This window comes from Kribbella swartbergensis, assembly GCF_054784135.1.
In genome coordinates this window covers 1-57,248 of record NZ_BAAGPM010000065.1, presented here as the reverse complement: position 1 = coordinate 57,248, position 57,248 = coordinate 1, and the positions used below count along the sequence as shown (strand labels likewise).

Below are 57,248 nucleotides of genomic sequence, written 5' to 3'. Positions count from 1 at the left end.
GCTGAGCTACTTCGGCGGTCCGCTCGTCCCGGCGTACAGCGCCAGCAAGGGCGGCGTCGTCCAGCTGACCAAGTCGCTCGCCGTGGCCTGGGCGGCCGACGGGATCCGGGTGAACGCGGTCGCCCCCGGCTGGATCGCCACCGAGCTCACCGCCGCCCTGCAAGCCGATCCGGTCGCCGCCGACCGGATCATCTCCCGTACGCCGATGGCCCGCTGGGGTACCCCGGAGGAGGTCGCCGGGGCGATCGCCTTCCTGGCCGGCCCCGACGCGGCGTTCGTCACCGGCGCCGTCCTGCCCGTGGACGGCGGCTACCAGAGCATGTGAAGGAGCTTCGATGATCCCGGTTTCGGCAGGTGTTCCCGAGGAGATCGCCGTACCGGCGGTGCCCGAGGACGACCGGTTGTGGGTGCCGCAGGCCCCGGACGTGTGGTTCCGCCCGCTGATGCTGAACACGATCACCGGGCAGTGGTGCAACCTGCTCAAGGTGACCCGGTCCGGCATCGTGTCGCGGCACCGGCACCCGAGCGCGGTGTTCGGCTACGTGATCAAGGGCAAGTGGAAGTACGACGAGCACGAATGGGTGGCGGAGACCGGATCGTTCGTGTACGAGCCGCCGGGCGAGATCCACACGCTGCGGGTGCCGGAGGACTGCACCGAGATGATCACGTTCTTCAACATCTCCGGCGCGATGATCTACGTCGACGACGACGGCAACCAGACCGGGTACGAGGACACCTTCACCAAGATCCAGCTCTGCCGCGACCACTACGGCTCCAACGGCCTGGGCGCTGACTACGTGGACCAGTTCATCCGGTAGGCATCCTGGCCGCGGTCGGGGCGCGGTGTCACGGCGACCGGGAAGAGCTTCGGGCTCTGGACTGTTGCTCTGGGTGTGAAGGTCGTGGTGATCGGTGCCGGGCAAGCCGGGCTGTCGGCTGCTTACCACCTGGTGCGACTCGGGTTCACGCCGTACGACGAGGTCGTCGTACTGGACCGGAATCCGGCGCCGGGTGGGGCATGGCAGCACCGGTGGGACTCGCTCACCATGCACGACGTCCACGGGATCGCGAACCTGCCGGGCGTGCCGGTGCCGGAGACCGCTGGGGCGGAGCGGGCGAACGTGTTCGTGCCCGCGTACTTCGCGGACTACGAGCGACGATTCTCGCTGCCCGTCCTGCGGCCGGTCACGGTGACGAGTGTGCATCGGGTCGACGGGCAGTTCGAGATCCGCACCGACGGGGAGACGTACTTCTCCGAGGCGATCGTGAACGCGACGGGGACGTGGAACCGGCCGTTCATTCCCTGGTATCCGGGGATCGAGACGTTCCGTGGGCGGCAGTTGCACACGGCGGATTACCGAGGTGCCGACGAGTTCGCCGGGCAACACGTGCTGGTTGTCGGCGGGGGCGCGTCGGCTGTGCAGTTGCTCGCGGAGATCTCCGAGGTCGCGTCGACCACCTGGGTGACGCGACGACCGCCGGAGTGGCGGACCGGTGAGGAGTTCGGTCCGGAGCTCGGGCGCCGCGTTGTCGCGAAGGTCGAGGAACGGGTGCGCGCCGGGTTGCCGCCGCGAAGCGTGGTGAGCGTGACCGGGCTCTATCTGCGCGAACAGGAGCAGGACGCCTGGCGGCGCGGGGTGTACACGCGACAGCCGATGTTCTCCCGGATCACCCCGGACGGCGTCGAGTGGGCCGACGGCCGCACCCTGCAGGTCGACGCGATCCTGTGGGCCACCGGCTTCCGCGCCGACCTCGCCCACCTGGCGCCCCTCCACCTCCGCGAACCCTCCGGCGGCATCCGCATGGACGGCACCCGCACCGCCCTCGACCCCCGCATCCACCTCATCGGCTACGGCCCCTCCGCCAGCACCATAGGCGCCAACCGAGCCGGCTTCACCACCGCCCGAGCCCTCCGAACCCTCCTCGACCCTCTCGCCGCCTGATCATCCTCACGTGGTGGTGGCTGGTTGTGGGAGGGGGTGGGGTTGGGGCCAGGTGGGGTGGCGGCGGATGGTTGGGGGGATGAGGGTGCCGGCGGTGAGGAAGAGGAGGGCTGTCAGGAGCCAGCCGGGCCAGCCTTGGTTGATGGCCAGGGTGGTGAGGAGGAGCGGGGCGATCATGTCGCCGGCTTCGCGGCCCATGGCGTAGGCGCCCTGGTACTGGCCGTGGGCGCCGGGTGGGGCCAGTTCGAAGCTGATGCCCCAGCCGCCGGCGGATTGGAGCATTTCGCCGAGCACGTGGGCCAGAGCGGCCACCAGCAGCAGTGCGATGGTGACGGCGCCCGAGGTGACGTCGGTGAGGGCCAGGACTGCGCAGGCAACGGCCAGCAGGACACCGGCTCGGCGACCGGCCCGGGCGGCACCTGCCAGGTGTTCGGTGCCCCGGGCGACGCGGATCTGCAGGAGGACGACGGCGACCGAGTTCAGCACCAGCAGGACCGCGATCAGCCACCGCGGCGCGTCGGTCGCGGTAGCCACCCAGAGCGGGATCGCGACCTGCGCCATCGCGGCGTGCATGCTCAGGATCCCGTCCAGTGCGACGAACACCAGGAACGGCCGGTCCCGCAGCGCGGTCAGCGCGGACGGACCGGTTGCCGACGGCACCCGTTCGACCTCGGGCATCCCGAAGCGGACCAGTCCGGCGGTGATCAGGTACGTCGCCGCGTTCGCCAGCAACGCGACCACGTACACCTCCCGCCGGTCGACCGCCAGCACGACCCCGGCCAGCCCCATCCCGGCCGCCATCCCGATGTTGGTCGCGACCCGCAGGATCGCCCTGGTGCGCACCCGCTGGTCCGCCGGTGACACCCCGGCGATCAGCGCACCCTTGGCACCGCGCTGGCCGGAGTCCGCGATCGCGGTGGCGGCCGCGATCACGACGTACACGGGGAACGATCGGACCTGCGTCAGCGCGGTCATCGTGATCGCCTGGAGGACAAGGAAGCCGACGTACGCGCGGTTGGGCCCGAGCCGGTCAGCGACCGTGCCGAGTGGGGTGCTGGTCAGCAGGCCGACGAGGCCTGCGACGGTCAGGCCGATGCCCACCTGACCAACGGACAGGCCGGCAGCCCGGGTCAGGTAGAGGGCAGCGATCGCGAAGTAGAGGCCGTTGCCGAGCGTGTTGACCAGCGTGGCGACGACAAGACGTCGTACGGCGGGCGGGAGAGAAGCTGTCACAGCCGCTCACTCAACAGCCGCCCGAACAGCTCGGGCGTTCGACTGACGGAATCCGTCAGCGCATCACCAGGTCCAGGAGGTCTGTGCCGAGGTTCCGGACGGCGGTTTCGTCGAGGCGGTAGGCGACGAAGCGACCTTGGCGTTCGGCGGTGACCAGACCGGCTCGGGTGAGTGCTCGCAGGTGGCGGGTGACCTGGGTGGGATGGAGACCCCAGAGGGCTGCGATCTCGCCTGCGGTTCGAGGTTCGCTGGCGACGGCCCGGCACACCTGGAGGCGGTCCGGCGCAGCCAAGGCCTCCAGCCGGCTGCGGACCTGCTGCGCTGTCGGTACGGCGGCTCCACGCCCGCCCGCCGGGTAGATGATCGTGAGCGGCTCCCCCGGGATCTCACCGAGGAAGAGATGCGGCGCGATGTAGTTGCTGGGGACAAGGAGCAGCGACCGCTCAGCCAGGTCGATGCGCTTGTTCTGCACCTTCTGCACCAGCAGGCTGTCCTTGTCCCGTACGTCGATGGAGCTGTCCAGCGACCGCAGCATCACGGCAACCCCGTCCCGCATCGCCAGGTCCCGGTCGTGGCGACCTCGTGCGGCCAGAGCGTCCCGCGACTCCTCCCACACCTCCCGGAACCAGTGCTCCCAGCACTCGTCCAGCAGCGCGAGGAAGCGCCGTACCGGCTCCTCTGGCGCAGTCAGCAACCCCTCCACCAGCTCGGCCACGACACGACCGCGGCTACGGGCCCAATGACGTACGGCGTCCGCGTCGGTGGTCCTGCTACTCAGTGGACGACCTCGCAGCGGGCGCACCAGCTCGGCCGCCAGGTCCTCCGGCGTACGGGCTCTCAGCGCCTTCAGCTCGTCCTGCCACGTCGGCATGCCGGTCGCCGCGCTGGTCGCGAAGAAGCGAGACCTGACGGCTCTCACCGTCCAGCTCCACTGGGACAGCTCTTCCCGGAGTACGGCGGGAAATGGTACGGCGGCCGCCCAGTCGGTGCGGTCGTGGTGACGGGGCTCGGCCATCACGTGGAGTGCGCAGCCCAGCTCGATCAGCGGTGAGGCGACGTGGCGGATCCGCTCGGGGTCGAGACGGCTCACGCCGGCGAGTACCGTCGGCATCTCCTCAACCTAACCCGTGCCGATGGCGCCGACGACGTACGCCGGGCATTATCGTCGCCAAGTCTGGTGCCGGGGTGGCGGCTGGGCCTTTACTGAGACCAGGGGTGGGCGCGGTGAGTCGTTTGAAGGTCGTCGTAGCTGTCAAGGCCGCTGTCGCGGCAGTCGCGGTGTTGCTGGTGGGGCCGTCGGCGCCGGCGGTGGCCGAGCCGACGACACCGATCACGTTCTACTCGGGGACCACGGCGACGCGGTTCACCGGGCTGGCGTTCGACACGTGTACGGCGCCGACGCTCGCCCAGATGACCGCGTGGAAGAGCTCGCCGTACAAGGCGATCGGCATCTACATCGGCGGCGTGAACCGGAGCTGCGCGCAACCTCAGCTCACCCCGAGCTGGGTCGCGTCCGTCACCGCGATGGGGTGGCGGCTGATCCCGATCTACCTGGGGCTCCAGGCGCCCTGCACGACCCGGACCACGGCAGCGAAGATGTCGACGACCGCGTCCAACCGGGAGGCGGTCCGGGACGCCGCCGACGCCGTGGTCAAGGCCAAGGCGCTCGGCATCCTGCCGGGCAGTGCGATCTACGGCGACATGGAGCACTACGACAACAGGAACACCACCTGCCGTTCCGCCGTACTGCACTACCTGTCCGCGTGGACGAAGGAGCTGCACCGGCAGGCGTACCTGTCCGGGGTCTACGTGCACCAGAACTCGGGTGCACCGGATCTGGCGGCGGCCTACAACTCCACGTCGTACGCCCGACCCGACGCAATCTGGATCGCCCGGTGGGACGGCAACAGCTCGCTCACCGGCTGGCCGACCGTACCCAACAGCTTCTGGGCTGTCGGCCAGCGCGGGAAGCAGTACGTGGGCGACCACAACGAGACCCACGGCGGAGTGACGCTCAACATCGACAGCGACCGGTTCGACGCGCCGGTGGCGAGTGTCGTCTACCGCTACACCGTCCGGACGACCGTGCATTCGTACAGCGGCCCGTCGACCGCCTACCCGGTCAGGTCGACCATTCCCGCCAACACCAGCCTGCGCATCGTCTGCCAGACCTGGGGTCCCAAGGTCGGCACCACCACGGTCTGGAACAAGCTGATCGACGGCAGCTACGTCACCGACTACTACGTCAGGACGCCGAACAAGACCGGCTACAGCGCGCCCATCCCAGGCTGCAGCTATCCGCACCAGACCACGATCAACAACCTGACCAGGCGCAGTGGCCCGGGTACGTCGTACAGCGCGTACCCGAGCCCGTTGCCTATCGGGTCGCTGGCGTGGGTCACGTGCCAACGAGCCGGCACCAAGGTCGGTACGACGTCGGTGTGGGACCGGCTCAGCGACGGCAGCTGGGTCACCGACTACTACGTCGCCACCACGAGCAAGACGACGTACACCGCGCCGATCAGACGTTGCTGACCTACTGACCCCACGCCGGCTGGATCGTCGCGGTCAGGTCAGCAGGGGGCGGCGGTGAGCCGGATCCGCCAGACCGGGTTCCAGTCGATGTTGTAGCGGACGTAGCCAGCCGGGACGCAGCCGAGTTGGCCGCCGCTCACGTTGTCGTACCTTGCGGCCGCGCCACCGGTCTGGTTGTTGACGAAGTAGCCGGTGCCGAGCCAGTTGCTGAGCGAGTAGCCGTCGTACCGGATGAACTTGAAGATGTAGGCACCGTTGCCGTACGGCACCGCGGCGCACGCGTAGCCCGGTTTGCAGGGCGTGGTCTGGCTGCCGGACACGAAGACACGCTCAACGGCCGGCGACGTCGACGGCGCCGCGGCGACCGCGCGGGTCGACGCCGGAGCGCCGGTGACGCCGATCATGACCGATCCGTCAGCCGCCCGGGTCTGCGTCACCCGCGTGCCGGATGCGGCCGGGTCGTCGGTGGTCCGGGCCTGCGCGGCGGGCACAGTTGCCGCGGCGGTGAACAGGCTCGCCAGGACACCGGCAGCCGCGAGGATCTTGCGTTTCGTCATACTTCCTCCCCAGAGACGTGTGCCCGCCGCCTGCACGGCGGGTCAGGACGACGACGCTAGGGATGGCGCTCCGGACCCGGCAATGCTTTTCGGACTGGACCGAAAAGCTTCCCGGGTCGCGAAATCAGGCGAAGTATTTCGGGAAGTAGTCGTGCGTCGGCCAGGACCTCACGCCGTTGGCGGCGGTCCACATCGCCTGGTCGATGTCGGCATACGACTTGCCGCTGGCGTCGTCACGCCGGTTGAACAGGACCGCCCAGCTCATCCCCGAGGAGGTGCGGACCAGCAGGGAGTAGTTCCCCGGCAGACTGCCGGTGTGCCAGGTGTTGCGGCCGGTGCCGCCCGCGGTGGGACGCACCTGCCAGCCGAGGCCGTAGTACCAGCCGTTGCTGATCCCGGTCTCGGGCTTCGCCCAGATCGCGTTGAGAGAAGTGGTGTTCAGCACGCTCGATCCCGCGTCGAACATCTTCGCCCAGCGGACCAGGTCCGGAGCGCTGGCGATCCAGCCGCCGTTGGCGTCCTGGATGCGCATGCTGAAGGTCCCGTACGGCGCTGCCACGGTCGCGCCGGAGTTGTCGAGCACAGTGCGGCCGGTGTACTGCGACTCGTACGACAGCTCGCCGGTGTGCTTGGCAATGCTCCAGCCGAGCGCCATCCGCCTGATCTTCAACGGGGCCAGCAACTTCTGCTGCACGTAGGCGGCGTAGCTGAGACCGCTCACCTTCTCGATCACCCGGCCAGCCAGCAGGTAGCCGAAGTTCGAGTACACGGCCTTGCTGCCCGGCGTGAAGTTGAGCTTCTGCCCGGCCATGTACTTGATCACGTCGGCGTGCCGGAGTTCCATTGGTACGCCGAGCGCCCTGGAGATCGTGGCGTCCTTGAAGTTCGGGTCACCGGACAGGTCGCGGTCCCAGCCGCCGAGGTGCTGCAGCAGCCGCTTGATCGTGATCGAGGACCAGCGCGTGTCCCGTACCTGACCGGCCGGCGGGGTGATGGTGAGGATCTTGGTGACCGGCGTGGACAGGCTCAACTTGCCGTCCTGGACCAGCTTCATGATCGCGGCCGCCGTGATCGACTTCGACACGCTCGCGATCCGGAACAGCGAGGTGGGCTGGACGTCCAGGGAGCTGACCGTGCTGTAGCCGCGGGCAAGCACCAGCCGGCCCTTGTACGTGACCGCGAGCTGACCGGCCGAGATGCCGCGCGCCTGCATGAACGCCTTCATCTGCGTGTCGAACCCGGTCAGCGCCGCGACCGCGGTCCCGGTGGTCTTCCACGTCGCGGCGGCGTCGGCGGGCCGCCCGACGGACGTTCCCACCGCCGTTCCCGCGGCGGCGACCGCCCCGGTCGCGACCGCAAACTTGCCGAGGTTCCGGCGCGTCAACTCCACGAACGTGTTCTCCTTCAGGGGTTTCAGGGCAGGGGTGTAGTGCTGGAGGAGTCTCTCACCGCAGGGGTTCTAGTCGACCATCGACGCGTACGAGATCACGCCGCGGCGGATCTCGTCGACGACGGCGCGGGCGGTGCCGCGCAGCGGCGTGTCACCGGCGGCGTCGGCGATCTGCTCGGTGAGGTCGATGAGCTGCTTGACCCAGCGGACGAAGTCACCGGCGGCCAGATCGGACTCGTACAGCACCTCGGCCAGCGACGCGCCCGACGCCCACCGGAACGCCGGCCAGCAGAACCCGAGATCCATTGACCGCAGGAAGTCGACCCGCATGTCACGTTCCAGTGCGGACAGGTCGCGCCAGATCGAACCCATCCGCTCGAGCGCCAGCCGTACGTCGCCCCGCGGCAACCGCGGTGACGTCGGCTCGTCCTTCGACCGCGCCTCGTAGACCAGCGCGGCCAGGCAGGCAGCCAACTCCGGCACGGTCAGGTCGTCGAACACACCCTGCCGCAGGCACTCCGCGGCCACCAGGTCGAGCTCGGTGTAGATCCGCGACAGCCGGTCGCCGGCCTCGGTGGTCTTGTCGCCGTCCAGGTAGTGCAGCGCGTCCAGCACCTGGCAGACCCGGTCGAACTGCCGGGCGATGGTGTTGGTGCGTTGCTCGATCTTCCGCTGTACCTCACGGTTCTCCCGGTCGAGCCGGAAGTACCGCTCGGCCCAGCGGGCGTGGTCCTCGCGGTCCGAGCAGCCGTGACACGGGTGCGCCCGCAACTGCGCCCGCATCTCCTGCAGCACCGGGTCGTCCGCGTGCGTGACGACGTCCCGGCCGCGAGAGCGTGACGGCGGGCCGTCCTCCCCGAGCATGTCGGTGCGGTTCCGCAGTACCTGGGCCAGTTCGCGACGCTGCTGCGGGTTGCGCGGATTGAACTTCTTCGGCACCCGCAACGACCCGATCGGCTCGACCGGTGTCGGGAAGTCGACCATCGACAGCTTGCGGACCTGGCGGTCCAGCGTCAGCACGGTCGGCCGCGGACCCTCGCGCTCCGAGCGCATCCCCGGGTCCAGCACCAGCGCCCACCCCGCGCTGCGGCCGGCCGGGATCCGGATGATGTCGCCGATCCGCAGCTTCTCGATCGACTCCTGGGCCTCGATCCGCCGGTCCAGCTTGCGCCGCTTCGAACCGGACGCCTCGCGTTCACCGATCCGCCGGCGCAGCTCGGCGTACTCGAGGAAGTCACCGAGGTGGCAGTCGATCGACTCCTTGTAACCCTCGAGCGCCTCGGTGTTGCGCTGCACCTGCCGCGCCAGCCCGACCACGGCCTGGTCGGACTGGAACTGCGCGAACGACAACTCCAGCATGTCGCGGGCCCGGCTCCGCCCGACCTGCCGGACCAGGTTGACGGCCATGTTGTACGACGGGGAGAACGACGAGCGCAGCGGATACGTGCGGGTCGACGCCAGCCCGGCCACCGCGCGCGGGTCGAACCCGGGCTGCCAGAGCACCACCGCGTGACCTTCCACGTCGATGCCCCGCCGCCCGGCCCGGCCGGTCAGCTGGGTGTACTCCCCCGGCGTGATGTCGACATGCGCCTCGCCGTTCCACTTGCTCAGCTTCTCCAGCACCACCGTGCGCGCCGGCATGTTGATGCCGAGAGCAAGCGTCTCGGTGGCGAAAACGACCTTGATCAGGCCGCGCGCGAACAACTCCTCGACGACCTCCTTGAAGGCGGCCAGCATGCCCGCGTGGTGCGCCGCGATACCGCGGCTGAGCGCCTCGGCGAAGTCGTGGTACCCGAGCACGCCGAGGTCCTCGTCCGGCAGATCAGCGGTCCGCTCGGCCAGCACCCGCTTGATCTCGTCGCGCTCGTGCGGCTTGGTCAGCTTCAGGCCCGAGCGCAGGCACTGGACCATCGCGTCCTCGCAGCCCTTGCGGGAGAAGATGAAGTAGATCGCCGGCAGCAGCGCGCCGGCGTCCAGCTCCTCCACGACGTCCGAGCGGTACGGCGTGAAGTGCGTCCGGCTGGGGCGAGTCTTCGGCAGGTCGCGGCGCCGGCGCGGTTTGCGCGAGTCGTCGCGGAAGATCCGGTTGTCGTCGCGGGCGATCCGGACCAGTTGCGGGTTGACCAGATCCTTCAGGTCCGGCTGCGCGGCCTTGGCCGGGTTGCCGGACTTGGCCTTCGCGGGTGCGCCGACCCGGGCGGTCGGCGCTTCACCGGCGAACAGGTCGTGCAGTCGCTTCCCGACCATCACGTGCTGGAACAGCGGCACCGGCCGCTTCTCCTCCAGCACGACCACGGTGTTGCCGCGGACCGTCTCCAGCCAGTCGCCGAACTCCTCGGCGTTGCTCACGGTCGCCGACAGCGACACCACCGAGACCGAGTCGGGCAGGTGGATGAGCACCTCTTCCCACACCGCGCCGCGGGCCCGGTCGGCCAGGTAGTGCACCTCGTCCATCACGACGTACGACAGGCCGAGCAGCGTGTTGGAACCGGCGTACAGCATGTTCCGCAGCACCTCGGTCGTCATCACGACGATCGGCGCCTCGGAGTTGATCGAGTTGTCGCCGGTGAGCAGGCCGACCTTCTCGGTGCCGTAGCGGCTGACCAGGTCGCCGTACTTCTGGTTGCTCAGCGCCTTGATCGGGGTGGTGTAGAAACACTTCTGCCCGCGCTGCAGCGCCAGGTGTACGGCGAACTCGCCGACCAAGGTCTTGCCGGAGCCGGTCGGCGCCGCCACCAGCACCTGATGCCCGTCCTCCAGGGCGGCACACGCCCGCAGCTGGAACTCGTCCAGCTCGAAGTCGTAGAGCGCCCGGAAATCCTTCACCGCGGGATGCTCCTGGTCCGAGCGGAACGAGGCGTACTTCTCGGACGGGCTACTCATGTGCCCAATCTATGCGACAGCACCCACAAGAAACCGGGCGGCGCGGTCGAGCGCCTCGTCGGCCTCGTCCATCACCCCCACCATCAACGGGTAGACGTGCGGGGCGCCGGCCACGACGTCGAGGCTGACGTCGACCTCCTGCTCCGCGGCGCGGACGGCCAACTGGAGCGCGTCGTCGAGCAGGACCTCGGCTGATCCGACCTGGATCAGCAGCGGTGGGAGGCCGGTCAGGTCGCCGAGCAGCGGGCTGGCCAGCTCGTCCTTGGGGTCGTGACCGGCGAGGTAGTGCTCGGCATACGACTCGATGTGCGCGCGGCTGAACAGCGGGTCGAAGTCACCGCGGTTGTCGAGGCTCGCGCCGGACAGGGTCAGATCGGTCCACGGCGAGAAGAGGACCGCTGCCGCGGGCAACGGAAGGCCGTCGCGTCGCGCGGCCAGCATGGTTGCGAGCGCCAGCCCACCCCCGGCGGAGTCGCCCGCGATCACGATCGGACGGCCGCTTTCGACCAGTTCCCGGTACGCCGCCAACGCGTCGTCGAGCGCGGCCGGGAAGGGATTCTCCGGCGCCAGGCGGTAGTCCAGCGAGACCGCGGACAGGCCGGTGCGGCGGGCGAGCGGGGCCGCGAGGTTCGCGCCGGTCCGGGCCGAGCCGATCACGTAGCCGCCGCCGTGCAGGTAGAGGATCACGCCGTCGCCGTCGGCCCCTTCGACCTCGACGTCCAGCGCCGGAACCCCGCCGAGCGTGCGCGGTGTCAGCGTCACGTCGTCGCCCAGTGGGCGGTCGGCGAACAGTTCGTCGAATTCGGCCCGCTGCTCGGCCGGTGTCCGGCCGAGCTCGCCCTTCGTGATCAGCCCGCGCGCTACGGCGCGTTGGTCCTGGCTCATCGTCGTCCTCCGTCGAATGGTAGATTCCAGGGAATGTACTTCCTGCTAACTACATTCCGTGGAATCTAATTCCGGGGAAGCTGGAGTCTTGCTGTGACTGATCTCACATCGCTGTTCACGGATCTGGTCCGGCTGGAGACCCGCGTCTACAACGTGCTCGACGCCCGGTTGAAGGCGGAGCACGACCTGCCGCTGGGTCAGTTCGAGTTCCTGCGGTTCCTTGCGGCTCGCCGGACGGCACGGGTCTACGACCTGGCTCACCAGATGGCCATCACGGTCGGCGCGACCAGCAAGGCCGTCGACCGGCTCGAGGCGGCCGGCCGCTGCCGCCGTACGGCGAACCCGGACGACCGCCGGTCCTCCCTCGTCACGCTCACCCTGGAAGGCGAACGGATTCTGGCGGAGGCCACCCCGACGGTCGAGGCCGAGCTCCAGACCTGGATCGGCTCGGTGCTCCCGGCCGACGTCCTGGAGAACCTCGCCGTCAGCCTGTCGATGCTCCGGCAGCGCGCCGAAGCGGACCATCGGACCGATCGGGTCGAGCCGGGTCCCCGCCCAAGCCAGGGCTGAGAGCAGGCCGCGCCGAGGTCAGGCGAAGACGGTCAGGGCGCCCGGGACGATGCTGATGTCGACCGGAAGCGCGCCGAGCGGCTCGCCGTCGGCGTACGCCGTGATGCCGGGCGACTCGATCCGGACTGTCCTGCCGCGCAGGGTGCGCAGCATCGGGTGGCCGACGTGGGTGCCCTTGGACAGCTTCGGGAACATCTGCAGCAGGGTGAGCCGCGACACCGGCTGGATGATGGTGACGTCGAGCAGGCCGTCGTCGATCTCCGCGCCCGCGCAGATCTGCAGTCCGCCGCCGTACGTCGGCCCGGTGCCGACCGCGACCAGCATCGCCCTGGTCTCGATCACCTCGTCGTCGACGGTCACGACGTACTCGAGCGGCTTGAACGTGCGCAGCTCGGCCAGGGTCGCGACCGTGTAGCGGGAGTTGCCCTTCGGCCAGCTCATCGCGTTGGCGCGCTTGTTCACCAAGGAGTCGAAGCCGCCGGCCACCACCGTGGTGATGTACTCGTCCTTGGCCACCGCGAGGTCGACCTTGCGGGTCTTGCCGGCCACGATCAGGTCGGCCGCCGCGACCGGATCCTTCAGCGGTACGCCGAGACCGCGGGCGAAGTCGTTGCCGGTACCGGCCGGGATCACGCCGAACGGCATCCCGGATCTGGCCAGCACCTGAGCGCCGAGATGGACGGTGCCGTCGCCGCCGATCAGCGCGACCGCGTCGGCTCCGGACCCGATCACATCGGCGGCGATCCGGCCGACGTCCTCGGCGCAGGTGGTCGCGTACTCGTCGACGGTCAGCCCGGCCGCCTCCAGCCGGCCGCGCACGACCGGGGCCACCCGGGCACCGCGACCCTTGCCGGAGGTGGGGTTCACCACCAGCGCGATCCGTCGGCTCATCAGTCGGCCAGCAGTTCCTCGGTCCGGCGCGCCCGCCGCCGGTCGTTGAGCCGGGCGATCACCTCGGCGACGAAGAACAGCAGGCACATCGGGATCGCCAGCAGGCACATCGTGAACGGGTCACCCGACGGCGTCGCCACCGCGGCGAAGACGAAGATGACCAGGACGATGTACGGCCGGAATCTGCCCAGCGCGGCGCCGGGGACGATGCCGAGCAGGTTGAGCAGGACGACGACCAGCGGGATCAGGAACGCGACACCGAACACCAGCATCGTGCGCAGCACGAAGTCGAGGTAGTCCGGCAGCTCGACCAGGTTCTGGATGTCCAGCGGCGTGAAGCCGAGCAGGATCTCGATGCCCTTCGGCAGCGTCCAGTAGGCCACCGCGATACCGCCGGCGAACAGCGGGGTGGCGAGCGCGGAGAAGATGTAGGCCCACTTGCGCTCGTTGCGGTGCAGACCGGGCGCGATGAACGCCCAGAGCTGGTACAGCCAGATCGGCGCGGCCAGCAGCAGGCCGAACAGGGCCGAGATCTTGATCCGGAAGGTCAGCGCGTTCCCGACGCCGGGGAAGGTCAGCTGCGGGGTCTTCGTATTGCCGGCGTCCTTGGCCATCTCGGCGACGCTGGTCAGGAACGGGCGGGTCAGGAAGTCGAAGGCCTGGTTGTAAAAGATCCAGCCGACGACGGTCCCGATCACGATCGCGAGCACGCTGATGAGCAGCCGGTTGCGCAGCTCGATGATGTGCTCGCGCAGGGTCATCCGACCCTCGTCGTCCTGCGGGCGGCGTTCCTTCGGTTCCTTGCGCCGTCCGATCCTCACCAATGACACCGGCGTGGTCGGCTCAGTTGGCCGTGTGGCTCGGCGGCAGGCCGTCGCCCGGGCCCTGGCCGTTCACCTGGTTCGGCTGCTGAGCGGCCTGCGGCTGCGGCGCCGCCTGCTGGGTCGGAGCCTGGGCCGGCTGGGTGGAGCCCTCGGTCAGTTCCTGGTCCTTCTTCTTGGGACCGACCTCTTCTTCCCAGATCTTCTTCGACTTGCCGAGCTGCCTCACCAGAGCCGGCAGCTTGGCCGATCCGAACAGCAGCACGACGATGGCGAGGATGATGAGCCACTCCGCGCCCTGGGGCATGCCGATGAGTGGTGCCATGTCGATCTCCCTTTCACAAAACTTCGTGGTCGCGGCTCAAGCGTGAGAACGTGGGCCGAATACTACGCCGGAGCGCGGTCATCCTCGCGGGTCTGTCCAGACCCGGACATCGCGGCGTCCAGCTTGGACTGGGCGGCGACCAACTCACGCGTCAGCGCCTTGCCCTGGCCCCACAGCTTCCGCGCGAGCAGGGCGAGGACCAGCAGCCACACCGCCACCACACCGAGGAAGAGCAGGAACCAGTACATACCCAGGAGCCTAACCGGTTCCCGGTGATCACCCACGCCCCGCGTGGCGTCCGCGTGGACAACGGTGCCGGAACGTGATGGTAAAACCGGGTGTCACGGAGAGTCCGGTGACAGTGAGGGGGATCGGGATGCAGCGGATCGGGATCGACGAGCGGCGGAGGCGGATCGGCCGGCGGCACCGGCTCGCGCCGTCCGTCCAGGCGGCGGACCCGGTCGAGGCGGCGGCCTCCGTGGTCGCGCTGCACGCCACCGACCCCGCCACGGTCCACCTGTCCGTCGCCGCCCGCGTGCCCGGCAGCGAGGTGGCCGGCACGGAGCGTGCGCTGTACGAGGACCGCACGCTGATCCGGATGCTCGGCATGCGGCGAACCGTCTTCGTCGTACCGACACCGTTCGCGCCGGTGGTCCAGGCGGCGTGCACCGACGACATCGCGGTCAAGCAGCGGAAACTGCTGGTCAAGCACCTGACCGAGGCAGGGATCGCGCCGGATCCGGAAGCGTCCGCGAAGTGGCTGCGGGCGGTCGAGGAGTCAACGGCGACGGCACTGGCACTCCGGGGCTCGGCGACCGCTCAGGAGCTCTCCGCGGACGAGCCGCGGCTGCGGAGCCGGCTCAGCATGGCGGAGGGGAAGGCGTACGCCACCCAGCCGTACGTGACGAGCCGGGTGCTGTTCCAGCTGTCCGCCGAGGGCCGCATCGTCCGTGGACGCCCGCTGGGCACGTGGCTGAGCAGCCAGCACCAGTGGTCACCCGCGGAGCACTGGGTTCCGGGCGGACTGGGCGACAAATTGTCCGCCGACGAGGCGCGGGCGAAATTGGCGCAGGCGTGGCTGTCGTCGTTCGGACCGGGTACGGCGGCCGATCTGCAGTGGTGGGCCGGGTGGACGGCCGGCCAGACCAAGAAGGCCCTGGCTGCGGTCGAGGCCGTCGAGGTGGACCTGGACGGGCAGGTGGGGTACGTGCTGCCGGGTGACGAGGCTCCTGAGGCCCCAGTGGAGCCTTGGGTGGCGTTTCTGCCCGCGCTCGACCCGACGCCGATGGGCTGGAAGGAACGGGACTGGTACCTCGGCGAGCACAAGGCGAAGCTCTTCGACAACACCGGCAACGTCGGCCCGACGGTGTGGGCCGACGGCCGGATCATCGGCGGCTGGGGCCAGCCCGAGTCCGGTGAGGTCCGCTTCCAGCTGCTCGAGGACGTCGGCCGGGAGATGGTCGAGCTGGTCGAAGCCGAGGCCGCCCGCTGGACCGCCTGGCTCGCCGGCGTCCGCGTCACTCCCCGCTTCCGCGCCCCTCTGGAGAAGCAGCTCAGCCAACCCTGACCACCCCGACCCCGCCACCCCCGACCCCCGGCCACCCACGCCGCCTCTGGCGCTCGCCACCATCTCAGGGGTCAGCGCTTGAAGTGGTGGGTTGGCTCACTGCATGCAAGGTGCCAACCCACAAGTTGAGGGGTTGACCCCTCAGCTGGCGCCGGAGTCATCTGGCGCCGGAGTGAGGGCGGGGCGGGCAGTCGTCGTACGGCAGTTCAGGTGAGGTCGTCGTACGCCGACAGGGCCTCGCGGGCCGTGGCTGCGATCTGGGTGGTGAGGTCCGGCGGGTCGAGCACCGTGGCGGCGCCGCCGAGGCGCAGGACCAGGCGCTGGAGCCAGCCGGTGTCGGCGACGCGGAGTTTCACGATGAGCGAGTTGTCCGGGCCTTCCTCGACGGACTCGTTCGGGTAGTACTCGGCGACCCAGCGGGCCGGAGGAGCCAGCCGGATCGTGGCCAGCAGGTCGCGCTCGGACGGCTGGAACATGCCGTTCGACAGGTCGCGCGGGGTCGCCTCCGGCGGCGGCTGGCTGGGCAGATCGAGCAGCTTGACGGCCGCGATGCGGTCCAAGCGGAACAGCCGGACGTCCTCGGCCAGGCGGCACCACGCTTCCAGGTAGGTGCGGCCCTCCGAGACGACCAGGCGCATCGGGTCGACGTCGCGCTCGGTGGTCTCGTCGCGCGACGGGACGTCGTACGTGAGGTGCAGGCGTCGCTTCGTCGCCAGGCCGCGGTTGACCGTCTCGGCGATCTCCGGTGCGGCCGGCTCGACGTGGACGTGCGCCGCCGCGCCCTCGTTCGCGGCCGCCGCCTCGCCCGCGGCGCGCTCGAGCTTCGCGATTGCGCGGTCGACCGCGTCCCGGTCGTTCCCGGCGGTCACCTCGCGCAGCGTGCGGAGCGCGGTCAGCAGCGCCAGCGCCTCGTCCGCGGCCAGCCGCAGCGGGCGGGCCAGGTAGTCGGCGTTGTTGATGTGGATGACGCCTTCGCCCTCGGCCGCCTCGATGTCGATCTCGATCAGATCGCCCATCTGCGCACCCGGGAGTCCGCAGAACCAGAGCACCTTCAGGTCCGCGATGATCTGCTTCGGGCGGACACCGAACTCCTTGGCGACGTCGTCCACCCGGGCACCGTCGTTCTCCCGCAGGTACGGCACCAGCGCCAGCAGCCGCTGCACCTGATCGCGCGCGTTGCTCATGCCGATTCCGCCACCGTTCGCAGACGCCACAGGACGCCGTCCAGTACATCGCCTGGGCCTTCGACGACCGCGTCCGGGCCGTACGACGCGATCTCCTCGGCCAGCACGCCCGAGTCGGCGTACGGGACGTGGAGGAGGTCCCAGCCCTCCTCGTACGGCTCGATCGCGTTGGCGCGGCGACGCAGGCTGACACACGAGCCGGTGCGAGCGCGGACCTTCGCTTCGGACGTCGGTCGCGGCGGCGCCAGCTCGGAGACCAGCGAGCGCAGATCGGTGCCGTCGGGGACGGTGAACGCGCCCGGCTCGCCGATCGTCTTCACCTCCCCGGTGATCCGGGACAGCCGGAACATCCGGGTGGCCTGACGGTCCCGGTCGCGGCCCACGACGTACCAGCGGCCGTGCCAGGAGACGATGCCCCACGGCTCCAGCGTCCGCGTGGTCGGCTCGGAGGCACCGCTGCGCAGGTGCTGGAACCGTACGGCGGCCCGGCTCACCACTGCCGACCAGAGCGGGTCGAAGGCGGGCTCCGACGCCCCGACGTGCGGCTCGATCGCGCTCAGCGCCGACTGGTCGGTCTGGATGCCGGCCGCCTTCAGCTTCAGCACGGCGGACGTGGTCGCCTCGGCCAGGCTGGCGTGCTGCCAGACCCGGGCGGCGACGCCCAGGACGGCCGCCTCGTCCGGCTCCAGGTGGACCTCGGGCAGCTCGAACACGTCCCGGCGGATCCGGTAGCCGACCTCGTCGGAGAAGAACTTGTCGATGGTGCCCATCTCGATCGGGATGCCGAGGTCGCGCAACTCGTCCTTGTCCCGCTCGAACATCTTCTCGAAGGCGTCGTCGGTCTGGCCCGCGTACCCCTCGACCACCTCGCGGATGCGCTCCTTGGTCACATAGGTGCGCGCGACCAGCAGGCAGATCACCACATTGAGCAGCCGCTCACTCTTCCGCGCCGACACCCGACCACCTTACGGCCTTCGGGCGTCAAATCCCGCCCTCCCGCACCGAAATCTTCGAACACCGGTTCGACACGCTAATGTCGCCGTGTGATTCGGTGGCGCGACGGTGTGGTGCGTGAGGTCGGCCGGAGCTGGGCCGGAGCGGTTGAACTGACTGTGACGGTCGGAGAGCAGCCTGTGCGCGCCCTTGCCTACCCAGACCTGGTCGGTACGCCGGTTGCCGGCGACAGGGTGCTGCTGAACGTCGGAGCTCTCGACAAGGGCCTGGGAACGGGCGGATACGCGCTGGTGGTGGCCGTACCGGATCGACTGCCTGCTGACCCGCCGGAGAACGGTCACCTGGTCAAGGCTCGCTACACGCCCTTGCAGGCGATGGTGCTGGGTGCGGACGAGCAGGACTCACCGGACCACGACGTACTGCGCGATGCAGACGACCTGTTCGGTACGCCGGTTGTCGTGGCGGACCTGCACTCTGCGCTGCCCGCCGTACTGGCCGGTGTCTACGAGGCTCGGCCGACCACACGGGTCGTCTACGTGATGACCGACGGTGGGGCGTTGCCGCTGGCGTTTTCGCGGACTGTGGCGGCGCTGCGGGACAGCGGGTGGCTGAGTGGGACTGTGACCGTCGGGCAGGCGTACGGCGGGGATCGGGAGGCTGTCACGGTTCACACCGGGCTGCTGACCGCTGTGCACGTGTTGGCGGCGGAGCTCGTCGTACTGACGCAGGGGCCCGGCAACCTCGGCACCGGGACCCGCTGGGGGTTCTCCGGGGTGCAATCGGGTGAGGCGGTCAATGCGGTCGGCACGCTGGGTGGGCGGGCTGTCGCGTCGTTGCGGATCTCAGAGGCGGACCCACGGCCGCGGCACCGCGGCATCTCTCACCACAGTCTGACCGCGTACGGTCGGGTGGCGTTGCAGCCGGCGGACGTCGTCGTACCGGATCTGCCGGGCGAGTTCGGTGATGCGGTGCGAGACGCGGCCGAGCCGTTGAAGGCCCGCCACCGGGTCGTGCGGGTGGGCGTCGAGGGCTTGTACGACGCCATGCGGGCGGCACCGGTGAAACTGTCGACGATGGGCCGGAGCCTCGACGAGGACCGGGCGTACTTCGAAGCAGCAGCCGCCGCCGGACGTCACGCTGCGAGGCTGGTGGACGTCCCGTGATGGTCACCGCCGCGAGCTTCCCGACACCCGACCTGATCAGAAGGTCCAACAACCCGGCCCTCTGGGACCAGCAGGGCCCCAACGCCGGCCTCGAGCAGTACCACACGCCGATCGGCGATGACACGATGATCGATGCGTTCGGGCCGGGGTTGCGCTCGGAGGGCAGCCACCTGAGCGGCGTCACCGGACGCCTGACGGGCGGAACCGAGACGCCCGCGAGCCGCATCTCGGCCCGGCTCGGCGAGATCATCGAGCACCGCATCGCGACCGAGGCGCCGGGCCGCGAAGTACTGGCGAACCAGGTCCGGCTGCCGGACGGGAGCACGATCACCGGGAACACGCTGCTGCGAGGCAAGGCGGCAGCGGACCAGTACGGCCTTCCGCGGCCCGTCGAGGGCTTCTGCTGCACCTTGACCGGGCGCCTCGACGATCGGCGGACGCTGCAGCGGGAGGCGTTCGGCATCCTCGCGGACCTGGAGACACAGCGCGCGGCCGGAAAGGACCTTCTCGGCGACCCGGCCGCGCGACGGGCCTTCGTCGCCGCCGAGTACTACCTCTACCAAGGCCCGGAGTACCAACGCGGCGGCGACGCCACCATCCGAGTCCTGCTGGCCACGTCGCACACACGACTGTTCGGCGCACCCCCGAAACTCCCCCAGGACATCGACGTCATGGCGTACGCCGCAGGCCAGGACGCATTCCACCACCACGTGGAACACACCCAAACAATCCTCCCGCCCGCGGCAGCCCACGACGTCTCGTCACCCGAGGCTGCTGCCGAGAAGGCTGTCAGAACGCGTCCCAGAGGCCTGGAGCGCGACTGACCGGTGGGGGTACCTCCACCTGGCGCGTGGTCGCAGTACCCCTGATTCTGGCGGCGTACGGGGCGAGGCTGGGGGCATGGCAACCATTGCACCTGTTTCGGCGCCGCTGACTGCTCGTTGGGCCACTTTGATGTGGTTGCTCGCCGTTGGCGCAGGGGTCGCGGAGACCGTCGTCGCCGCGGGCGGCGCGATCCACGACGGCATCTCGCTCCCCGCCCTGGCCGCGCAACTGGCCGTCCGCGCGGTTGTCTACGGCGCCCTCTTCGTCGTCATCGACCGCTACTTCCGCCGCGGCATCCCCTGGTCCCGGTACCTCTTGGTCGGGCTTCTAGGCACCGTAGGCCTCGCGTCTCTGCTCTACGAACCCCTCACCTGGCTGACCGAGCAGGACCTGTCAGCCGTGCCCTGGTCCGCCGCCTTCCTCCTCACAGCCACCATCCGCACCATCCACCTCAGCGCCCTCCTGGCCGCCGTGACCCTGACCCTCCACCCACAAACCACCCGCTGGTTCCGCCGCTAACAGCCCGAGGGCCGGTCCCCACCTGGGAGACCGGCCCTCGGATTGTTCGTTTCTTGCAGGCTCGACTTACTGACCCTGCTGCTTGGGGGCCGGGAAGGCGTTGAGGATGTCGATGACCGCGAGGGCGTTGACGGTTTTGCCCTTCGCGTCCTTGGTCGGCGGGAGCTCGACCAGCACGCGGCTGCCGATGGGGATGCCGACGAGGCCGTCGAGGGCGCCGGCCTGGCCGTTCGGGCCGGGGCCGACCTGGAGCTGGTCGGTCGGGGCGCCGGGCTGAGCGGGCTGACCGTTGGCGGCGGGCTGGCCGTCCCAGGTGCTGGCCTGCTTCTTGCCGGTGTAGTCGTAGACGACGTACCGGCCGATCAGCTGGCTGCTCTTCTCGATCGGCTTGCCCTTGCCGAGAGCGACGACGACCGGCTTGCCCGGCTTCGCCGGCGGCTTGGTACCGGCCGGGACCGTCACCTTCGGCTCGCCGTTCAGCGGACCGCTCACCTTGATCGGGGTGTTCGCCGACGTGGCCGGGGTCGCGTCCAGCGGGGTGTCATTGGCGGCCACGCTGACCAGGTCGACGACGAAGATCAGCGTGTCGTCTCCCTTGATCCCGGCCTGCTCGTTGCCGGTCTCCTTGTAGCCCTTGTCGGACGGGATGGACAGCAGCACCCGGCTGCCGACCTTCTTGCCGACCAGACCCTCGTCCCAGCCGGCGATGACACCGCCGACACCGATCGGGAACGACGACGGCGCGCCCCGGTCGTAGGAGTTGTCGAAGACCTTGCCGTCCCGCCAGATCTGGCCGAGGTAGTTCGCGGTGAGCAGCTCACCCTTCTTGACCACCGGCCCGTCGCCCTCCTTGAGGACCTCGGTCACCAGGGTCTTCTCCGGCTCACCTTCGCGATGGGTGATCGTCGGCTTCTGCCCGAACTCCGACGTCACCTTGATCCCGCCGGCCCCGAACTCCGGCTTCTCGGAGCCGCAGGCCACCAGGCCGGAACCCAGCGCCGCCACCGCGACCAGACTCAACAACTTGCGCACGAAACGAGCACCTCGAAACATCCCGACGCGGTTCGCGCCGCTCGACTCGGAGGGCGTCAGGGTCGACAGACACCCTCGCAGGGCAACAACGCCGCCCACCCTAGCCTGCGCGCCCAACAACACCACTGTCCGCGTGCGTCACCATTGGGTCACACCACGTACGGCCACAGCTCGCTCAGAAGCCGACGGCGTTGTGCGGTGCCCGGTCCTGCCGCAGCAGTGCGCCCAGCCGTCCTGCCGCACCACTGCTGTGTTCGCCGATCCGCCCCGCGTGCAGCAGTACCTCCGGACTGACTCCACCCAGGTACAGCGACCCGAGTTCGGCCACGGTCAGACTGATGTCCGCCGACGCGCCGGGCGCCGCCGTACAGGCCGCTCCCTCCGGCGAAGCGTCCAGGCGCCACCGCCCGGCGTTCCATCCGCACAGGTCGTCCGTCACGTCCAGCACCAGCGAGTCCTTCCCGGCGTACGCGCGTGCCTCCAGAGCCTCGCGTACGTCGAGGATCCGCAGCCACAGGTTGTCCCGCGTCCGCGTCAGCTTCAGTGCCCGCGGATTCGCCAGCATCCATCGCAGCGGCTCGTCCACCGGCCGCCGCGCAGCCACGACGCGCTTGGTGAGATCGAAGTCGGCCAGCAGACCCCACAAAGCCCGGTAGGCCTCCATCGTGAGCGCCTCGAACGCCTCGACCTGCAGTACGCCGGCGTGCGCAGGATCCGGTGACCAGGGCAAGCGGAACAACGCCGCGCCGTCGACATCACCCTCGGCATCGCGGTGTACCAGGTGATGCGCCGGTCCGGACCCATCCGCCGGCAATCCGCCCGTCGCCAGCCCGTCCCAGTTGCCGGGCAGTGGGCTGATCTCTCCCACCCGCGTGGCCCGCACCCGCTCGTGCAGCAGGGGCCACACAGCCGCCGCAACGGCTCCGTCCACCAACTCCAGCGAACCCGCGTCCTCGAAGTCCGAGCGGAAGGCGGCATCGGTACGACGTAGCTCCCACCGGTGCTGGAACGTCGCTGGGGAGAACCCGTACCGCCCGTAGATCGTCGCCTCACTCGCGCTCAGCCCAGCCAGGAACTCACGCCGCTGCCGGCAGTCTTCGAGCATCGCGGTGATGATCTTCCGCAGCAACCCGCGCCGCCGGTACGTCGGCAGCACACCGGTCGAGGTGACGCCGCCGAGCGCGACCTGCCGAAGTCCGGGCACCGTCACCTGGACCGACACGATCCCTGACGCGCCGGCGATCGTCCCGTCCACGAACGCCGCCTGCGGGCGATACCAGTCGCTCTGGACCTGCTCGACGTACCGCTCGAGGTCGGCGTCGCTCGCCGGGACCTGCGGGGGCCAGGCGGCCCGGCCGGCGTACGAGGCGGAGGGTTCGGGCTCCTCCTGGGGCAGGCCGTTCACAAACGGCAGGACGCGCAGGTACTCCTTGGTCTCGGCACGGGTGACCGGCCGGATCTCGATCGCCATGCGATCGTTCTATGCGGCCCTGTCCGGCCAGGCACTCGATTTAGCCACGCGCTACATGCTGGCGATGAGCTTTTCCACGCGCTCGTCGTGGGACTTGAACGGATCCTTGCAGAGCACCGTGCGCTGGGCCTGGTCGTTGAGCTTGAGGTGGACCCAGTCGACGGTGAAGTCCCGGCGGCGTTCCTGCGCCCGTTTGATGAACTCACCGCGCAGCCGCGCCCGGGTCGTCTGCGGCGGCACCGACTTGGCCTCGAAGATCCGCAGGTCGTCGACCACCCGGGTGACCGCGCCCTTGCGCTCGAGCAGGTAGTACAGGCCGCGCGGCCGGTGGATGTCGTGGTACGCCAGGTCGAGCTGGGCGACCCGCGGACTGGCCAGGCCGAGGTTGTTCTGCTGCCGGTAGCGCTCGATCAGCCGGTACTTGATCACCCAGTCGATCTCGCGCTCGATCCCGCTCAGATCGCCGGACTCGATCGCCTTCAGCGTCCGCTCCCACAGCGACAGCGCCCGCTCGACGGCCGGCGTACCGAGCTCGCGGCGGTCGACGAAGTCACGGGCCTTGGTCAGGTACTCCCCCTGGATGTCGAGGGCGCTGGCCTCGCGGCCGTTGGCCAGCCGGACCTCACGGCGGCCGGTCATGTCGTGGCTGATCTCGCGGATCGCGCGGATCGGGTTGTCCAGGGTCAGGTCGCGCATCACGATGCCGGCCTCGATCATCCGCAGTACCAGGTCGGTGCTGGCCACCTTGAGCAGCATCGTGGTCTCGGACATGTTCGAGTCGCCGACGATCACGTGCAGCCGGCGGAACCGCTCGGCGTCCGCGTGCGGCTCGTCACGGGTGTTGATGATCGGCCGGGACCGGGTGGTCGCGCTCGACACGCCCTCCCAGATGTGCTCGGCGCGCTGGCTGACCGAGTACACCGCGCCGCGCGGGGTCTGCAGCACCTTGCCGGCGCCGCAGATCAGCTGGCGGGTGACCAGGAACGGGATCAGGACATCGGCCAGCTTGGCGAAGTCGCCGTGCCGGCTGACCAGGTAGTTCTCGTGACAGCCGTAGCTGTTCCCGGCCGAGTCGGTGTTGTTCTTGAACAGGTACACGTCGCCGAAGATGCCCTCGTCGTGCAGCCGCTTCTGCGCGTCCACCAGCAGACCCTCGAGGATCCGCTCACCCGCCTTGTCGTGCGCGATCAGGTCGGTGACCGAGTCACACTCACCGGTCGCGTACTCCGGGTGGGAGCCCACGTCGAGATAGAGGCGTGCCCCGTTGCGGAGGAAGACGTTGCTGCTCCGCCCCCAGGACACCACGCGCCGAAACAGGTACCGCGCCACCTCGTCGGGGGTCAGTCGGCGCTGACCGCGAAAGGTACACGTGACGCCGTACTCGTTCTCCAGACCGAAGATTCGCCGGTTCACACACCCACAGTACGTGGCCGCTCCGACAACCGGGCCATGTCGCAGGCGCGCCGTCTTCCGGCGTTACCCCTTTGATGTCAACACCCCCAGGGTCGGGCGCGGAGTGGAGCGCGGTCCGGACCGGTGGGTGGATCTCCGGGTGGAGTTCGGTCCGACAGCAGTGACGGCACCGCATGCGACTGCCAACGTCGTACGTCCTGAGGAGACGAACCTTCACCGCCGCCCTCGCCTCGACCATGCTGGCCGGGGCGGTGCCGGCGTACGCCCACCGCGGTGACCTGACCCTGAAGCTCCCCGCACCCACCGGACGATGGAAGGTCGGTACGACGACCCGTCACCTGATCGACCGCGACCGGTCCGATCCGTGGATGGCCCGGCTAATCGGCAGTACGTCGTGCGGCATCACCGCCGTACGGACTTGTCCGGAGGTTCTTCGACCGGGCGCTGACCGTTGAGGCCTGGCGCGTGCCTCAGAGGTCTACGAGGTCGAGGAGTTGACCCAGTTCCTTCGGGTCGAGTTCGCGGAGTTCGCCGGTGTGGAGGTTGCCGCGGCGGACCGGGCCGATGGCGGTGCGGGTGAGCCGCTTGACCGGGTGGCCGACCGCGTCGAACATGCGGCGGACGATGCGGTTGCGGCCCTCGTGCAGGCTGATCTGGATCAGCGTGCGGCCGCGGATGCTGGAGACGACCTTGACGGTGTCGGCCTGGGCCGGGCCGTCGTCGAGTTCGATGCCGTCGAGGAGTTCGCGGAGCACCGCGGGTTTCACGTTGCCTTCGACTTCGGCGACGTACGTCTTGGACACCTCGTACGACGGGTGCGTGAGCCGGTGGGCGAACTCGCCGTGGTTGGTGAGCAGCAGCAGACCCTCGGTGTCGGTGTCGAGACGGCCGATGTGGAACAGGCGTTCGGGGCGGTCCTGGACGTAGTCGGCGATACACGGGCGGCCCTGCGGGTCGGACATCGTGGTGACGACGCCGCGGGGTTTGTTGAGCACCAGGTAGACGTGGGCGCTGGTCGGCGGGATACGTTCGCCGTCGACCCGGATCACCGACACCGCGGGGTCCACCCTGAGGCCGAACTCGGTCACCACCTGACCATCGACCTCGACCCGGCCCTGCTCGATCAGGATCTCCGCATTCCGCCGGCTCGCCACCCCCGCCTGAGCCAACACCTTCTGCAGCCGGACCCCCTCCTGCTCACCCATCCCGGCCCCCACCCCCGGACGTCCCAACCGCCGAACCCCCAGCGTCAGCCGCCTCGCCGACGGCCTCCACAGACGGGTCGGCCCCGCTCTCGCCGGACGGCTCATCCGTCGCCTCAGCAGGTGAATCCGCCCGCTGTCCGGGTGCATCCGCTGACCCGTCGGCGGACCCGATCTCTTCGGACGGGCCCAGCTCGCCCGCCTCGTGCTCGACGTCCAACTCAACCGGTTCCTCAGTGCTCAAATCCCCATCGATCCCCGCGCCATCCGCGCCAGGCTCATCCGCCGACCCACCCCCCACCTGGGCAGCCGAACCCGACACCCCACCGGACGCGTCCACCGACCCGTCAGCCGTCTCGGAGGGCGCATCAACCGAACCGTCGGGGCCTTCGGCGGGCGCGTCCGCCGAGCCGTCAGCCGCCCCGACGGGCATATCCGACCCGTCGGCGCCTTCGGCGGGCACACGTGTCGCCTCGTCGGCGCCTTCGGCACCTGCGTCCACGGACTCGTCGGCGTCCTCGGCGGAGCCGATCTCGTCGGACGGGTCGAGCTCACCCGGCTCATGCTCAACGTCCAACTCGACCGCGTCGTCAGTGGTCAGGTCGCCGTCGATGCCGGTGATGTCGCCGCCGGACTCGTCCGCCGGCTCGCCCTCCGGACCGGCCGGGTCGTCGGACGGCTCGGCCTCCGGGTCGGTGGGGGCGTCAAACGGCTCGGGCTCCGCGTCGTCGCGGTTCGCCTCGTCGGATGACGTGGAATCTCCGTCGGCGGGCTGGTTCTGGGCGTCGGCTTCGGCTGCGGGTGCCTGGTCGGTCGTCGCACCTTCCTCAGAGGTCGGCGTGACTTCGTCGGAGGTCGCCGTACCCTCCTCCGCGGTTGTCGTACCTTCGTCGGACGCGGTGGACGGGATGGTTTGGGCGGCGAGTTCTTCCTCGATGTCGTCCATGTCCGGGAGGTACGGCGCGAGTTCGGGCAGGTCGTCGAGGGACTGCATGCCCATTCGCTCGAGGAAGTACGACGTCGTGCGGTACAGCGTCGCCTGGGATTCGGTGTCCGCGCCGGCCTCCTCGACCAGACCGCGGGCAACGAGCGTCCGCATCACACCGTCGACGTTCACCCCGCGGATCGCGGAGACCCGCGCGCGGCTCACCGGCTGCTTGTACGCGACCACCGCGAGCGTCTCCAGCGCGGCCTGCGTGAGCCGCGCCTGCTGGCCGTCGAGAACAAACCTCTCCACGTACGGCGCCGCCTCGACGCGGGTGTAGTAACGCCAGCCGCCACCCACCTCACGCAGGTCGAACCCGCGCCCCTGCTCGGTGTACTCCCCCGACAGCGTCGCGAGGGCCGCCGCCACGTCCCCGGTCGACCGCCCGACCGCGCGCGCCAGCGTCAGCACCGGCAACGGCTCGTCCGTCACCATCAGAATCGCCTCGAGCGCCCGCCGCATCGTCTCGTCGTCGATGAGAACCTCATCCCCCACCGCCAACTCACCCTGCCCCGCCGGCAACTCATCCTCATCCCCCTCGCCCGGCTTCTCCGGACCAGACTCACCCTCGACGGGCCCACCGGACGCGGAGGCGCCGGCCCCGGAGGCGGAGGGGAAGTCGGAGGCACCCGAGGGAGAGACGAAGTCGTCGGACACGGAGGCTTCCTCGGCGGACGCCTCATCGCCGTCTGCCGAGAGGGCGGCGGACTCATCGTCCGTCAGGCCGGCCGACTCGGCGGCGCCGGAGTCGGCGGGCCCTCCGGGCGCGTTTGCTTCCTCGGCACCGGAGTCGACCGGGGTCGAGGCGTCGGTCGTCGACGGCTCATTGGCGGTGGAGGGGTCTTCGCCCGCTGCGGCGGGGGCGGCGGCCTCATCGTCTGTCGGGGCGGCGGAGTTGGCGGCGGTCGACTCGGCGGATTCTGCTAGGGCGTCTGCTTCGTCGGCACCGGAGTCGACCACGCTCGGGGTGTCGGTGGCCGGACGCTCGTTCTCGGGGGATTCGTGTTCGCCGGTCGCGGCGACGGTCTCGGTGGGGTCCGGGGTGGGGTGGTCGGTCACTGGTTCACCGTCTCGTCGGGTCCTTCGGAGGGCTGGGCGGTGTCCTCGGGATGGTCGTCTTCGGTCAGGTTCTCACCTGGTTCGAGGAAGTCGATGTCGTCGGGGACCTCGGGTGCCTCACCGTCCGCGGACTCGGGTTTGCCCTCCTCGTCGAACTCGTCGCTGACGTCGATCTCGCCCTCGTCGGACCCGGTCCAGCGGATCGTCAGCTCCCCCAGCGGCGTCACCTGGTCGAACGCGACCGCCGCCTCCCGGAACAACTCCAGCAGCGCCAGGAAGCGGCACACCGTCGTCACCGTGTCCGGCGAGTCCGCCACCAGCGCGCGGAACGTCGTACTGCGTTGCCGCCGCAATCGGTTGACGATCACCACGGCCTGCTCCCGCACCGTCACCTTCGGCGCGTGCAGGTGGGTCAGCGAGACACCTTCGGGTACGTCGTCCTTCGGCGCCAGCGCCCGTGCCGCCAACGCCGCCAGGCCGGCCGGGTCGATCCCCAGCAGCACCTCGGGCAGCAGTTCCGCGAACCGCGGCTCGACACCGACGGCCCGGGGGAACCGGCGGGCCTCCAGAGCCATCCGCTCCTGCATCAACGTGGCGATCTGCTTGAACGCGCGGTACTGCAGCAGCCGCGCGAACAGCAGGTCGCGCGCCTCGAGCAGCGCCAGGTCCTCCGCGTCCTCGACCTCGCCCTTCGGCAGCAACCGGGCCGCCTTGAGGTCCAGCAGCGTCGCCGCGATCAGCAGGAACTCCGACGTCTGGTCGAGGTCCCACTCCGGCCCGAGCGCCTTGATGTGCGCGATGAAGTCGTCGGTGACCTGCGACAGCGCGATCTCGGTGATGTCGAGCTTGTGCTTGCTGATCAGCTGCAGCAGCAGGTCGAACGGCCCCTCGAAGTTCACCAGGTGGACGCTGAACCCCTTGCCCTCGGCAACAGCCGGTACGCCGTCGGCCGACGTACCGGACGCGATGTCCAACGGCAACGAGTCGGACACGGTCACTCCGAGGCCTTGAGCCGCCGTACCAGCACCGAGTCCGGCCCGTGGTCGACGAAGTCGGCCAGCAGTACGTCAATGGCCTCGCGGACGATCCGGCCGCGGTCGGCGGTCAGGCCGTGCTCGGCGCGCAGCGCGAGTCTGGTCTGTTCCAGGCCGAGCAGCTCCTCCTCCGTCACGTACACGGTGATCTTCGTGTCGTGCCGGATCCGACCGCTGGACTTGCGGTCGTCGACGACGGCCGTCCGCGACCGCACGGAGGCGGCGGAGGGTCCGTCGGTGGTGGTGCGCTTCTCGGGTCTGGTCTGCTTCGGTGCCGTACCCCCGAAGAGTTCACTGGCACCTGGCAGGCTCACCCGGCGGGACAACGCGCCAGCACCTCCTTGGCAAGGTCGCGGTACTGGGTAGCCGCTTGGGACGAGGGGGCGTACGTCGTGATCGGTTCGCCGACGACCGTGGTCTCGGGGAACTTGACGGTACGCCGGATGACGGTGTGGAAGACGCGTTCGTCGAAGGCCTGGACGACCCGGTCGAGCACCTCGCGGGCGTGCGTGGTCCGGCCGTCGAACATGGTGCCGAGGATGCCGACGATCTCCAGCTTCGGGTTCAGCCGGTCCTGCACCTTGCCGATCGTGTCGGTCAGCATCGCCAGCCCGCGCAGCGCGAAGAACTCGCACTCCAGCGGTACGACGATGCCGTGCGACGCGGTCAGCGCGTTCACGGTGAGCAGGCCGAGCGACGGTGCGCAGTCGATCAGGATCACGTCGTAGTTCGGGATGATCGGCTCGAGCACGCGCTGCAGGGTGTACTCGCGGGCGACCTCCTGGACCAGCTGGACTTCGGCCGCGGACAGGTCGATGTTGGCCGGCAGCAGGTCGAGGTTCGGCACGTTGGTCGGCCGGATCACCTCGTCGGCGGTGATGTCTCGCTGCATCAGCAGGTTGTAGACCGACAGCTCCAGGTCGTGCGGCTGCACGCCGAGGCCGATCGAGGCCGAGCCCTGCGGGTCGAAGTCGATCAGCAGCACCTTGCGGCCGGTCTCGGCGATCGCCGCGCCGAGGTTGATCGTGGTGGTGGTCTTGCCGACGCCACCCTTCTGGTTGCACATCGCGATGACCTGTGCGGGGCCCGTCTTCGTCGGCGGCTTCGGCTCCGGGAGGTCCGGAAGCGGCCGGCCGGTCGGCCCGATCTTGTTCCTCGGGCCGTGCGGATCGTTCACAGGGGCAATGTCCTCCGCGGTGAGCTTGGCCGTCGGCCGGGGCATCTCCGCATAGTTCTCGGGTGGGGTCAGGGGCCGCTGCGGCTGGGGGGCCACAGCAGGCTGGGAAATCGTCGGCGCGATCGGCTGGGCCGGCGACGGGAACTGCTCGGTGCCCGGGAATGTCGACTCGTTCATGACTCGTCAAACCTTTCAACCGATACGGGCGATCCCAGCGACTGTAAGCGTGCATTCAAGCACTCTCAACCAGCCACTCCGCACCGGGGTGGGGTGGTTTGTCGACAAAGCTCCGGACCCGGCCGATCACCGCCTCCGGGTGACCAACCGTAACCAGATGATCGCACACCGTCCCCCGGCGTCCGAGCACCGGGCCCAGGCTTTCACGGCTCCCCGGTACGACGCCAACCGCGCCGCCGTACGACGGGAACTAGTCTGCGCAGCATGCAGTCCGCCGACGACTTTCTGAACCTGGTCACCGCACAACTCGCCAACCTGCCGAGCGTGGAGGCGGTGGCGCTGGGCGGCTCCCGCGCCACCGGAACGCACCGACCGGACAGCGACTGGGACTTCGCCATCTACTACCGCGGATCGTTCGCTCCGGCCGACCTTCGCGCACTCGGCTGGCCGGGTGAGGTCTCCGAGATCGGCGGCTGGGGTGGAGGCGTGTTCAACGGCGGCGGCTGGCTGGAGGTCGAAGGCCGCCGGGTCGACGTGCACTACCGCGACCTGGACGACGTCGAGCGCCACCTGGCCGAGGCACAGGAAGGGCGCTTCCACATCGAGCGACTCCTGTTCCACCTGGCCGGCATCCCCAGCTACATCGTCGTGGCGGAGCTCGCCGCCAACCGGGTCCTGCACGGGACACTGCCCCGGCCCGACTACCCCGAGAAGCTGAAGCAGACCGCCCGAGAGCGCTGGTGGGGCGAAGCCCAACTGACACTCGCCTATGCCCGCAGCGCGTACGCCGAACGCGGCCTGCTGACCGAGACCGCCGGAGCCGTCGCCACCGCGAGCTGTATGACGGCTCACGCGATCCTGGCTGCCCGTGGCGAATGGGTGACGAACGAGAAGCGCCTGCTCGATCGGGCCGGGTTGCGCGGCATCGACCGCGTCCTGTCCGCCCAGGACCCCGTAGCAGTGATCGAGCAGGGTACGGCGTTCCTGCAGAGCGCGATCGGGTCAGGAGGAGAGGGCGCGGGGGTGTGAGGTCGCGTAGACCTCACGGAGCTTGTCGACGGTGACGAGCGTGTACACCTGGGTCGTGGTCACCGACGCGTGTCCCAGCAACTCCTGTACGACACGCACATCGGCACCGCCGTCCAGCAGGTGCGTGGCGAAGGAGTGGCGGAGCGTGTGCGGCGAGATCTCCTTGGCGATGCCTGCTCGTTGAGCGGCCCGGCGCAGCACGGTCCAGGCGCTCTGCCGCGACAAACGGCCGCCGCGTGCGTTGAGGAACAAGGCCGGCGTGCCGCGTCCCCGCCGTACCAGCTCCGGACGGCCGCGGACCTGGTACGCCGCCAGCGCCTCGCGGGCGTAGGACCCGACCGGGACCACGCGCTCCTTGCTGCCCTTGCCCCGCAGCAGGACCGCACCCGTGTCGAGATCGATGTCGTCGACGTCCAGTCCGACGGCTTCCGAGATCCGGGCGCCGGTTCCGTAGAGGAACTCGAGCAGGGCGGCGTCGCGCGTGGCGAGCACCGCGGGTTCGGCCTCGGCCCCCGCGGCCGCTGTGAGGATCCGCGACACCTCGTCGACGGAGAGTGCCTTGGGCAACCGTTGCGGCGGTGCCGGCGGCTTGACAGCGGCCGCCGGATCGACGGCCGTCAGCCCTTCCCGCAGACAGAACCGGTGGAATCCCCGGACGGCGACCACGGTCCGGCCGGCCGACGACGCGGTGAGGGGCGGGTGGTCCGCGTCGCCCTCCCGCAACCGCATCAGGAAGTCGCTCACGACGGCTTCGGAGATCCGGCCGAGGTCGTCGATCCCGGCCGACGCGAGATAGTCGCCGTACCGGCGCAGATCACGCCGGTACGACGCCAGGGTGTTCGGGGCCAGCCCGCGCTCGACCGTGAGGTGGTCCAGGTACGCGCCGACCGCTCGGTCGATGCTCAGACCAGCACCTCGTCGAGCTTCAGCTGGGACAGGTCGTGGGCCTCGGCCACGGGTCCGTAGGTGATGTGCCCGTCGAACGTGTTCAGGCCGAGCGCCAGGCTGTGGTCCTGCTTCATCGCCTCCCGCCAGCCCAGGTTCGCCAGCTCGATCGCGTACGGCAGCGTCACGTTGGTGAGCGCGTACGTCGACGTGTTCGGCACCGCGCCGGGCATGTTCGCGACGCAGTAGAACAGCGAGTTGTGCACCTGGTACACCGGGTCGGCGTGCGTCGTCGGCCGGGAGTCCTCGAAGCAGCCGCCCTGGTCGATCGCGATATCGCAGAGCACACTGCCCGGCTTCATCCGCCGCACCATGTCGTTGGTGACCACCTTCGGAGCCTTGGCGCCGGGCACCAGCACCGCACCGATGACCACATCGGCCTCGAGCACCGCGCGCTCGATCTCGAACGAGTTCGCCGCGATCGTCAGCAGGTGGCCCTGGTAGATCCGGTCGGCCTCGCGGAGCCGGGCGATGTTGCGGTCGAACAGCTGCACCTGCGCCTGCATGCCGAGCGCGATCGCGGCCGCGTTCATCCCGGCGACACCCGCGCCGATGATCACGACCCGCGCCGGGTGTACCCCGGAGACGCCGCCCATCAGCACGCCGCGGCCACCGCCGCTGCGCATCAGGTGGTAGGCAGCCGCCTGCGGTGCCAGCCGGCCGGCCACCTCACTCATCGGAGCCAGCAACGGCAGCGAGCCGTCGGACAGCTGAACCGTTTCGTACGCGATACCGGTGATACCGGACTTCAGCAGCGCCTCGGTGCACTCGCTGCTCGCGGCCAGGTGCAGGTAGGTGAACAGGACCTGGTCCCGCCGCATCCGGTGGTACTCCTCGGCCACCGGCTCCTTCACCTTCAGCACCAGCTCCGCGTCCGCCCAGACGTCGTCCGCGGCCGGCACGATCCGTGCCCCGGCCGCGACGAACTCCTCGTCGGGGATCAGCGATCCGGTCCCCGCGCCCTGCTCGATCAGAACCTCGTGCCCGTTGCCCACGAACTCGTGCACGCCCGACGGGGTGATGGCCACCCGGTACTCGTGGTTCTTGACTTCCTTCGGAACTCCGACCTTCACAACGCGCCCTTCTTTCGTTCCAGGTGTGCGGCCCACGTCGTTGTGTCCGCGGCCCGGCGGTGAGGGGTGAGCTGCCAGGTCGCTGCCGAGTGTAAGCCCGCAAGGTTCATACCACCTGATCGGATGGTCCTATCCGCATGCGACTCGCGGGTTCGTTCCCCGGCGGTTCGGTTACACTCCTGTACGACGCCGTGGCGGCCCGTGACGTTCACACCGGAATCCCTTGCCCCGCAGGCTTTGCGCAATCTTGACGCAATCTCCTCTTCTCTCCTGACGCCAGTCTTGCACTGCCCCGAAGAGCACCTGTTCGGTGTTTTCCGGGTACCCCTGATCGAAACGCCGACGGAAGGTTCTGACATGGACAACGAGATCGTCCTGCCTGGCGGCAACGTCGGCGGCGCGGTCCGGGTCGGCGACACGGTCCGGCGGGCCACCGGACCGTGGACACCGGCCGTTCATGGACTGCTCAACTACCTTCACGAGGCGGGGCTGACCGGCATCCCGCGGGTGCTCGGCTTCGACGACCGCGGCCGGGAGATCCTCGACTACCTTCCCGGTACGGCGTACGGCGAGGACGTGCCGGACGACGTACTGGCCGACGCGATGCGCTGGCTGGCCGAGTACCACCGGGTGGTGGCGTCGTACCGGCCCGAGGGCGAGATCGTGTGGCGGACCAGCCGGGGTGAACTCGCGGCCGATCAGATCATCTGCATGCACGACTACGGGTGGTACAACTGGATCGGTTCCGAGACCGGGTTCAGCGGCGTGATCGACTGGGACATGGCCGGTCCCGGCGTCCCGCTCGACGACATCGCCTTCACCGCCTGGAACACGGCCCCGCTGGCGATCCCGATGGACCCGGCGTACCAGGCAGCGCGCCTGCGACTGATGGCGTCCGCGTACGGCGGCACGTTCACGCCGCTCCAGATCCTCGAGGGCGCACCGATCCGGGCCCGGCGATCGGCCCGCGTCATCCGCGCCGGGCAGCAGGCCGGCGACCCGGGCATGCTCAACCTCGCCAAGGTCGGCGAACCCGAACGCACCGAGCGCCGCCTGAAGGTCCTCGAGCACCGCATCCCGGAGATCGCCGCACACCTGTGACTCTCCCGCGGGTCCATATGGTGGTTGCGGGGACAGTCATCATTGACGGCCCCCGGAGTGCGTCGGAGATGCTTGAGCAGCATGAACCATGCACGGAATGGAGCCCGCCCGCTCCCGGTTGCAGCCTGAGAACGGTTCGACGAGAGGAGTACGCGTGGCGGTGGAACTGGGACGCTTCGGGGTCTGGCACGGACCTCAGCACTGGGGTCCGGAACTGGCGGCGGGACTGGAGCAGGCCGGGTACGGCGCGCTCTGGCTGGGGGCCTCCCCCGGCGCCGACCTGCGCGATGCCGAAGTGTTGCTTGCGTCAACGACTTCCGTTGCCGTCGGCACCAGCATTGTGAACATGTGGAAGTCGCCGGCGGCCGACGTCGGCGCCTCCTACCACCGGCTGGAGGACGAGCACCCGGGCCGGTTCCTGCTCGGTGTCGGCATCGGTCACCCGGAACGCACCGGCGAGTACAGGTCGCCGTACCAGACGATCCTGGACTACCTGGACGAACTCGACGACGCGAAGGTCCCGGCGGACCGGCGGGCGCTGGCGGCGCTCGGTCCGAAGGTGCTGCACGTGGCCGCCACCCGGACCGCCGGGGCGCTGCCCTACCTGACGACTCCGGAGCACACCCGCGAGGCCCGTCGTACCCTCGGCGGCGGTGTGCTGCTCGCGCCGGAGCAGAAGATCGTGCTCGAGACCGACGACGAGATCGCCCGGACCACGGCCCGCGACTACCTGGCGTCGTACCTGCGACTGCGCAACTACCGGTCCAACCTGAAGCGGCTCGGTTTCACCGACGACGACCTCGACGACGGCGGCAGCGACCGGCTCGTCGACGCACTCGTCCTGCACGGCTCGGCGGTGGAGATCGCCGAGGGACTGAACGCCCACCTGGAGGCCGGAGCCGACCACGTCGCGGTCCAGCAGCTGGGCCGTGAGGGGATCGAGCTGCTGCCCGGTTACGAGGCCTTGGCAACCGTTCTCCAGTAGGTCCGGCGGGTCCGTCCGGCGAGGCGCCTGTTCGCCGGACGGACCCCCTTGACGGCCGCTCGACGGCGAGGAACATCAGCAGTAGAAGCACCACCTTTCGGGGGTGCCCGCACTGGAGGTGTTCCCCATGACCGAGCGACACGAGTTGCGGTGGGGCGGCCTGGCCGGGCTGGCCTTCGTCGTCCTGGCCCTCCTGGGCAGGTTCCTGCCCGGCAATCCACCGACGGTCGCCGAGTCGGACAGTGCGATCACGGCCTGGCTGACCGGCAACCGCGGGATGATCCTGACCAGCGCGCTGATGTGGGCCGCGGCGGCCGGGTTGGTGATCTGGTTCGCGTCCGCGTTCGCCGAGGCGATGCGGGAGCGCGACGAGCGCAGTGACGTCCACCTGGCCCTGCTGGCCGGATCGGTGCTGGTCGGCGGTGCGATCTTCGTGAACGCCGCGCTGACCGCGGCGACCGCGTTCGGCATCGACGGCCGCGACGCCGGGCTGACGATGATGATGTACGAGGCGACCGCGGTGATGACCACGATGATCGGGTTCGCCGCCGCGTTGCCGCTGGCCGCGGCCGGGCTCGGCGTACTGCGCACTCATCTGATGCCGAACTGGCTCGGGTACCTGGCCCTGCTGGCCGCGGTGGTGTCGTTCGCCGGCGCGTTCGGCGTGTTCGCCACCTCCGGCACCTGGGTCGCCGGCGGGTTCCTGATGACCGGTATCCCGTTGCTGGTGTCGGCGGTGTGGATCGTCTGCGCGAGCGGCTACATGGTCCGCGAGCACCTGCCCGAGGTGACGACGGGCGAGACCATCGTTCCGCAGACCTGACCGCGACAGGGTCCTCCGGGGCAACCGTCCCGGAGGACCTCTTCACAGCATGGTGAAGTCGGCGAAGTCGAACCCCGGCGAGACTATGCACGACACCAGCACCGGCTGGTCCCCGGCCGGCCGCGCCGCCTGCCAGGCCTCCGCCGGTACGACGACCTGCGGCCGCTCGCCTGCCTTCACGTCGGCGCCCAGCGTCACAGCCACGGCCGTCTCGGGCTTCTCGCCGTACTCCAGGGTCAACGGCCCACCCGAGTGCCACAGCCATACCTCGGCCGACCGCACCCGGTGCCACCGAGATTCCTCCCCCGGCGCCAGCAGGAAGTAGATCGCGGTAGCAGTGGCCCGATCCCCGCCGTACCCCTCCGGCGTGAACTCGATGGCCGACCGCCACGTCTCGCGATACCACCCGCCCTCCGGATGCGGCTCGAGTTCCAGCAGCTCCGCCAGTTCCGGTTTGTCCATGACAGGCATTGTCGAACGCATGGGGGTTCGGCAGAGTGCCCGGCATGAGCGAACTTCCGTCGGAGTATCACCGCAGGTTGCCGTACGGCGAACGGATGTCGGCCGAACCGCTGATCGGCCTGCCGTTCTTTCCGTTCGAGGGCGACGTTCAGGTGGTACCGCTGGACGAGCCGGTGCTGCCCGAGCCGCCCCGCCGCGGGGAGGCAGGTGGGGAGGCATGTCTCACCTGTACCGAGCCGGATCGGAACGTGATCTGGCGGGACGACCAGTGGCACCTCAAGGCCGGCTTCACGTCGAGTGGCCTGCCGATGGTCGCGATCCTCGAGCCGCGGCAGCACTACCGGCTCGACAACCTGCCGACGGAACTGACCGGAACGCTCGGTCCGGTCATCCAGCGGGTGGCGGCCGCGATCCGGTCGATCGACAGCGTCGCGCGGACGCACTTCAACCGGTGGGGTGACGGCTCGGAGCACTTCCACCTGTGGTTCCTCGCGCGACCGCTCGGCATGATGCAACTGCGCGGCGCGATGATCGCCGCCTGGGACGACATGCTCCCGAAGCTCCCGCCGGACGAGTTCGAAGCCAACGCCCGCACCGTCGCGACGGCACTGGCCGAAGGTGGTGGCGAGGCAGTCGGTGTCGGCCGCCTGGGCTGACCACCCGCGACCGCAGCGCACCTCAGGTACCACCCACAGGTCCGCGGCTCGCCTCGTGAGCCCAGAACGCCGCACCCGCCATCAGGCACAGCACGCCGCAGACGGCCAGCGTCGCCCGCGTCCCGGCCAGCTCGACCAAGCCGCCCGCGAGTACACCGGACACCAAGGAACCGGCAGTCGCCGAGTTGGAGAACAGGGCGGCGCCGGCGCCACTGGCGGGCGCGAGCACCGACTGGAAGTGCTGGATCCCGGCGGTACCGATGACCGCGATCGCCGCACCTCGGGCGACCTGAGCGATCAGCAGGGCGGCCATGCCCTGGGCCGGTGCGACCAGGAGGAAATAGGCGACGAACAGCCCGATGCCGAGCAGGATCAGCAGCCGGCGGTTCACCCGCGGCAGGATCCAGACCAGCGCGAGTGCCGCGACGATCTCCACCACGGCGCAGGCGCTGAACAGCACACCGACCGCGCTGCCGCTGCGGCCCAGCTCACCGGTGACGAACAGCGGCAGGGCCACGAATCCGGCGAACATCGCGGTGTGCACGAGCATCATGCTGGCCGCCAGCAACGCAACGGACAGCCTGGGCACGGCGCGATCCGAAACCCGCTCCCCGCCGGCTCGCGGGTCGCGGGCTGCCTCCGGCCTGGGAACGACGAAGATCGCGGCGACGGTGAGCAGCAGAGCGACGGCGGATGCCCGGAACAATCCGTCGTACCCGGTCGTCGCCAGCACCCAGGCGCCGATCAACGGCCCGGCCGCCCAGGCCAGCGACCAGCCGGACCGCAGCAGCGGCGCCGCTGTCTGCTTGAGCCGGCCGGCGAACCTGACGTCGGCCAGCGCGAACACCTGCGGGTAGCCGGCACCGGCGACACCGAGCAGGGTCAACGCGAGCAGGATCAGTACGGCGAAGTCGGACACGACCGGCAGCAGTCCGAAGCCGATCGCTCCCGCCCCGGCCGCGATCGCGGCCCAGCGTCGCGCCGGTGAACGGTCGAACGCCCGGCCGAAGACCGCGCTGAACACGATCCCGCCCAGCGCGACCGCGGACATGAAGATCCCCGTCCGCAGCGGTGACAGTCCGGCGCTCTCCGAGGCGAACAACACGAGATACGAGCCGGTCATCGAGTCCGCACAGCCCAGCAGCACAATCACTGCCACCATCGGCATCAACGACCGCGAGACGTCTCTGTTCACCCCCGCAACCGTAGGCACCGCCGCCGACAATTCGGCTGAAGCGGGTCAGCGGTCCTTGGCGGGCCAGGGAGTGTCGGCCGGGCGCAGGCTGTCGAAACCGGGACCGTTGAGGGCGGTCCAGGTGGCCAGGGCGCCCATGACGAGGACGGGGTTGTGGAGGTGGCCGGCCAGGACCGCTCCGACCACGTCGATCAGCGGAGCCCAGACGGTCTCCATGTCGGCTTCCTCGTGCAGGCGGTCGTAGGCCTCGTCGGCGGGCGAGAGGTCGCGGGCGAGGAAGATGCGGACCGCCTCGTCCGTCAGGCCAGGGGAAGTGAACGCGTCGACGAGGACGCGCCAGTCGGCGGCCTTCGTGCCGGTCTCCTCCCAGAGCTCCCGCTCGGCACCGAGCCGGTACTGCTCCCCTCGGACGTCGAGCAGCCCGGCCGGCGGCTCCAGCAGCCGGTAGCCGACCGGATGCCGGTACTGCCGCACCAGCAGCATCCGGTTGTTCTCGTCCAGCGCGACGACCCCGACCGCACCCGGATGCACGACCACGTCGCGGACGAACTGGTCCCGACCGGGTGGCTCGATGTGGTCCCGCCGTACCGAGATCACCCGGCCGGTCTCGTGCACCACCTCGGACGAGGCGACCGGCCACTGCTCCGGTACGTCGGTCAGGCCGGCACCGAACCGCAGTTCGGGATGGTCCTTCATCGAGTCTTGACCGGGGTCTTGCCGGCGGCCTTCTTGGTCGCCACGGCCGGCTCCTCGACCGGCAGCCGCGACTCGCGCTGCCGATTCAGTGCCGCTGCGATCAGGCCGGAGAACAGCGGGTGCGGTTTGGTCGGCCGGGACCGCAGCTCGGGGTGCGCCTGGGTGGCGACGAAGTACGGGTGCTGGGCCTTGTCGAGCTCGATGAACTCGACCAGCTCGTTGTCCGGGGACAGCCCGCTGAACACCAGCCCGGCCGTCTCCAGCTTGTCCCGGTACGCGTTGTTCACCTCGTACCGGTGCCGGTGCCGCTCCTGGACCGACGGAGCGCCGTACAGGTCCCGCACGATCGAGCCGTCGGCCAGGTTGGCCGGGTAGAGGCCGAGCCGCATGGTGCCGCCGAGGTCACCGGAGCCCGAGACGATGTGCTTCTGCTCCTCCATCGTGGCGATGACCGGCTGCTCGGCGTCGGGGTCGAACTCGCTGGAGTTCGCGACGACCAGCCCGGCCAGGCTGCGGGCCACCTCGATCACCATGCACTGCAGGCCGAGGCACAGCCCGAGGATCGGGATGCCCTGCTCGCGGGCGAACCGGATCGCGCCGATCTTCCCCTCGATCCCGCGGACGCCGAACCCGCCCGGGATGCAGACCGCGTCGACGTCACCGAGCAGCCGCGCCGCCGCCTCGGGCGTGGCGCAGTCGTCGGACGCGATCCAGCGCAGGTCGACCCGCGCGTCGTTGTCGAAACCGCCGGCTCGCAGCGCCTCGGCGACGGACAGGTATGCGTCGGGCAGGTCGATGTACTTGCCGACCAGCGCGACCGTGACCTGGTCCTTCGGCTGGTGCACGACCCGCAGGAGCTCGTCCCAGCGGGTCCAGTCGACGTCACGGAACGGCAGGTTGAGGCGCCGTACGACGTACGCGTCCAGACCCTCGGCGTGCAGCACCTTCGGGATGTCGTAGATGCTGGGCGCGTCGACCGCGGCGACGACGGCCTCGGTGTCGACGTCGCACATCAGCGAGATCTTCCGCTTCACGCCGTCCGGGATCGGCCGGTCGGCGCGGCAGACCACCGCGTCCGGGGCGATACCGATCGAGCGCAGCGCGGCGACCGAGTGCTGGGTCGGCTTGGTCTTCAGCTCACCGCTCGGGGCGAGGTACGGGACCAGCGAGATGTGCAGGAAGAAGACGTTGTCCCGGCCGACGTCGTGCCGGACCTGGCGGGCCGCCTCGAGGAACGGCAGTGACTCGATGTCACCGACGGTTCCGCCGATCTCGTGCAGGACGACGTCCACGTCCGGGCCGGCCATCGCCAGCATCCGTTCCTTGATCTCGTTGGTGATGTGCGGGATCACCTGGACGGTGTCGCCCAGGTACTCACCGCGGCGCTCCTTCGCGATCACGCTGGAGTAGATCTGCCCGGTGGTGACGTTGGCGACGGCGGACAGGTCGCGGTCCAGGAAGCGCTCGTAGTGGCCGATGTCCAGGTCGGTCTCGGCGCCGTCGTTGGTGACGAACACCTCACCGTGCTGGAACGGGTTCATGGTGCCGGGATCCACGTTCAGGTAAGGATCCAGCTTCTGCATGGTGACCCTGATGCCCCGAGCCGTCAGCAGACTGCCGAGGCTTGACGCCGTCAGCCCCTTGCCGAGACTGGACGCCACGCCACCGGTGACGAATACGTGCTTGGTCCGCTGGGAATTCGAAGCCCTGTCCACGGGCCTCCAGCCTACCTCTTGTCAAGCACCGGTCGCGACGAGACCCGCGTAGATGTCGAGCAGATTCTTCGCCACCGCGTCTTCGTCTGGCCATCTGGCCGCCAACTCCCGGCCGCGCGTCCGCATAGCGTTCGCCGTTTCCGGCTCGGCCAGCACCGCCCGTACGCCGTCGGCCAGTCCGTCGGAGTCCCCGGGGAACGCCAGTACGGCGCTGTCGTCCACCAACTCGGGTATGCCGCCTACCGCGGTAGCCACGACCGGTACGCCGACTTGCATGGCCTCCTGGACGACCAGGGCCCGGGCTTCCCAGTGAGAGGTCAGCAGGAACACGTCAGCCGCGCCGAGGAGGTCCGCCACGTCGTTACGGTGACCGAGGAGACGCACAGGGAGATCCTCCGCGTCGATCCGCGCCTGCAGATTGTCACGCAGCGGCCCGTCTCCGACGACCGCGAACACGACGTCCGGGTTCGACTCCCGCACCAACGCAGCCACGGACAGTAGCGTCGGGTAGTCCTTCTGGGGAGCCAGGCGACCCACGGTCAGGACCAGAGGGCCTTCTCCCAAGCCGAGACCCCGTCTGACTTCGTGGCGCGGCGTACGAATGTCAGGCATCGCTGGAGCAGCGACAGGAGCCAGCTGGGCCTGCCGCGCGCCGAGGCTCTTCGCAAGCTCCACGAGGTCACTGGAGGCTCCGAGAGTCAGGTCCGCTCCCTTCGCCACCAGTCGCTGACCAAGCCGCATCACAAGCCCGCGGGGGCCCGGCGCGATGACAGCGTTGTGCCAGGTGACCACGAGCGGCCGCAGCCGGGACCTGTCCCGCAGAGCGGTCATCCCGGCGCGGTAGCCGTGGGCGTGGATGACGTCGGACCCGCGCAACGCCGGTGCCTGGGCCACGACCGCCGCGTCACCGAACTCGAAGTGCTCGGCGGTGCCGGGCGGTGCGCACACGACCACCTCGTGACCGGCGTCCAGAAACCGCGGTACGAGGGAGGCGACGTGCTGTCCGATCCCGCCCCGCGACTCGGCGAGCAGCAGGCCGATCCTCATTGCGTCTCCTCCACAAGTCCCCGACGTCTCAGTGCGCGAACGTCCGCGCGATCCAGTGCCACCGCCACGGCGACGTACACAACGACAACGGCCAGGCCGGACAGCACCGAGAACACCAAGGCACTCCCCACTCCAGCATCGGCAGCAGGTAGGGCCACTGCCCAGCCCGCAGCACCAGCCAACACAGCACCGACCAAGGCAGCAAGCGTCGCACGAGGTAGTCCGGCGAGCACACCGACGCCGGCCTCCCGACGCAGCACCACCAACAGCGCCACGGCCCCTGCGACCATGCCAACCGACATGGCGGCCGCCAACGCCGGCACTGCGTCCCACTCGGCAGTCAGCACGACACCGGCAACAGCCACGAGAACCCAGGCCACAGACGTCACCACGGCGACCTGCCGACCCGCATGCCGTGCGTAGAGGACTCGACCGACATGCATCAACACCGCGAACCCGATCGCCGCTGGACCGAAGGCGACAAGCGCATTGCCCAGTGACGTCGCCCTGGCCTCCTGCACCGCACCGTCGTCGTACGCGAACACTCTCGCGACCGGGACCGCCGTACCGGCCAGCAACGCGGCCCCAGCACCACCGGCCAGCATCACTGCTCTCGTCGACGTGGCCGCGTAGAAGTCGAACCGCTCCCCCGACTCGTACGCCGCGGCCAGCCGCGGGAACACGGCCGTGGTGATCGGCACCGCCAGTACGGCGTACGGCAGCAGATAGACCGCGTTGGCCCAGGTGTAGACGGCGATGCTGCCTGCAACGCCTCTGTGGTTGGCCAGGTAGGTGGTGACGACGAAGGTGAGTTGCTGCGCGATCAGTACGGCGAGACCGGCCAGGGCGAGCCTGCGCAGTACTGGACCGACGCCTGGGTCGAGCCGGAACGTCGGCCTGATCGGGAGCCGCAGCAACAACATGGGTACGAGCACCGTCAACGCCAGCGCCGCGACGCCGGCCGTCGTACCCCAGGCCAGCAGGTCGGCCGCACTGCGCGATGCCGCGTCGGCGTCAGGGGCCGCGGCCGCGAAAGCGAAATAGGTGCCGATGACAACCACGCTGGAGACCAGCGGAGCCAACGCCCCGGCCGCGAACCGCTTGTGCGACTGCAGTACGGCGGTCGCGATCACTGCGATCGCGTAGCCGAACACCTGCGGCACGAAGATGACCAGCATGCGGGTCGCCGTCGCGGCCGAGCCACTGCACTCGGCGCCCGGATCGAGCATCGCATCGGTGTAGGCGGACGCGAGAATCCAGGCCAGCAGGGCGAACGGGGCCAGCAGCACGAAGGACCAGGTGATCAGCGCACCGATGATGCGTCCCTGCGCGGCCCGGTCGCCGCGGGCCACCGGGCCGGCGAGCACCGGGATGACCGCACCGGCCAGCGCGCCACCGGCGACCACCTCGAACAGGATGTTCGGCAGTTGGTTCGCGGTCGCGTAGGCCTCGGCGAGACAGCCCGCACCGACGGTTTTCGAGAAGACCAGCCAGCGGCCGAAGCCGACCACCCGAGCCAGGACTGTGACCGCGGCGACCAGCAGTGCGGCCCGGGCGATCCGGCTCACCGCGTCGTCATCGGGGCCTACGGCCCCACTGGTCGATCCTGTCCAACACGGGGTGGCCGGCGATGACCTTGGTGAAGCTGACCTTCTCGCTGGCCAGGTTCAACCCGACGACGGCACCGAGCACCAGTGCCTTCAACGGACTCGGCAGCGATGCGGCGAGCGCCGTACCGGTGATGGCGCCCAGACCGTTGGCACCGCAGTCGCCCAGCATCGACCGCTCGCCCAGGTCGGACGGTGCCGCTGCGGCGGCCGCGCCGACGACCGCGCCGGCGGGACCGTTCACGACTGCCAGCGGCGCGTTCACCGCGGTGACCGCCTTCAGCGCACGGCCGGGCCGCAGATCCAGCAGGTTGGTGAGGTTCGCCGTACCCGCGATCAAGGCGCCGTCGGCAACGATCCCGGCCAGCGCCTTCACGCCGGACGATCTGCGCGGCAGCATCGCGGCGGCGGCGAGACCGGCCGCACCGACGCCGAGGATCTTCACCGCACCGCTTGTCACCTCACCTCGCTTCAAGGCGGTGAGGTGACCACGGAATCCCTTGGCCTGCGTGGTCCCGCGCAGGTCGTCGTACGCGCCGACCGCTCCCGACACCGAGCCCGCGAGCAACGCGGCCGCCTTCACCCTGCCAGGAGTCCTCCGAGCCGCCGCCACACCGGCGAGCGCACCGAGCACCGCGACCGGGCCTTCGAGCAGCGTGACCGACTCACCGCGGTGGTTGGTCCGCTCGAAGGGTTCGCGGTTCTCCTTGGGCAGTTTCGCCGCGGCGCGTTCGAGCGCGGCAGTGGCGGCTGCCGCGACGGCAGCGCTCAGAATTCCCACGTCAGTTGTCCTTCACCTGTACGTCCGCCGGTGCGACGCCGTTCTTCGCGTTGATCGCGCCGTACTGCCCCGCCTTGCCGCTCGCCTGCTCGGCCAGCGAGAAGACGACCGTCGCCTGCCCGGCGGGGATGTCGGCCACGTCAACGGAGGAAACGATCTTGGTCGCCTCGGAGTCACTCCGCAATGCCTTGAGCAGTCCGCCGTCCTGCGCGGTCACCGGCGTGCCGGCCACCACGACACCGCCGCTGCCCTGGTCCAGGCCCTCGACGAAGTCGACCGGGTCGTTGTACGACGAGCCGTCCGGCGCCGGCGTCGGCGGCTTCGCGGCCACCACGACGACGAGGCTGGCCCGGTCCTTGATCTGCGACGGCTTCAGCGACAGCAGCTTCGACCCGGTCAGACCGCTGAGGATCTTGGTCGACTCGGCGTCGGCGGCCTTCCCCTCCTCCTTCGCCGCGAGTCCGCGGGCCAGGATCAGCCCGGCCCGCTGGTACGTCGTACTGTCCGCGGGGAAGTCGATGTCGGCGGTGACGAGTTCGGTGACGAGTTGCTCGACCAGCTGACGCTGACCCGGGTCGAACAGCTTGCCGTCCAGCGCGACCCGGGTGGTGACCTGGCCGCCGGCCGTCTCCAGCTCCTCGGTCAGCGCGTTGGCCAGGTCGCCGTCGGCGTTCGGCATGGTGACCATGACGATCTTCTTGCCGGTCAGCTTCCCGTTGGTCAGGCCGGCGGTCACCTTGGCGAAGTAGTCGTCGCGGTACTTGTCCAGCGCCTTGACCTCGACCAGTTCCTGCCGCGCGTCGGCCAACTGCTGCCGGTCCCGCTCGGCCTGGCTCGCCACGAGTTCGCTGCCGGTGCCCTTCAGCGGGCCGGCACCGAGCACCACACCCGCGCCGAGGGCGAAGAAGATCGCCACGATCGAGACGATGTGGTAACGAAAGTCGATCACGTGAACAGCTCCCGGATCCAGTAGACGAAGTCGCTCCAGCGCGCCCGCAGGATCGACCACAGCACGTCGTCGGCGCCGATCGCCACCAGCGCCATGCCGAGCGCGAACAGGCCGGCCGCAGCCAGCGCGACCACCTGGAAGGTCGACACCCGGCTGCGGTACAGCCGGCCGACACCCTTGGCGTCCACCAGCTTCGCACCGACCCGCAACCGGGTGATGAAGGTGCTCGCCATCCCGGAGCGCCCCTTGTCGAGGAACTCCACCAGCGAGTTGTGAGTGCCGACCGCGACGATCAGCGAGGCACCCTTGGAGTCGGCCAGCAGCATCGCGACGTCCTCGCTGGTGCCGGTGGCCGGGAACTCGATCGACTCCACCCCGAGCCGTTCCAGCCGTTCCGAACCGGGCGCGCGGCCGTCGCGGTAGGCGTGCACGACCACCTCGGCGCCGCCCTTCAGCGTCTCGTCCTTGACCGAGTCCATGTCGCCGACGATCAGGTCCGGAGCGTAGCCGTTCTCCACCAGCGCGTCGGCGCCGCCGTCGACCCCGATCAGCACCGGCCGGTACTCGCGGATGTAGGGACGCAGCGCGACCAGGTCCTCGCGGTAGTCGTACCCGCGGACCACGATCAGCACGTGCCTGCCCTCCATCGGCGTGTGGATGTCCGGTACGCCGACACCGTCGAGGAGCAGGTCGCGTTCACGCCGCAGGTACTCCAGCGTGTTGGCGGTGAACGACTCCAACTGGGTGGACAGCCCAGCCCGCGCGTCGTCCATCAGCTCCGCGACGGTCTTGCTGTCCTGCATCACACCCTTCGCGACGACTTCCTCGCCGCGGTACAGGCAGCCCTCGTGCAAGCGGACCCGCTCGCCCTCGTGCAGGATCGAGAACACCTCGCGGCCGACGCCGTCGACCAGCGGGATGCCCGCCTCGACCAGAATCTCCGGGCCGAGGTTCGGGTAGCGGCCGCTGATCGAGTCGGCCACGTTCACCACCGCGGCGACCCGGCAGTCGACCAGCGCCTCGGCGCTGACCCGGTCCAGGTCGACGTGGTCGATGACCGCGATCTCGCCCGGCTTCAGCCGTTTGGTGAGATTCTTGGTACGCCGATCGAGCCGGACCACACCGGCGATCCCGGGCAGTTCAGTGGGTCGTGCTCTCCGCAGGCTGGGCAGTTTCATCGCGCTCTCATCCTGCCATGTCAAGAGCCCCCTCCCGGTTCATTTACCCCTCCGGAGGGCGACTCACGCCGCAATCACGCACGGAAGTCGTGGTGACTGTGCGTCAAATCATCCTTTCGAACGACTCTTCCGGCGCGGCTTGTGACGCTCCGCGGCCAGCGCCAGAAGCTCCTCGGCGTGCGCCTGCGCGGCGTCGGAGTTCTCCAGGCCGGCCATCATCCGCGACAACTCCTTCAGCCGGGCGTCGTCGTCCAGGGCGACCAGGCCGCTGGTGGTGACGGAGCCGTCGTCGCTCTTCAGCACGACCGCGTGACGATCCGCGAACGCGGCCACCTGCGGCAGGTGGGTCACCACGATCACCTGGGTCTTCTCGGCCAGCCGGGCCAGCCGCTTGCCCACCTCGACCGCGGCCCGGCCGCCGATCCCGGCGTCGATCTCGTCGAACACCAGCGTCGGCACCGGGTGCGTGTCGGACAGGATCACCTCGAGGGCGAGCATCACCCGGGAGAGCTCACCACCGGACGCCGCCTTCTGCAGCGGGCGGGCCGGGCTGCCCGGGTTCGCCGCGAAGCAGAACTCGACCTCGTCGATCCCGAACGGCCCCGGCGTGGTCTCGTGCACCTCGACCGACAACGTCGCGTGCGGCATCGCCAGACCGGTCAGTTCCTCCGACACCGCGACCCCGAGCCGCTCGGCCGCCTCGATCCGGGCGGCGCGGATCTGCTGACCGAGATCCGCGAGCTTCGCGTCCAGCTCGGCCAGCTCCGCGGTCAGGTGCTCCACCCGTTCGTCGCTTCCGTCGAGTTCGGCGAGCCGGGCCGAGGATCGTTTCGCCCATTCGAGCACCTCGTCCACGGTGCCCTGTTCAGCGCCGTACTTGCGGACCAGGCCGTTCAGCAGCGATCGCCGTTCGCTCACCACGGCCAGCCGGGCCGGGTCGGTGTCGACGTCGGCGGCGTACGAGGAAAGCTCCTGAGCCAGGTCGGCCGCGAGGTACCCGAGCTCGCCGGCGCGATCGGCCAGCTCGGCCAGCTTGGGGTCGTGCTCGCGCTCGGCGTCCAGGACCTGCTTGGCGAGGGCGAGCAGCCCGAGTACGTCGCTGGGCCGGGTGGAGTCGAGATCCTCGGACGCCAAGGCGCCGGCTGCCGTGGTGGCCGCGGTACGCAGGCCGTCGGCGTACGCGAGCCGATCCTCCTCGGCGGCCAGCTCGACGTCCTCACCCGGCAACGGCTCGGCCTTCGCGACCTCGTCGAGCCCGAAGCGCAGCAGGTCCGCCTCGGCGAGGCGATCGCGTTGCCGCGTGGTGAGCTCGGTCAGCTCGGCCTCGACCTCGCGGTGGCGCTTGTACGCGGCGGCGTACTCCTGCAGCGGCACGAGCACCGGCTTCCCGGCGAACGTGTCGAGGGTCTCGCGCTGACGCGCCGGCTGGAGCAGACGCCACTGGTCGGCCTGGCCGTGGATCGCGACCAGGTCACCGGAGATCTCGCCCAGCACGGACACCGGGACGGACGCGCCGCCGAGGAACGCACGCGAGCGGCCCTCGGCGGAGAGTTCGCGGGCGATCAGCAGCTCGTCTTCGTCCAGCTCGCCGCCGCGCTCCTCGGTCTGCTGCACGATGGCCCTCGGTACGGCGCTGGCACGGCCTTCGACCCTGGCGCGACGGGTGCCGTGCCGCACCAGGCCGCTGTCCGCGCGGCCGCCGAGCAGCATGTTCACGCCGGTCACCACCATCGTCTTGCCGGCGCCGGTCTCGCCGGTGACCGCGGTGAACCCGGGATCGAGGTCCAGCGTGGCGTCCTCGATCACGCCCAACCCGGTGATGCGGATCTCCGAGAGCATGCCTAGGTCTCCTGTTGTCCGTTGCCTTGACCGTTGCCGTTGATGCCGCCGTTGGTCCCGCCGTTGGTGCCGCCGTTGCGCCTGCGTTCGGCGACGCCGCGCCAGCCGAGCACCGGGAGGTCGAACTTCGCCACCAGCCGGTCGGTGAACGGCGCCTCGTGCGCCCGGGCCAGCCGGACCGGCCGCCTGCCCCGCCGGACCTGGATCTCCGCGCCCGGCGGCACCTCGACCATCCGGCGGCCGTCGCACCACAGCACCCCGCGGCCGTGCCACGACGGCACCAGCTCGATCGACAGCCGCGACGTCGGCGCCACCACGATCGGCCGGGAGAACAGCGCGTGCGCGCTCAGCGGCACCATCAGGATCGCCTCGACCTCCGGCCAGACGATCGGGCCGCCGGCCGAGAAGGAGTACGCCGTACTGCCCGTCGGTGTGGCCACCACGACCCCGTCGCAGCCCCAGCGGGACAACGGCCGGTCGTCCACCTCGACCCGCACCTCGAGCATCCGCTCGCGGGCCGCCTTCTCCACACTCGCCTCGTTCAGCGCCCAGGTGTCGAAGATCAGCTCGCCGTCCAGCCGGACGTCGACCGCCAGCGTCATCCGCTCCTCGACCGTGTAGCTGCGGTCGACCACCACCTGGACGATCCGCTCCAGGTCGTCCACCTCGGCCTCGGCCAGGAACCCGACGTGGCCGAGGTTCACGCCGAGCACCGGCGTACCGTGCGGGCGGGCCAGCTCGGCACCGCGCAGGATCGAGCCGTCACCGCCGAGCACCATGATCAGCTCGACGTCCAGCGCTGCCTTCTCCTGGTCGTCGACGATCTCCGCGGGGTCGAGTTTCAGCGCCTCGGCCTCGCCCGCGAGCAGCCGGACCTGCAGACCGGCGTCGCTCAGCAGCCGGTGCGCGTCCCGCGCCACCTCGACCGCGAGCTCCCGCCCGGTGTGCGTCACCAGCAGCACGCGCCGCGGCTCGGGCTCAACCACTCTGATCCCGCCTCCTGCTCACTGGGAACTCACTGGGGACCGCTCTCGATCGCGGTCTGGAGCATCGTCTCATCGAGAGGCGGTGCGGAACGGCGTATCCACAGGAAGTATTCGACATTTCCTGACGGGCCGGGCAACGGGCTGGCGGCGACCCCCTCGACCCCCCAGCCCAGTTCGGCCGCCTTGGCGGCGACACCGCGGACCGCGTCGGCCCGCAGCGCGGGGTCGCGGACGACACCGCCCTTGCCGAGCCGCCCCTTGCCGACCTCGAACTGCGGTTTCACCATCAGCACCAGGTCGCCGTCCGGTTTCACCACGCCGATCAGCGCGGGCAGCACGAGCGTGAGCGAGATGAAGCTGAGGTCGGAGACGACGAGATCAACCGGTTCACCACCGATGTCGTCGAGGGTGAGCGTCCGGACGTTGGTCCGGTCCATCACGGTGACGCGGTCGTCGGTCTGCAGGGACCACACCAGCTGGCCGTAACCGACGTCGACCGCGATCACATGGGCCGCTTGGTTGCGCAGCAGTACGTCGGTGAAACCGCCGGTCGACGCGCCCGCGTCGAGGACCCGTCGTCCCTTCACCTTCACGCCGGTGAAGGTTTCCAGGGCGCCGATCAGCTTGTACGCACCGCGACTGGCGTAGCCGGGGTCGTCGGTCTCGGACGTGTCGACGAGGATCGGCGCGTCGGCACCGACCCCGGTCGCCGGTTTGCTGGCGACGGTGCCCGACACCTTCACCTTGCCGGCCGCAATCAGGTCGCTCGCGTGCTCACGAGACCTGGCGAGCCCTCGTCGTACCAGCTCCGCGTCGAGCCGCGACCGCTTGACTCCCTTGGCCACTCCGAACGTCCGTCTAACCCCGGTCGCCGGAGTCGGCGTCCGCCTCCACCAAGGCACTCTGCAACCGCTCGTGCAGGTCGGCGTACACGTCCGCGTGCTCCGCCACCGGCCGGTCGCGCAACTCGTCCAGCCGCGCCATGGTCTCCTCGACCAGCGGATGACCCCGCTCCCCCTCCTCGTCCGGTACGGCGTGGTCAGCCGGGTGCTCGGCTTCGGCAGGCGCCGGCTCGTCCACCTGCTCGTCGACCGGCTCGTCGACCTGCTCGACCACGGCGGACTCCGCCGCGAACGGGTGCTCGTGCTCCTCCCCCGGCGCCCGCGCGAACTCCGGCCCGAACTCCACCTCGGCCGGATCGACATGCCCACCCGCGTTCTCGTCGTACGACGGCTCGTCGTACGCGAAGTCCTGGGGCGCGGGTTCGGCGTCGTAGTCCGGGGTGTCGGGGTTGTCCTCGGACGGGTAGGGATCGAAACCCGGCTCGACGTCCGGATCGACGTCCGGCGGGAACTGCTCGCCAGGATGCTCGGTCACGTCAGGCCTTCTTCGCCGTCTTCTTCGCCGGGGCCTTCTTCACGGCCGCCTTCTTCGTCGCCTTCTTGACCGCCGCCTTCTTCGCGGCCGTCTTGGTGGGAAGCGGCCCCGGGACGGCCTCCTCGAGCGCGTCACCGGCCGGCTCGACCGGCGACGTCGCGTCGGCCGTGGCCGCCGTCGACGTCACATCCGCCGCTGCCGCGGTCGAGGCGGCAGCCGGTGCGGCGGCAGCCGCGCGCGCCGCGGCCAGCTCGGCCTCCAGGGTCTGGATCCGCCGGGTAAGCGCGGCGACCTCCTCGGAACGGGCGAACCCGAGCCGCGCCACCGCGCCCTCGACCTCGTTCGTCACGATCGCCTGCAGCAGCTGGCGGTTGCTCTTGCTGGTGGCAACGATCTCGTCGGCCAGGTCGCTCACCTTGGTGGTCAACCCGGACGTCAGGTTCTCCGCGCCGGTCTGCTGCAGCAGCGCCTTCGCGGCGGCCTGGGCCTTCTGCCGCGTGACCTCGGTCAGCCCGCTCGCCAGTTGTACGTAGCCGCGCAGTGCGTCCATCACCATGACTGCCTCCTCGCTTCGTTCCAGCAACGGTATCGCCAAACCACCCCAACGCCACCCACCGGATGCGACCGGGTGCTACTTGTCGAGGCCGATGCGGTGGAGGGCGGCGTCGATGGCGATCGAGCCGGGGGCGGGCCCCGGCTTGGGCAGGGGCCGGCGACCGCGGCCGGCGGACTTGGCCGTTTTGGCGGGCTGCTTGGCCGGAGTGTCGACCGCGGTCCAGACGGCGGACAGGATCGCGCGCAGGCCGTCGTACGGCTTGCCCTCGCCCTTCACCGTGACCGCGTTGTTCACGACCTCGGCGGTCCAGCCCTCACACGTGTGCCGCGCGCCCTCGATCGTCACCCCCGGCTGCTTCTCCGCCAGGGCGCCTAGACCGGCCGCGACGTACGTCGGCCGCTGGTGTTTCGGCGCCCGGGCGAGATCGTGCGCATCGTGGACGCCGGTCGCCACCCACAGACTCGCGATCCCGACCGCGTTCGCGCCCTCTATGTCGGAGTCGAGCCGGTCGCCGATCATCAACGGCCGCTCGGCGTTCAGCCGCTCGATACTCGTCTCCAGCAGCGGCCGTTCCGGCTTCCCGGCAACGATCGGGTCCACCTCGACGGCGGCCCTGATCGCCTGCACCAGCGTCCCGTTCCCGGGTGCCATGCCGGCGGCGGTCGGGATCGTCAGGTCGAGGTTGGTCGCGTACCACTTCGCGCCCTCGTTGATCGCGTGCGCGCCGTCCGCGAGCATCACCCAGTTCACGTCCGGGTGGAATCCCTGGACGACGGCCACCGGGTGCGCGTCGCTGCTCCGGACCGGGTTCAGCCCGTACTCATCCAGCGCCGCGGTCAGCCCTTCGCCGCCGACGACGAGCACCGGCGACCCCTTCGGAAACTCACTCGCGATCAGCTTCGCCGCAGCCTGCGCGGACGTCACCACGTCGTCGGCGGTCACGTCCAGTCCGAACGATGCGAGGTGCTCGGCAACCACCGCGGCCGGCCGGCTCGCGTTGTTGGTGATGTAACCGATCCGCATGCCTTCCTTGGCGGCCTTGCGCAGGTTCTCCGGCGCCTCCGGCACCGGATCCGGCCCGACGTACACGACGCCGTCCAAGTCGAGCAGCGCTACGTCGTACCGGCTGGCGAGCGGTTCGTCACACGCCGACAGCGGCGCGGGCGCAGTTCGTTCCTTGCTCATGCTTCCCCCCGTACGATGCCGCCCATGCCAGCAAGCGGGCCGGAACCGGACGGAAGCGTGTTGCGGCTCGAACCGTTGCGGGCCTGGCGGTTCGTGGCCGGCAAGGTGAGCGCGCTCGGCGCGGTCACGTCTCCGCCGTACGACGTCCTGGAACCCGCCATCGTCCGGCGGCTGACTGACTCTGATCTGCACAACATGGTGAGGCTCATCCTTCCACGCGATCCGGGGCTCGGTCCCGGCCGGTACGACGAGCCGGCACGGCGACTGGCCGGGTGGCAACGCGACGGGGTCGTGGTCCAAGACGAGCGGCCCGCGCTGTACGTCTACGAGCAGCAGCTCGGCAACGCCGTACTGTGCGGACTGGTCGGTGCACTGGGCCTGGATCCGCAGCGGCGAGTGGTCCTGCCACACGAGGACGTGATGCAGCACTGGGTCGACGACCGGCTCCAACTGATGGAAGCGACGGACGCAGACCTGGAGCCCATCCTGCTCGCGTACGGCGATGGTGGGGCGGCCAGCGAGGTCGTGGACGATGCACGCTCGGGTGAACCATGGGTCGTGGCTGACACCGACAACGGCGCACACCACCGGATCTGGCGGATCGACGACCCCTCCACGCTGGCGCTGATCGCGGCCGAACTGGCCGACCACCAGGCGCTGATCGCGGACGGACACCACCGGTACGCCGCTTACCTGGAACGACTACGGCGTGAAGCCGGTAGACCGGGCACGGACCTCGGCCTCGCAATGCTGGTCGACTACAACCGGCACCCGCTGACTCTGGATCCGATCCACCGCGTCGTACCGGGCCTGGAGCTGGACACCATCAAATCCCGTACGCCGGACGGCTGGCAGGTGCTGCCGGGTCGCGTGGAAGACGTACCGGACCGCATTGCGGTGACTGACGGGTCCTCCTGGGTCACACTGCGCTCCACGCAGGGACAAGAGACTCCGACTGTCGCGATGCTCCATGGCTTGTTGCTGCCCGCCTGGGGTGTGGTCGAGGCGGACATCAGCTTCCACCACGTGCTCAGCGACGCACTGGCCCTGGCTGGGCCTCAGCAGGCGGTTGTAGAGCTTGCCGCACCCAAGATGGACCAGGTACTACGCTCAGCCGCCCAGGGCGTCGTACTGCCCCAGAAAGCCACCTCCTTCGGCCCAAAGCCGCGAGTCGGCTTGCTGTTCCGGACCCTCTGAGTAGCTACGGCCGGTGGTCCAGACTCAGGACGCCCGACAACCTCAGCAGTGACGCAGTGCGCAGTCCTAGCCCCCGGACTTCCCCGGCCGCCCCATCGACAGCCACGGCACGTCGACACCACGGCACCGCCGACAATCCCGGCGGTGCCGCAGCGCGCCGTTTCTAGTCCTCGGACTTCGCCGGCGGCACGATCTCGCCATCCAGCGCGTCGTCCACAACGCCCTCTAACCCTGAGCTGGACCCGCCATCGGCAGCTCCAGCGTCCGAGCCCTCGCCGACATCACCACGAACGTCCGCAGGACCTCCGTCCTCCACGGCACCTTCATCGTCCTCGGCGTCTTCGACGTCCGCCGGAGCCGGCTCGTCCTCGAGCTCGGCCTCGTCAGCGTCATCCTCAAGGCTCGCGTCGTCCGCGTCGTCCTCGGGATCTTCGACGTCCGCCGTTGCCGCCTCGTCCTCGAGATCCGCAGTGGCCGGCTCGTCGTCGAACTCGGCCTCCTCGGCCTCCTCGGCCTCGTCCGCCTCACCACCGAGCTCGGCCTCGTCCGCCTCATCCTCGAGGTTCGCGTCGTACGACTCGTCGTCCTGGTCGTCGTACTCGTCGTCTTCGCCGAGGTCGGTGAATTCGAGGCCTTCGAGCCGGGCGGCGCGTTCCGCGGCTCCGGTGACACCTTCGGCATCCACCCCGGCGGCCCTGTGGAACCAGACCAACGCCTCCTCGGTCCGTCCGGCCGCCTCGAGAGCGTCGGCGTACGCATAGCGCAACCGCGGCAACCACTCGGCCCGCGTGCGTTTGGTCAGCTCCGGCACCTCGAGCGTCTGGATCGCGGCCGCCGTCTGCCCCATGTCGCGCCGCGCACCGGCCGCCACGATCAGCAGCTCAACCTGCGTCGCCTCGGTCAGATCCCGAACGTGCTTGTCGCGCGCCAGCATCAGCGCCTTCTCCGGCCGCCCGAGCGCCCGCTCGCAGTCGGCCATCATCGCGAGCACCTCGTGGTTGCCCGTCATACGCCGTACTGCGCGGAGCTCGGTCAGCGCCTCGTCGTAATGCTCGGCCAGGTACGCCGTGATCGCCACAGCCTCCCGTACGCCGCCAATCCGCGCGGCCAGCCGCCGAGCCGTCCGAGCGTGCCGGTACGCCAGCTCCGGGTCGTCGTCGAGGACTCGCCCAGACGCGACGAGGTGCTGCGCGACCAGATCAGCCAGGCTCCGCGGCAACGACCGCAGCTCGGCCTTCACCGACCGGTCCAGCTCAGCCCCGGTGATTCCGGCCGGAATCACCGGATCGTCCCGCCGCGGCCCGGCCTTCTCCTCGCCGTCCCGCTCTACCCGCCGGCCGGCCCGGTCGTCCCGCCGGACTCCACCGCGCCCACCCGCACGCTCATCCCGCCGGAACGCCCCACGCTCCCCGCGAGCAGGCCCACCCCCACGAGCCCCGCCCCGCCCACCATCCCGCGCAATCCCACGCCCCCCACGCTCGTCCCGACCACCGCGCGCGTCGCCTCCGCGCTCGTCCCGACCTCCGCCGGCATCCCGCCGGTAACCACCAGACCGCTCGTCCCGCCGAAAATCACTCCGGCTGCCGCGCTCCTCACGCCCCCCACGCTCGTCGCGACCGCCCCGCTCATCCCCCCGGAAGCCACCACGCCCACCGGCCCGCTCATCACGCCCGTCGGTACGCCGGTAACCCCCGCCCCGCTCATCACGACCCGAACGCTCATCACGGCCCCCCCGTTCATCCCCCCGGAAACCGGCGCGCCCACCCGACCGCTCGTCACCACCGGTACGCCGGTAACCGCCAGACCGTTCATCACGACCCGCACGCTCGTCACGACCACCGCGGTCATCCCCTCGGAAGCTCCCGCGGCTACCCGACCGGTCATCACCCGCGTCCGTACGCCGGTAACCGCCCGGCCGGTCCTCACCGCCGCCAGTACGCCGGTAGCCCCCGGACCCGTCGTCACCGCCGCTACGCCGGTAGCCGCCAGCCCGGTCGTCACTACCGCCAGTACGCCGGTAGCCGCCGCCGGACCGGTCGTCACGACCATCCCGGTCGTCACGGCCTCCGCGGTCGTCACGGCCTCCGCGGTCGTCATGGCCTCCGCGGTCGTCACGGCCGGCTCCACGTCCGCCGCGCCCACCGCCACTGGACAGCTGACCACGGAACGGATCCCGCTCGCCCCGATCATCCCGCCGCGACCCGGCAAACCCACGCCTGTTCTCGAACCCGCTGTCATCGCGCTCGTCGCGATACGACCCACCGCGCGAACCCCCACGCGGCGCACCCGTCCGAGGACTCTCACCCCGGCTGGAAGCCCCGCGGTACCCACCAGACGCCCGCCCTCCCCCAGAGCCCGCCCGACCACCGGCACCCGCCCCGGCCCGGCCACCGCCAGCACCAGACCCGGTCCAACCGGCGCCACCGCCAGCACCAGCTCCGCTCCGACCCGCGGCACCGCCAGCGCCCGCCCCGCTCCGACTGCCAGCACCTCCGGCACCGCCATAGCCCGACCCGCTCCGACTGCCAGCACCTCCAGCACCGCCGGCACCCGACCCGCTCCGGCCGCCAGCACCTCCGGCGCCACCGGAACGTCCGGCCCCGGAGCCGCCCGCGCCAGACCGTCCACCGCCGAACCCGGCGCGACCGCCGGTGCCCGAGCCCGAGCCCGAGCCCGAGCCCGAGCCGCCGAAGCCTGAACGCCCCGCGCCCGCGCGCCCACCATCGTCACGACCGGAACGGCCGCTGCCTCCGGAGGAACCGCGACGGTCCCCTGAACCGGAGCGAGGATTGCGAGGTGGCGTCGCCACGTTGACTCCTAAAAATGCTGTAGCTCGATCGAGCACTGTGCCGCAGCCCTCTGCAGCACCCGGACAAAACACCAAGGCTACCGCCGCCCCACCCAACCCCCCACATCGGCAGGGCTTGCGGGCGGCAGCGTCGGCCACGCACCGGCCGGCTGTACCTGTGCCCGGCGGACGCGTGAGCCACGGGAACGTCGAGGCGACGTCCCCTCGGGGCACGGAAGTGCCTTGTCCCAGGAAGAGACCGATGGGCCGTCGACCGCGGAACAGGCCGAAGCGCCGTCGACCCGCGGACCGGGAGCGGCTGCTGGTCCATGGGAACAGAAAGCCCCTCTTGGCGGCGGGTGTAAGCGGCAAGAGTTAGCTCCGGGCTCGCGCGTGCTCGTCGCCGAGGCTCGGCTCTCGCCGGCCGCGGAGCCGCGGACGGCCGTCGGGCACGCAGGGGAAAGCCGAAGCGGCGTGGGCCTCTGGGGAAGCCGCCAAAGGGGCCGTCGGCGCGCAGAGAAGAGCCGAAGGGGCCGTTGGCCGGCGGGGAACCGGGAGGGCCGGTGGCGGAGAACAGACAGCGCCTTGGGCCCGGAGCGAAAATCGACAAGCGTTATCCCACGGGCTGTGAACGATGCCGTCGGCCCGACGGGAAGCCGAAGAGGCCTTGGCCATCCGGGAGATCCGCCGAAGGGGGCGTCGATCCGCAGGGGAAAGCCGAACGGGGCCGTTGGCCGGCGGGGCTTCGGAGGGGCCGTTGGCCTGCGGCGAACAGAAAGCGCCTTGGGGCGTGCGAAAGCGCCAAACAGCCGATAGCCGATAGCCCGCTTGACTTCGACGGGCCGTTGGCACGCGAGGCTGAAACGGGACGTCGGGTTGGCGGGAAGGCGAAGAAGCCTTGACTGCGGGCAAAGCGGCCAAAGGGGGCCGGGCCTTATGTCTGCGGGAAAGGAAGGGCAGACGGGCCTCGGGACGAAGGCGCTGGCTCATGTCGCTATCGAAGGGCGCTGGGCCCACGGCGCCGTGGAGGAGCCGTTGATTCGCGGGATCGTGAGCGCTGCCGGCGCGCCCAGGGGAACCGGGGAACGGGGCCGCAGGTTCTCACTTTGCGAGGCGGCGGCAAGACCCAGGCACAGGAAGCCGCCTGGACGCCGCCGCGGGCGGTGATCTCTGCGGGAACGGCGTGCGCTGTTTTGTTGGGGGAATTGTTAAGGGCCACCCCCGGGGGGGTGGCCCTTAACAGTGTGAATGTCCGGCGGCGTCCTACTCTCCCACGACCTCCC

55 protein-coding genes (1 of these 55 running past the window's edge) are annotated in these 57,248 nt (G+C 70.0%); 16 read left to right on the top strand and 39 right to left on the bottom strand.

Features of this window, described 5'->3' with window-relative positions:
* The 3 genes from ACYVOK_RS35340 to ACYVOK_RS35330 form a co-directional block, all read left to right on the top strand.
* A protein-coding gene (locus ACYVOK_RS35340; protein ID WP_460666970.1) for an SDR family NAD(P)-dependent oxidoreductase crosses the window boundary here: on the top strand, positions 1-325 show its 3' portion. It extends 377 nt beyond the left edge of the window; only the last 325 of its 702 coding nucleotides appear in the window; its start codon lies beyond the left edge, outside the window; it ends in the stop codon at positions 323-325.
* Positions 326-335: 10 nt separating this feature from the next.
* Positions 336-818, top strand: a complete 483-nt coding sequence (locus tag ACYVOK_RS35335; RefSeq protein WP_460666969.1) for a 2,4'-dihydroxyacetophenone dioxygenase family protein — start codon at positions 336-338, stop codon at positions 816-818.
* A gap of 75 nt (positions 819-893) precedes the next feature.
* Positions 894-1,943 (top strand): FAD-dependent oxidoreductase, encoded by a 1,050-nt coding sequence (locus tag ACYVOK_RS35330; RefSeq protein ID WP_460666968.1) that lies wholly within the window; start codon positions 894-896, stop codon positions 1,941-1,943.
* Between the two features lie 6 nt (positions 1,944-1,949).
* On the opposite strand, the gene ACYVOK_RS35325 is transcribed toward ACYVOK_RS35330, so the two are convergent.
* Together ACYVOK_RS35325 and ACYVOK_RS35320 are read right to left on the bottom strand one after the other, a co-directional pair.
* Positions 1,950-3,176 (bottom strand): MFS transporter, encoded by a 1,227-nt coding sequence (locus ACYVOK_RS35325; protein WP_460666967.1) that lies wholly within the window; start codon positions 3,174-3,176, stop codon positions 1,950-1,952.
* Positions 3,177-3,231: 55 nt separating this feature from the next.
* Entirely contained in the window at positions 3,232-4,287 is a 1,056-nt protein-coding gene (locus ACYVOK_RS35320) for an ArsR/SmtB family transcription factor (protein ID WP_460666966.1), read from the bottom strand.
* A 113-nt stretch (positions 4,288-4,400) separates the two neighbouring features.
* Between ACYVOK_RS35320 and ACYVOK_RS35315 the strand changes: the two genes are divergently transcribed.
* A complete protein-coding gene (locus ACYVOK_RS35315) occupies positions 4,401-5,711 on the top strand; it encodes a glycoside hydrolase domain-containing protein (protein ID WP_460666965.1) in 1,311 nt (436 codons plus the stop codon).
* A gap of 38 nt (positions 5,712-5,749) precedes the next feature.
* Here ACYVOK_RS35315 and ACYVOK_RS35310 read toward each other — a convergent pair whose 3' ends face one another.
* From ACYVOK_RS35310 to ACYVOK_RS35295, 4 genes are all read right to left on the bottom strand, one after another.
* On the bottom strand, positions 5,750-6,268 hold the full coding sequence (locus ACYVOK_RS35310; RefSeq protein WP_460666964.1) for a hypothetical protein: 519 nt from the start codon (positions 6,266-6,268) through the stop codon (positions 5,750-5,752).
* Between the two features lie 124 nt (positions 6,269-6,392).
* Complete coding sequence (locus ACYVOK_RS35305) at positions 6,393-7,658, bottom strand: serine hydrolase domain-containing protein (protein ID WP_460666963.1); 1,266 nt, start codon at positions 7,656-7,658, stop codon at positions 6,393-6,395.
* A 69-nt stretch (positions 7,659-7,727) separates the two neighbouring features.
* The gene (locus ACYVOK_RS35300) at positions 7,728-10,541 is read right to left on the bottom strand and encodes a DEAD/DEAH box helicase (RefSeq protein ID WP_460666962.1); all 2,814 of its coding nucleotides are present in this window, start codon (positions 10,539-10,541) and stop codon (positions 7,728-7,730) included.
* Positions 10,542-10,550: 9 nt separating this feature from the next.
* A complete protein-coding gene (locus ACYVOK_RS35295) occupies positions 10,551-11,426 on the bottom strand; it encodes an alpha/beta hydrolase (protein WP_460666961.1) in 876 nt (291 codons plus the stop codon).
* A 93-nt stretch (positions 11,427-11,519) separates the two neighbouring features.
* On the opposite strand from ACYVOK_RS35295, the gene ACYVOK_RS35290 reads away from it, so the two are divergent.
* Entirely contained in the window at positions 11,520-11,996 is a 477-nt protein-coding gene (locus ACYVOK_RS35290) for a MarR family winged helix-turn-helix transcriptional regulator (RefSeq protein WP_460666960.1), read from the top strand.
* Between the two features lie 18 nt (positions 11,997-12,014).
* Here ACYVOK_RS35290 and ACYVOK_RS35285 read toward each other — a convergent pair whose 3' ends face one another.
* The 4 genes from ACYVOK_RS35285 to ACYVOK_RS35270 all read right to left on the bottom strand — a co-directional run bounded on the left by ACYVOK_RS35285 (position 12,015) and on the right by ACYVOK_RS35270 (position 14,281).
* Positions 12,015-12,887, bottom strand: a complete 873-nt coding sequence (locus tag ACYVOK_RS35285) for a diacylglycerol/lipid kinase family protein (RefSeq protein ID WP_460666959.1) — start codon at positions 12,885-12,887, stop codon at positions 12,015-12,017.
* Positions 12,887-13,708: a twin-arginine translocase subunit TatC gene (tatC, locus tag ACYVOK_RS35280; RefSeq protein WP_460666958.1), complete on the bottom strand. Its 822-nt coding sequence runs from the start codon at positions 13,706-13,708 to the stop codon at positions 12,887-12,889. Before tatC ends, ACYVOK_RS35285 begins: the two co-directional genes overlap by 1 nt.
* Before the next feature lie 22 nt (positions 13,709-13,730).
* On the bottom strand, positions 13,731-14,033 hold the full coding sequence (locus ACYVOK_RS35275; protein WP_460666957.1) for a twin-arginine translocase TatA/TatE family subunit: 303 nt from the start codon (positions 14,031-14,033) through the stop codon (positions 13,731-13,733).
* 62 nt (positions 14,034-14,095) lie between these two features.
* Positions 14,096-14,281 carry a hypothetical protein gene (locus tag ACYVOK_RS35270; protein ID WP_460666956.1) on the bottom strand — a complete coding sequence of 62 codons (186 nt, stop codon included), beginning with the start codon at positions 14,279-14,281 and terminating at the stop codon, positions 14,096-14,098.
* Between the two features lie 107 nt (positions 14,282-14,388).
* Between ACYVOK_RS35270 and ACYVOK_RS35265 the strand changes: the two genes are divergently transcribed.
* A complete protein-coding gene (locus ACYVOK_RS35265) occupies positions 14,389-15,600 on the top strand; it encodes a winged helix DNA-binding domain-containing protein (RefSeq protein WP_460666955.1) in 1,212 nt (403 codons plus the stop codon).
* 206 nt (positions 15,601-15,806) lie between these two features.
* Here the strand turns inward: ACYVOK_RS35265 and ACYVOK_RS35260 are convergent, their stop codons facing one another.
* Together ACYVOK_RS35260 and ACYVOK_RS35255 are read right to left on the bottom strand one after the other, a co-directional pair.
* Positions 15,807-16,784, bottom strand: coding sequence for a helix-turn-helix transcriptional regulator (locus ACYVOK_RS35260; protein ID WP_460666954.1), 978 nt, complete (start codon positions 16,782-16,784; stop codon positions 15,807-15,809).
* The gene (locus ACYVOK_RS35255) at positions 16,781-17,740 is read right to left on the bottom strand and encodes a helix-turn-helix transcriptional regulator (protein WP_460666953.1); all 960 of its coding nucleotides are present in this window, start codon (positions 17,738-17,740) and stop codon (positions 16,781-16,783) included. Before ACYVOK_RS35255 ends, ACYVOK_RS35260 begins: the two co-directional genes overlap by 4 nt.
* Positions 17,741-17,827: 87 nt before the next feature.
* Here ACYVOK_RS35255 and ACYVOK_RS35250 point away from each other — a divergent pair, with 87 nt between their 5' ends.
* The 3 genes from ACYVOK_RS35250 (at position 17,828) to ACYVOK_RS35240 (ending at position 20,245) form a co-directional block, all read left to right on the top strand.
* The gene (locus ACYVOK_RS35250) at positions 17,828-18,901 is read left to right on the top strand and encodes a DUF3866 family protein (RefSeq protein ID WP_460666952.1); all 1,074 of its coding nucleotides are present in this window, start codon (positions 17,828-17,830) and stop codon (positions 18,899-18,901) included.
* Positions 18,901-19,725: a hypothetical protein gene (locus ACYVOK_RS35245; protein ID WP_460666951.1), complete on the top strand. Its 825-nt coding sequence runs from the start codon at positions 18,901-18,903 to the stop codon at positions 19,723-19,725. The genes ACYVOK_RS35250 and ACYVOK_RS35245 overlap by 1 nt, the downstream gene beginning before the upstream one ends.
* Before the next feature lie 76 nt (positions 19,726-19,801).
* Positions 19,802-20,245, top strand: a complete 444-nt coding sequence (locus ACYVOK_RS35240) for a hypothetical protein (RefSeq protein ID WP_460666950.1) — start codon at positions 19,802-19,804, stop codon at positions 20,243-20,245.
* A gap of 66 nt (positions 20,246-20,311) precedes the next feature.
* Here the strand turns inward: ACYVOK_RS35240 and ACYVOK_RS35235 are convergent, their stop codons facing one another.
* From ACYVOK_RS35235 to pafA, 3 genes are all read right to left on the bottom strand, one after another.
* Complete coding sequence (locus tag ACYVOK_RS35235) at positions 20,312-21,277, bottom strand: FKBP-type peptidyl-prolyl cis-trans isomerase (RefSeq protein WP_460666949.1); 966 nt, start codon at positions 21,275-21,277, stop codon at positions 20,312-20,314.
* Positions 21,278-21,452: 175 nt separating this feature from the next.
* Positions 21,453-22,748 (bottom strand): GNAT family N-acetyltransferase, encoded by a 1,296-nt coding sequence (locus ACYVOK_RS35230; RefSeq protein WP_460666948.1) that lies wholly within the window; start codon positions 22,746-22,748, stop codon positions 21,453-21,455.
* A 51-nt stretch (positions 22,749-22,799) separates the two neighbouring features.
* Entirely contained in the window at positions 22,800-24,161 is a 1,362-nt protein-coding gene (gene pafA, locus ACYVOK_RS35225) for a Pup--protein ligase (protein WP_132323127.1), read from the bottom strand.
* Between the two features lie 173 nt (positions 24,162-24,334).
* On the opposite strand from pafA, the gene ACYVOK_RS35220 reads away from it, so the two are divergent.
* The gene (locus ACYVOK_RS35220) at positions 24,335-24,616 is read left to right on the top strand and encodes a hypothetical protein (RefSeq protein WP_460666947.1); all 282 of its coding nucleotides are present in this window, start codon (positions 24,335-24,337) and stop codon (positions 24,614-24,616) included.
* Positions 24,617-24,631: 15 nt separating this feature from the next.
* On the opposite strand, the gene ACYVOK_RS35215 is transcribed toward ACYVOK_RS35220, so the two are convergent.
* The 5 genes from ACYVOK_RS35215 to ACYVOK_RS35195 are packed head-to-tail and all read right to left on the bottom strand — an operon-like array spanning position 24,632 to position 29,663.
* Complete coding sequence (locus tag ACYVOK_RS35215; protein WP_460666946.1) at positions 24,632-25,366, bottom strand: pseudouridine synthase; 735 nt, start codon at positions 25,364-25,366, stop codon at positions 24,632-24,634.
* Positions 25,359-27,407 carry an SMC-Scp complex subunit ScpB gene (gene scpB / locus ACYVOK_RS35210; protein ID WP_460666945.1) on the bottom strand — a complete coding sequence of 683 codons (2,049 nt, stop codon included), beginning with the start codon at positions 27,405-27,407 and terminating at the stop codon, positions 25,359-25,361. The genes ACYVOK_RS35215 and scpB overlap by 8 nt, the downstream gene beginning before the upstream one ends.
* Positions 27,404-28,399 (bottom strand): segregation and condensation protein A, encoded by a 996-nt coding sequence (locus ACYVOK_RS35205; RefSeq protein WP_460666944.1) that lies wholly within the window; start codon positions 28,397-28,399, stop codon positions 27,404-27,406. Before ACYVOK_RS35205 ends, scpB begins: the two co-directional genes overlap by 4 nt.
* Before the next feature lie 2 nt (positions 28,400-28,401).
* The gene (locus ACYVOK_RS35200) at positions 28,402-28,767 is read right to left on the bottom strand and encodes a hypothetical protein (protein ID WP_460666943.1); all 366 of its coding nucleotides are present in this window, start codon (positions 28,765-28,767) and stop codon (positions 28,402-28,404) included.
* The gene (locus ACYVOK_RS35195; RefSeq protein WP_460666988.1) at positions 28,752-29,663 is read right to left on the bottom strand and encodes a ParA family protein; all 912 of its coding nucleotides are present in this window, start codon (positions 29,661-29,663) and stop codon (positions 28,752-28,754) included. The genes ACYVOK_RS35200 and ACYVOK_RS35195 overlap by 16 nt, the downstream gene beginning before the upstream one ends.
* A gap of 396 nt (positions 29,664-30,059) precedes the next feature.
* Between ACYVOK_RS35195 and ACYVOK_RS35190 the strand changes: the two genes are divergently transcribed.
* The gene (locus ACYVOK_RS35190; protein WP_460666942.1) at positions 30,060-30,824 is read left to right on the top strand and encodes a nucleotidyltransferase domain-containing protein; all 765 of its coding nucleotides are present in this window, start codon (positions 30,060-30,062) and stop codon (positions 30,822-30,824) included.
* Here the strand turns inward: ACYVOK_RS35190 and xerD are convergent.
* Together xerD and ald are read right to left on the bottom strand one after the other, a co-directional pair.
* A complete protein-coding gene (gene xerD, locus ACYVOK_RS35185; protein ID WP_460666987.1) occupies positions 30,798-31,730 on the bottom strand; it encodes a site-specific tyrosine recombinase XerD in 933 nt (310 codons plus the stop codon). The genes ACYVOK_RS35190 and xerD overlap by 27 nt on opposite strands.
* Entirely contained in the window at positions 31,727-32,842 is a 1,116-nt protein-coding gene (ald, locus tag ACYVOK_RS35180; RefSeq protein WP_460666941.1) for an alanine dehydrogenase, read from the bottom strand. Before ald ends, xerD begins: the two co-directional genes overlap by 4 nt.
* A 357-nt stretch (positions 32,843-33,199) precedes the next feature.
* Between ald and ACYVOK_RS35175 the strand changes: the two genes are divergently transcribed.
* The 3 genes from ACYVOK_RS35175 to ACYVOK_RS35165 all read left to right on the top strand — a co-directional run bounded on the left by ACYVOK_RS35175 (position 33,200) and on the right by ACYVOK_RS35165 (position 35,751).
* Positions 33,200-33,943 carry a phosphotransferase gene (locus ACYVOK_RS35175; protein ID WP_460666940.1) on the top strand — a complete coding sequence of 248 codons (744 nt, stop codon included), beginning with the start codon at positions 33,200-33,202 and terminating at the stop codon, positions 33,941-33,943.
* A 154-nt stretch (positions 33,944-34,097) separates the two neighbouring features.
* Positions 34,098-34,928, top strand: a complete 831-nt coding sequence (locus ACYVOK_RS35170; protein WP_460666939.1) for an LLM class F420-dependent oxidoreductase — start codon at positions 34,098-34,100, stop codon at positions 34,926-34,928.
* 127 nt (positions 34,929-35,055) lie between these two features.
* Positions 35,056-35,751 carry a DUF4386 family protein gene (locus ACYVOK_RS35165; RefSeq protein WP_460666938.1) on the top strand — a complete coding sequence of 232 codons (696 nt, stop codon included), beginning with the start codon at positions 35,056-35,058 and terminating at the stop codon, positions 35,749-35,751.
* Between the two features lie 42 nt (positions 35,752-35,793).
* On the opposite strand, the gene ACYVOK_RS35160 is transcribed toward ACYVOK_RS35165, so the two are convergent.
* A complete protein-coding gene (locus tag ACYVOK_RS35160) occupies positions 35,794-36,213 on the bottom strand; it encodes a cupin domain-containing protein (protein WP_460666937.1) in 420 nt (139 codons plus the stop codon).
* A 44-nt stretch (positions 36,214-36,257) separates the two neighbouring features.
* On the opposite strand from ACYVOK_RS35160, the gene ACYVOK_RS35155 reads away from it, so the two are divergent.
* On the top strand, positions 36,258-36,869 hold the full coding sequence (locus ACYVOK_RS35155) for a hypothetical protein (RefSeq protein WP_460666936.1): 612 nt from the start codon (positions 36,258-36,260) through the stop codon (positions 36,867-36,869).
* Positions 36,870-36,891: 22 nt separating this feature from the next.
* Here the strand turns inward: ACYVOK_RS35155 and ACYVOK_RS35150 are convergent, their stop codons facing one another.
* The 14 genes from ACYVOK_RS35150 to ACYVOK_RS35085 form a co-directional block, all read right to left on the bottom strand.
* Positions 36,892-38,064 (bottom strand): MFS transporter, encoded by a 1,173-nt coding sequence (locus ACYVOK_RS35150; RefSeq protein ID WP_460666935.1) that lies wholly within the window; start codon positions 38,062-38,064, stop codon positions 36,892-36,894.
* 45 nt (positions 38,065-38,109) lie between these two features.
* Entirely contained in the window at positions 38,110-38,760 is a 651-nt protein-coding gene (locus ACYVOK_RS35145) for an NUDIX domain-containing protein (protein WP_460666934.1), read from the bottom strand.
* Positions 38,757-40,475: a CTP synthase gene (locus ACYVOK_RS35140; RefSeq protein WP_460666933.1), complete on the bottom strand. Its 1,719-nt coding sequence runs from the start codon at positions 40,473-40,475 to the stop codon at positions 38,757-38,759. Before ACYVOK_RS35140 ends, ACYVOK_RS35145 begins: the two co-directional genes overlap by 4 nt.
* 21 nt (positions 40,476-40,496) lie before the next feature.
* On the bottom strand, positions 40,497-41,522 hold the full coding sequence (locus ACYVOK_RS35135) for a glycosyltransferase family 4 protein (RefSeq protein ID WP_460666932.1): 1,026 nt from the start codon (positions 41,520-41,522) through the stop codon (positions 40,497-40,499).
* Entirely contained in the window at positions 41,519-43,090 is a 1,572-nt protein-coding gene (gene murJ, locus ACYVOK_RS35130) for a murein biosynthesis integral membrane protein MurJ (RefSeq protein WP_460666931.1), read from the bottom strand. The genes ACYVOK_RS35135 and murJ overlap by 4 nt, the downstream gene beginning before the upstream one ends.
* 7 nt (positions 43,091-43,097) lie before the next feature.
* Positions 43,098-43,910 (bottom strand): hypothetical protein, encoded by an 813-nt coding sequence (locus ACYVOK_RS35125; RefSeq protein ID WP_460666930.1) that lies wholly within the window; start codon positions 43,908-43,910, stop codon positions 43,098-43,100.
* A 1-nt stretch (position 43,911) separates the two neighbouring features.
* The gene (locus ACYVOK_RS35120; RefSeq protein ID WP_460666929.1) at positions 43,912-44,859 is read right to left on the bottom strand and encodes a copper transporter; all 948 of its coding nucleotides are present in this window, start codon (positions 44,857-44,859) and stop codon (positions 43,912-43,914) included.
* Positions 44,856-46,037: a putative cytokinetic ring protein SteA gene (gene steA, locus ACYVOK_RS35115; RefSeq protein ID WP_460666928.1), complete on the bottom strand. Its 1,182-nt coding sequence runs from the start codon at positions 46,035-46,037 to the stop codon at positions 44,856-44,858. Before steA ends, ACYVOK_RS35120 begins: the two co-directional genes overlap by 4 nt.
* Positions 46,038-46,145: 108 nt before the next feature.
* Positions 46,146-47,876 (bottom strand): DNA repair protein RecN, encoded by a 1,731-nt coding sequence (recN, locus tag ACYVOK_RS35110; protein ID WP_460666927.1) that lies wholly within the window; start codon positions 47,874-47,876, stop codon positions 46,146-46,148.
* 2 nt (positions 47,877-47,878) lie between these two features.
* Complete coding sequence (locus tag ACYVOK_RS35105; protein ID WP_460666926.1) at positions 47,879-48,862, bottom strand: NAD kinase; 984 nt, start codon at positions 48,860-48,862, stop codon at positions 47,879-47,881.
* 29 nt (positions 48,863-48,891) lie between these two features.
* Positions 48,892-49,707, bottom strand: a complete 816-nt coding sequence (locus tag ACYVOK_RS35100; protein WP_460666925.1) for a TlyA family RNA methyltransferase — start codon at positions 49,705-49,707, stop codon at positions 48,892-48,894.
* A gap of 13 nt (positions 49,708-49,720) precedes the next feature.
* Positions 49,721-50,239 carry a hypothetical protein gene (locus ACYVOK_RS35095; RefSeq protein WP_460666924.1) on the bottom strand — a complete coding sequence of 173 codons (519 nt, stop codon included), beginning with the start codon at positions 50,237-50,239 and terminating at the stop codon, positions 49,721-49,723.
* Between the two features lies 1 nt (position 50,240).
* Positions 50,241-50,795: a phasin family protein gene (locus ACYVOK_RS35090; protein WP_460666923.1), complete on the bottom strand. Its 555-nt coding sequence runs from the start codon at positions 50,793-50,795 to the stop codon at positions 50,241-50,243.
* A gap of 75 nt (positions 50,796-50,870) precedes the next feature.
* Complete coding sequence (locus ACYVOK_RS35085) at positions 50,871-51,980, bottom strand: HAD-IIA family hydrolase (RefSeq protein WP_460666922.1); 1,110 nt, start codon at positions 51,978-51,980, stop codon at positions 50,871-50,873.
* A gap of 24 nt (positions 51,981-52,004) precedes the next feature.
* Here ACYVOK_RS35085 and ACYVOK_RS35080 point away from each other — a divergent pair, with 24 nt between their 5' ends.
* On the top strand, positions 52,005-53,177 hold the full coding sequence (locus ACYVOK_RS35080) for a DUF1015 domain-containing protein (protein ID WP_460666921.1): 1,173 nt from the start codon (positions 52,005-52,007) through the stop codon (positions 53,175-53,177).
* Between the two features lie 163 nt (positions 53,178-53,340).
* Here the strand turns inward: ACYVOK_RS35080 and ACYVOK_RS35075 are convergent, their stop codons facing one another.
* A complete protein-coding gene (locus tag ACYVOK_RS35075) occupies positions 53,341-54,459 on the bottom strand; it encodes an ICP22 family protein (protein WP_460666920.1) in 1,119 nt (372 codons plus the stop codon).
* 44 nt (positions 54,460-54,503) lie between these two features.
* A complete protein-coding gene (locus ACYVOK_RS35070; protein WP_460666919.1) occupies positions 54,504-55,292 on the bottom strand; it encodes a hypothetical protein in 789 nt (262 codons plus the stop codon).
* Positions 55,293-57,248: the final 1,956 nt, after the last annotated feature.

Excerpts from the sequence above, each read along its gene's own strand:
- ACYVOK_RS35335 (WP_460666969.1), top strand. The coding sequence starts at position 336 with ATGATCCCGGTTTCGGCAGGTGTTCCCGAGGAGATCGCCGTACCGGCG.
- ACYVOK_RS35320 (WP_460666966.1), bottom strand. The coding sequence starts at position 4,287 with ATGCCGACGGTACTCGCCGGCGTGAGCCGTCTCGACCCCGAGCGGATC.
- ACYVOK_RS35310 (WP_460666964.1), bottom strand. The coding sequence starts at position 6,268 with ATGACGAAACGCAAGATCCTCGCGGCTGCCGGTGTCCTGGCGAGCCTG.
- ACYVOK_RS35300 (WP_460666962.1), bottom strand. The coding sequence starts at position 10,541 with ATGAGTAGCCCGTCCGAGAAGTACGCCTCGTTCCGCTCGGACCAGGAG.
- ACYVOK_RS35295 (WP_460666961.1), bottom strand. The coding sequence starts at position 11,426 with ATGAGCCAGGACCAACGCGCCGTAGCGCGCGGGCTGATCACGAAGGGC.
- ACYVOK_RS35285 (WP_460666959.1), bottom strand. The coding sequence starts at position 12,887 with ATGAGCCGACGGATCGCGCTGGTGGTGAACCCCACCTCCGGCAAGGGT.
- ACYVOK_RS35275 (WP_460666957.1), bottom strand. The coding sequence starts at position 14,033 with ATGGCACCACTCATCGGCATGCCCCAGGGCGCGGAGTGGCTCATCATC.
- ACYVOK_RS35270 (WP_460666956.1), bottom strand. The coding sequence starts at position 14,281 with ATGTACTGGTTCCTGCTCTTCCTCGGTGTGGTGGCGGTGTGGCTGCTG.
- ACYVOK_RS35260 (WP_460666954.1), bottom strand. The coding sequence starts at position 16,784 with ATGAGCAACGCGCGCGATCAGGTGCAGCGGCTGCTGGCGCTGGTGCCG.
- ACYVOK_RS35245 (WP_460666951.1), top strand. The coding sequence starts at position 18,901 with ATGGTCACCGCCGCGAGCTTCCCGACACCCGACCTGATCAGAAGGTCC.
- ACYVOK_RS35240 (WP_460666950.1), top strand. The coding sequence starts at position 19,802 with ATGGCAACCATTGCACCTGTTTCGGCGCCGCTGACTGCTCGTTGGGCC.
- ACYVOK_RS35230 (WP_460666948.1), bottom strand. The coding sequence starts at position 22,748 with ATGGCGATCGAGATCCGGCCGGTCACCCGTGCCGAGACCAAGGAGTAC.
- ACYVOK_RS35220 (WP_460666947.1), top strand. The coding sequence starts at position 24,335 with ATGCGACTGCCAACGTCGTACGTCCTGAGGAGACGAACCTTCACCGCC.
- ACYVOK_RS35215 (WP_460666946.1), bottom strand. The coding sequence starts at position 25,366 with ATGGGTGAGCAGGAGGGGGTCCGGCTGCAGAAGGTGTTGGCTCAGGCG.
- ACYVOK_RS35195 (WP_460666988.1), bottom strand. The coding sequence starts at position 29,663 with ATGCCCCGGCCGACGGCCAAGCTCACCGCGGAGGACATTGCCCCTGTG.
- ACYVOK_RS35190 (WP_460666942.1), top strand. The coding sequence starts at position 30,060 with ATGCAGTCCGCCGACGACTTTCTGAACCTGGTCACCGCACAACTCGCC.
- ACYVOK_RS35175 (WP_460666940.1), top strand. The coding sequence starts at position 33,200 with ATGGACAACGAGATCGTCCTGCCTGGCGGCAACGTCGGCGGCGCGGTC.
- ACYVOK_RS35165 (WP_460666938.1), top strand. The coding sequence starts at position 35,056 with ATGACCGAGCGACACGAGTTGCGGTGGGGCGGCCTGGCCGGGCTGGCC.
- ACYVOK_RS35160 (WP_460666937.1), bottom strand. The coding sequence starts at position 36,213 with ATGGACAAACCGGAACTGGCGGAGCTGCTGGAACTCGAGCCGCATCCG.
- ACYVOK_RS35155 (WP_460666936.1), top strand. The coding sequence starts at position 36,258 with ATGAGCGAACTTCCGTCGGAGTATCACCGCAGGTTGCCGTACGGCGAA.
- ACYVOK_RS35145 (WP_460666934.1), bottom strand. The coding sequence starts at position 38,760 with ATGAAGGACCATCCCGAACTGCGGTTCGGTGCCGGCCTGACCGACGTA.
- ACYVOK_RS35135 (WP_460666932.1), bottom strand. The coding sequence starts at position 41,522 with ATGAGGATCGGCCTGCTGCTCGCCGAGTCGCGGGGCGGGATCGGACAG.
- steA (WP_460666928.1), bottom strand. The coding sequence starts at position 46,037 with ATGAAACTGCCCAGCCTGCGGAGAGCACGACCCACTGAACTGCCCGGG.
- recN (WP_460666927.1), bottom strand. The coding sequence starts at position 47,876 with ATGCTCTCGGAGATCCGCATCACCGGGTTGGGCGTGATCGAGGACGCC.
- ACYVOK_RS35090 (WP_460666923.1), bottom strand. The coding sequence starts at position 50,795 with ATGGTGATGGACGCACTGCGCGGCTACGTACAACTGGCGAGCGGGCTG.
- ACYVOK_RS35085 (WP_460666922.1), bottom strand. The coding sequence starts at position 51,980 with ATGAGCAAGGAACGAACTGCGCCCGCGCCGCTGTCGGCGTGTGACGAA.
- ACYVOK_RS35080 (WP_460666921.1), top strand. The coding sequence starts at position 52,005 with ATGCCAGCAAGCGGGCCGGAACCGGACGGAAGCGTGTTGCGGCTCGAA.